The organism is Burkholderia sp. BDU5 (assembly GCF_001522845.1).
GTDB lineage: Bacteria > Pseudomonadota > Gammaproteobacteria > Burkholderiales > Burkholderiaceae > Burkholderia > Burkholderia mayonis.
Genome location: NZ_LOWC01000165.1, coordinates 56,027 through 111,414 on the forward strand (window position 1 = coordinate 56,027; position 55,388 = coordinate 111,414).

Genomic DNA, 55,388 nt, shown 5'->3' on the forward strand with positions numbered 1-55,388 from the left:
TGGATGCGCTCGCCGCGCACAGCGATCCGGTCAGCCTGAAGGAACTCGCGCAGCGCACCGAACTGCACCCGTCCACCGCGCACCGGATCCTGAACGACATGGTGACCTGCCGTCTCGTCGACCGGTCCGACCCCGGCACGTACCGGCTCGGCATGCGCCTCCTCGAGCTCGGCAACCTCGTGAAAGCGCGCCTGTCGGTGCGCGACGCCGCGCTGATGCCGATGCGCGAGCTGCACAGGCTGACGGGCCAGACCGTAAACCTGTCGGTGCGCCAGGGCGACGAGATCGTCTACATCGAGCGCGCGTATTCGGAGCGCTCGGGGATGCAGGTCGTCCGCGCGATCGGCGGCCGCGCGCCGCTGCACCTGACGTCGGTCGGCAAGCTGTTCCTCGCGGCCGACGAGACATCCCGGGTGCGCGCGTACGCGACGCGCACGGGTCTCGCAGGCCACACACAGAACAGCATCACCGATCTGCCGAAGCTCGAGCGTGAACTCACGCTCGTGCGCCAGCAGGCGTGCGCACGCGACAACGAAGAGCTGGAGCTCGGCGTGCGCTGCATCGCGGCCGGCATCTACGACGATTCCGGCAAGCTCGTCGCGGGGCTGTCGCTGTCTGCGCCCGCCGACCGGCTGCAGGACGCGTGGCTCGGCCAGTTGAGCCGCACGGCGCTCACGATCTCCGAATCGCTCGGCTATCACACGGCGGCCACGAAGGAAATGGATGCGCCGGCGCAAAAGCAGGCTTAGGCGCATAACGCGCGCGAGCCTGCGTCAACCGCTCGCTTCAATCGGCACATCCAACAAAAAGCCCCGCGTTTGCGGTAATGCCGTTCAGTTGAGATCAAAAAGGCCGCTCCGATCGATACCGGAGCGGCCTTTTCCCTTGGTTCTGCAAGGCCAAGCCACGGCGAACCACGCTTAACTGAACTGCATTACCGCGTTTGCGGGGCTTCTTGTTGGGCGACGCGGCGATCGGCCGCGCCTGCGATCAGGTCCCGCCTGTCGACGTGTTCGCCGCCGTCAGACGCTCGCCGCCGCCGTTGTCGAGCCAATTGCGCACGCGCGACGCATCCGCGAAGCGCGAATACTTGCCGAACGAATCGAGCAGCACCATCACGATCGGACGTCCGTGGATCGTCGTCTGCATCACGAGGCACTCGCCCGCTTCGTTGATGAAGCCGGTCTTCTGCAGGCCGATGTCCCACGACGGATTGCGCACGAGCGCGTTCGTACTGTTGTACGCGAGCGTCCGCTTGCCAGTGTTCACCTCGTAGCTGCGGTCGGTCGAGAACTTGCGGATGAGCGGGTACTGGTACGCCGCGTTCACCATCTTGACGAGATCGCGCGCGCTCGACACGTTCTGGCTCGACAGGCCCGTCGAGTTCTCGAAATGCGTGTCGGTCATGCCGAGCGTCTTCGCCTTCGCGTTCATCGCCGCGATGAACGCCGGACGGCCGCCCGGGTAGTAGCGCGACAATGCGGCCGCCGCGCGGTTCTCCGACGCCATCAGCGCGATGTGCAGCATGTCCTCGCGCGACAGCACCGAGCCGACCGACAGGCGCGAGCCCGTGCCCTTTTCGTAGTCGCGATCCTCATCGGTCACTTCGACCTGGTCGGTGAGCGGCGTCTTCGAATCGATGACGACCATCGCCGTCATCAGCTTCGTGATCGACGCGATCGGCACGACCGCATGCGAGTTCTTGTCGAAGAGCGGCTCGGACGTGTTCTGGTCGACGACGTACGCGACGCTCGACCGCAGCGCGAGCGAATCGGGCGTCTCGTGCAGGCCGAACGCCTGGCCGACCGACGGCGGACGCGGCTGGAACGCGACCCGGCGCACGCCGCTGTGGTGACGGCCGTTCGACACGTAGGTCACGCGCTTGCGTGCGCCTTTCGCGCGCGGCTCGGCGCTCGACGATGCAGCGCGCAGCGACTTCTTCGCCGCGCTCTTCTTGCCTTTCGCGCTCTGCGCGGTCTTGGCAGTGGCGGCGAACGCGTCCGCGGGCGCGACGGCGGCCGTGGCCATCATCAGCGAGACGGCGACCGAAACGGCGGTGCCGAGCGCCACGCTCTGCATCATCCTGAGCGGTGCAAACAATTGGGCTTTCATTGGGGTCCGAACAAAACGGCGGGAAGTTTCCGCAAGTGTAGTAAAAGCTGAAAAAATAAGCAATATTAGGCACTTACCGATCTTCGTTAAACCGAAATGTAAGAATCGATCGTGCCGGACCAATCGTTCCCGCCTCTCTCATCGAAAAATACGATGAAGGAAACGAGACTCCCGACGCGCGCGACACACAAATCACTCACCGGTTGATCAGAATATCGGCACTGCGACGGACAAGGTGAAGCAGGGGAAACCACGAAACCGCAGGCGAAGCGGGCCGGACGACCCGCCGACAGGTGTTCGCGCCTGCCGCCACGCCAGAAAACCGCGAGCGGTTCGACAAGCCAGAATGTTAAACGTTCCTCCGCTTCAATCGGTTTACTCGCGTCGCGATGGTGCGCCTGCGTCAATGCGGCTGACCGCCGAACCGGCCCGGGGCACAGTCTGAAACCGATCCCACGGCGACAATGCAACTCATTGTTTTGCCTAAGAATTGTCTGAATTGTGCAATGCACCAAAAGTACTTGACATTCAATTCTGACGCCCTAAAATAAGAACCATTGTTGCGTTGCACAAAGCAGTTTCAGAAATCTGTTCCCCAAAGTTGCGCCCTTTTCCTTCACGATCCTCGATCGAACTTCAGGAGCATGAACATGTCCTTGCTGACCCCCGAGCAAATCGCCGCTGCCCAGAAAACCAACATCGAAAGCCTCTTCGGCCTCACGACGAAGGCGTTCGAAGGCGTCGAAAAGCTGATCGAACTGAATCTGCAAGTGGTGAAGTCGACGCTCGCTGAAAGTCAGGAAAACGTGCAGCGCGCGCTGTCCGTGAAGGACGCGCAGGAACTCCTCGCGCTGCAAGCCAGCCTCACGCAGCCGATCGCCGAGAAGGTGCTGGCGTACGGCCGTCACGTGTACGAAATCGCGTCGGCAACGCAAGCCGAGTTCGCGAAGGTCGCCGAAGCGCAATACGAGGAACAGAACCGCAAGGTGCAAGCTCTCGTCGACAACGTCGCGAAGAATGCGCCGGCCGGCTCGGAAACCGCCGTCGCCGCGCTGAAGTCGGCGATCAACGCCGCGAACACGACGTACGAAACGGTGCAGAAGGCCGCGAAGCAAGCGGTCGAAATCGCCGAAACGAACTTCAACGCCGCGGCCGCCGTCGCCACGAAGGCGGCGAACACAGCGGCCGCCGCGTCGCGCCGCAGCGGCAACAAGCCGGCATAAGCGCTGGGCGTCACCGCCTGCTCGTTTGGGGAAAGCCGCGCGATTGTGCGGCTTTTTTCTTGGACGACGCTTTTCGACGAATCGAACGGGTGCCCAGCGGAGCAAAGGATCGAGCAAACGCAGCGGAACCGCAGTCTGGCGTTCGATCTGTCGATCTCCCGCAAACACCCGGCGCTCCGTCCGCTCTCCGCAAAATAAAACGGCGCCTCCCGAAAAGGGGAGGCGCCGTTTTATTTTGCGCGGCCGTTGCCTGTCGGCCGGGTTGCCTACTTCTTGCGCTGCGGCGGCAGGTCCGTGCAGACACCTTCGTACAACTCGGCCGCCATGCCGATCGATTCGCCGAGCGTCGGGTGCGGATGGATCGTTTTGCCGATGTCCTCCGCGTCCGCGCCCATCTCGACCGCGAGACACACTTCGCTGATGAGGTCGCCCGCGTTCAGGCCGACGATGCCGCCGCCGATCACCCGATGCGTCTCTTCGTCGAAGAGCAGCTTCGTGAAGCCCTCGTCGCGGCCGTTCGCGATCGCGCGGCCAGACGCCGCCCACGGGAACACGGCCTTGCCGTACTTGATGCCTTCGGCCTTGCACTGGTCTTCCGTCTTGCCGGCCCACGCGACTTCCGGGTCGGTGTAGGCGACGGACGGGATCTGCAGCGCGTCGAAGTAGGCTTTCTCGCCGTGCGCGGCTTCGGCCGCGACGTGACCTTCGTGCACCGCCTTGTGCGCGAGCATCGGCTGGCCGACGACGTCGCCGATCGCGAAGATGTGCGGGACGTTGGTGCGCATCTGCTTGTCGACTTCGATGAAGCCGCGATCGGTGACGGCGACGCCCGCCTTGTCGGCGCCGATCTTCTTGCCATTCGGGCTGCGGCCCACCGCGACGAGCACGAGGTCGTAGCGCTGCGCTTCCGCCGGCGCCTTCTCGCCCTCGAACTTCACGTAGATGCCGTCTTCCTTCGCCTCCGCGCCGACCGTCTTCGTCTTCAGCATCACGTTGCCGAAGCGCTTCGCGTTGTACTTCTCCCAGACCTTGACGAGATCGCGGTCCGCGCCGTTCATCAGGGTATCGAGCATTTCGACGACGTCGATCTCGGCGCCGAGCGTCGAATAGACGGTCGCCATTTCGAGACCGATGATGCCGCCGCCAATCACGAGCATCCGCTTCGGCTGCTGGCGGAGTTCGAGCGCGCCGGTCGAATCGACGATGCGCGGATCGTCCGGCAGGAACGGCAGGTTCACCGACTGCGAGCCGGCCGCGATGATCGCCTGCTTGAACCTGACGACCTTCTTGCCGCCGTCGCCCTGCACTTCCATGTGGTACGGATCGACGAACGAACCGACGCCCGTCACCACTTCGACCTTGCGCGCCTTCGCCATGCCGGCGAGGCCCGTCGTCAGCTTCTTGACGACGCCGGACTTGAAGTCGCGCAGCTTGTCGAGGTCGATCTCGGGCTTGCCGAACGAGATACCGTGCGCGGCGAGCGCTTCGGCCTCTTCGACGACGAGCGCCGTATGCAGCAGCGCCTTCGACGGAATGCAGCCGACGTTCAGGCACACGCCGCCGAGGGTCGAATAGCGCTCGACGAGCACGGTCTTCATGCCGAGATCGGCGGCGCGGAACGCGGCCGAATAGCCGCCGGGGCCCGCGCCGAGCACGAGCATGTCGCACTCGATGTCGGCCGTGCCGCCGAAGCTGCCGGCTTGCTGCGCCGGCGCCGGCGCGGCTGCGGCGGCCGCAGGCGTCGCCGGTTCGGCGAGCTTCGCGGGCGCGGCGGCTGCGGCCGACGCTTCGACGAGCGCGATCACGGTGCCTTGCGAAACCTTGTCGCCTGCCTTGATCTTGATTTCCTTGACGGTGCCGGCGACATCGCTCGGCACTTCCATGGATGCCTTGTCCGATTCGAGCGTGACGAGCGTCTGCTCTTTTTCGATCACGTCGCCCGGCTGGACGTTGACTTCGATGACGTCGACGCCGCTGAAATCGCCGATATCCGGCACCTTGACTTCGATGAGACTCATTACTGTCCCCTTCTTGATTAGCTGCTGAAAGAGGGAGGGAAACTCGCGCACCACTGAACTACGGCCTGACGGGAGAACGACGGCCTGGGCAGAACCACCTTTGCCGTCCGCCCAAGGACGCGCCTTTCTTTTGGTTACTTTTCTTTGGCAAGACAAAGAAAAGTGACCCCCGCCCCGGGGAGGGGCAACACACGCAGACCGCTAAGAAAACAAGTTCAACGACGAGGCATGAATACCGACATGGCATTCACGCCCCCGCGAGCCCCCAACGCTCATCAAAGAATCACACGCCGGAAATCGCCCAGAAGCGCAGCGAGATACGCATTGAACCGCGCCGCTTCGGCGCCGTCGATCACGCGATGGTCGTACGACAGCGACAGCGGCAGCGTGAGGCGCGGCACGAATTGCTTGCCGTCCCACACGGGCTTCGTCGCGCTTCGCGACAGGCCGAGGATCGCCACCTCCGGCGCATTGATGATCGGCGTGAAGTTCGTGCCGCCGATCCCGCCGAGCGACGAGATCGAGAAGCAGCCGCCTTGCATCTGGTCCGGCTTCAGCTTGCCTTCGCGTGCCGCCTTCGACAGTTCGCTCATTTCCTTCGCGATGTCGACGAGACCCTTCTTGTCCGCATCCCGGATCACCGGCACGACGAGGCCGTTCGGCGTGTCGGCGGCGAAACCGACGTGGTAGTACTGCTTGAAGACGAGGTTGTCGCCGTCGAGACTCGCGTTGAACGTCGGGAACTTCTTCAGCGCGGCCACGACCGCCTTGATCACGAACGCGAGCATCGTGAACTTCACGCCCGCCTTCTCGTGTTCCTTGTTCAGCTGCACGCGCAGCGCTTCCAGCTCGGTGATGTCCGCTTCGTCGTTGTTCGTGACGTGCGGGATCATCACCCAGTTGCGATGCAGGTTCGCGCCAGAGATCTTCTTGATCCGCGACAGCGGCTTCGCGTCGACCGGGCCGAACTTCGTGAAGTCGACCTTCGGCCACGGCAGCAGGTTCAGCTCGCCGCCGCCCGCCGGCACGGCCGCGGCGGCAGGCGCCGCGCGCTGGCCCGACATCACGCCCTTCACGAACGCGGTGACGTCTTCCTTCGTGATGCGGCCCTTCGGACCCGTGCCCAGCACGCGCGACACGTCGACGCCAAGTTCGCGCGCGAACTTGCGCACCGACGGCGACGCATGGCTCGCGCGGTACTCGCCGCTCGCAGCAGGCGCCGGCGCGGCGGCGGGCGCCGCCTGCGGTGCGGACGCTGCGGCAGGCGCCGGTGCGGGAGCGGCGGCGGGGACGGCCTGAGCAGGTGCGGGCGCGGCCGCCTGCAGCGCGCTCGCGGCGGCACCGCCCGCCGATTCGAGCACGACGATGAGCGAGCCTTCCGACACCGCATCGCCGACCTTCACCTTGATGTCCTTGACGACGCCCGCGGCCGGGCTCGGCACGTCCATCGTCGCCTTGTCCGATTCGAGCGTGACGAGCGACTGCTCCTTCTCGACCGTATCGCCGATCTTCACGGCGATCTCGATGACGGGCACGTCCTTGTAGTCGCCGATGTCCGGCACTTTCACGTCGACCGCGCCGCCGCCCGCCGACGCGGGCGCAGCGGCAGCCGCGGGGGCTGCGGCCGGCGCCGGCTGCGCGGCGGGCGCCGCGACGCCGTTCGCCTGCGCGGGCTTCGCCGCCGCTTGCGCGCCGTCGAGCAGCACGATCAGCGAACCTTGCGACACTGCGTCGCCCACCTTGACCTTCACTTCCTTGACCATGCCGCCGACGGGGCTCGGCACGTCCATCGTCGCCTTGTCGGACTCGAGCGTGACGAGCGACTGCTCGGGCTCGACCGCATCGCCCGGCTTCACGAGCACTTCGATGACGGGCACGTCCTTGTAATCGCCGATATCCGGCACCTTGACTTCGATCGCTTGACTCATCTGTTTGTGTCTCCTGTCGATCGGAGTTGCCGCTTTAGCGGCCCACTCCGATCCCATGCAAGGCGGAGCCGCGCCGCCCGCCTCCGCACTGAAAGCGGATGCGGGCGCGCAGCGTCACGTGGCGCGTGCGTTAAACCGACATCGGGTTGGGTTTGGCCGGGTCGAGGTTGTACTTCGCGATGGCGTCGGCCACGACCTTGCGGTCGATCGTGCCTTCGTCGGCGAGCGCGTTGAGCGCCGCAACCGTGACCCAATAGCGATCCACTTCGAAGAAGTGGCGCAGCGCGTTGCGCGTGTCCGAGCGGCCGAAGCCGTCGGTGCCGAGCACGACGTAGCGGCGATCGATGTGGCCGCGGATCTGGTCGGCGAGCGCCCGCACGTAGTCGGTCGACGCGATCACGGGGCCCTGCGTGTCCTTCAGGCACTTCTGCACGTGCGACACGCGGCGATCCTCGGCCGGATGCAGCAGGTTCCAGCGCTCGACGTCATGGCCTTCGCGCGCAAGCTCGGTGAAGCTCGGGACGCTCCAGAGGTCGGCCGCGACGCCCCAGTCGTTCTTCAGCAGGTCGGCGGCGGCGATCACTTCGTTGAAGATCGTGCCCGCGCCGAGCAGTTGCACGCGCGGCGCCTTCTTGTCGGCGTCGGCCTTCTTGAACTGGTACATGCCTTTCACGATGTCGGCCGCAACGTGCTCGCCCTGCGGGATCGCCGGGTGCTCGTAGTTCTCGTTCATCACCGTGACGTAGTAGTACACGTCCTCCTGCTCCTGCACCATCCGGCGCAGGCCGTCCTGCATGATGACGGCAAGCTCGTAGCCGAACGTCGGGTCGTAGCTCACGCAGTTCGGCACCGACGCCGCCCACATCAGCGAATGGCCGTCTTCGTGCTGCAGGCCTTCGCCGTTGAGCGTCGTGCGGCCCGCGGTGCCGCCGAGCAGGAAGCCGCGCGAGCGCATGTCGCCCGCCGCCCACGCCAGATCGCCGATCCGCTGGAAGCCGAACATCGAATAGAAGATGTAGAACGGCACCATGATCTCGCCGTGCGTCGAGTACGACGTCGCCGCCGCGATCCAGTCGCACATGCCGCCCGCTTCGTTGATGCCTTCCTGCAGGATCTGGCCGGTTTCCGATTCCTTGTAGAACATCAACTGATCGGAATCTTCCGGCACGTACTTCTGGCCTTCCTGGTTCCAGATGCCGATCTGGCGGAAGAGGCCCTCCATGCCGAACGTACGCGACTCGTCGGGCACGATCGGCACGACGCGCTTGCCGAGCGCCTTGTCCTTCAGCAGGATGTTCAGGATCCGCACGAACGCCATCGTCGTTGAGATCTCGCGGCCCTCGCCCGTGCCCTTCAGGAGCGGCTCGAACGCCTCGAGCGGCGGCACCGGCAGCGATTCCGCCTTCTGGCGGCGCTGCGGCAGATAGCCACCGAGCGCCTGGCGGTGCGCGCGCATGTATTCGAGTTCCTTCGAGCCTTCCTCGAACTTCAGGTATGGCACGTCGGCGATCACGTCGTCGGCGATCGGCAGGCGGAACTGGTCGCGGAACTTCTTCAGTTGCTCGACGGGCAGCTTCTTCTGCTGGTGCGTGATGTTCATCGCCTGGCCGGCTTCGCCCATCCCGTAGCCCTTGATCGTCTTCGCGAGGATCACCGTCGGCGCGCCCTTCGAATTGCTCGCCTGATGGAACGCCGCGTAGATCTTGTGCGGATCGTGGCCGCCGCGGTTCAGGTTCCAGATGTCGTCGTCGGACCAGTCGGCGACGAGCGCCTTCAGCTCAGGCGTGTTGAAGAAGTGCTCGCGCACGTACGCGCCCGACTCCGACTTGTACGTCTGGTACTCGCCGTCGACGGCTTCCATCATCCGGCGCATCAGCGCGCCCGTCTTGTCGCGCGCGAAGAGCGCATCCCAGCGGCTGCCCCAGATCACCTTGATCACATTCCAGCCCGCGCCGCGGAATTCCGATTCCAGCTCCTGGATGATCTTGCCGTTGCCGCGCACCGGGCCGTCGAGACGCTGCAAGTTGCAGTTGATCACGAACACGAGGTTGTCGAGCTTCTCGCGGCTCGCCATGCCGATCGCGCCGAGCGATTCCGGCTCGTCCGTCTCGCCGTCGCCGAGGAACGCCCAGACCTTGCGGCCTTCCGTCGTCACGATCCCGCGCGACTGCAGGTACTTCATGAAGCGCGCCTGGTAGATCGCCATGATCGGGCCGAGCCCCATCGACACGGTCGGAAACTGCCAGAAATCCGGCATCAGCCACGGGTGCGGGTACGACGAGATGCCGTTGCCGCCGACTTCCTGGCGGAAGTTGTCGAGCTGGTCTTCCGACAGGCGGCCGAGCAGGAACGCGCGCGAGTAGACACCCGGCGACGAGTGGCCCTGCACGAACACGAGATCGCCGCCGTGCTCGGCGGACGGCGCGTGCCAGAAGTGGTTGTAGCCGACGTCGTACAGCGTCGCGGCCGACGCGAACGACGCGATGTGACCGCCGACGTTCGTGTCCTTGCCCGCGCGCAGCACCATCGCGATCGCGTTCCAGCGCGTGTACGAGCGGATCCGGTGCTCGATGTCCTGGTCGCCCGGAATCTTGGCCTGGGCTTCGACGGGAATCGTGTTGATGTACGGGGTGTTCGCGGAGAACGGCAGGTGTTCGCCGTGCATCCGCGCGAATTCGATCTGCTTCTCGATCAGGTAGTGCGCGCGGCCGGGACCGACGGAGGAGATCACGCCGTCGAGTGCTTCGAGCCATTCGACGGTTTCCTGCGCGTCGTCGTCGCGTTCAGCCGCGACGTACTTCATCACTTCGTTAGGTACAGCGGACATTCTCGTCTCCTGGGTGTCCTGGAATATGAAGATGGCCTTCGAGCGACGACGCATGCCGCCAGCTGCAACAAGCTCCCGCGGATTGTAAAGAGCGTCGAACGCAACGCGCAACAAAATTTTCGAATGATGAGATCATTTCTCGCAATATGAAATATTGCTGCACCGCATCCATCTGGCCAGCGTTTGCGGCACATCATGTATCGACAATTCCGCTTTCGGTTCAATCTTTCTTGTACGCCTTTTGTGCATGACGCGCTGAGCTACAATCCTGCCATGTTGACCGATCGGCTTTTCGCACGCTCGGCGCGACCGTCGGGCTCGCCGACGGAATCGCAGCCGTCCCGCTGGCACCACGGACCGTGGTGGTCCAACTCTTACCTGCTGACGCCCCTCCTCTCGATCCTCGTCTTTCTCGTGGTGATGAGCCTCATCTTGTGGAGTCTCAACCGCCGCGAACAGCAGCAGCAGGAAGACACGCTGTTTCGCAACGTCGCGTGGGCGCAGCAGCAGATCCGGCTGTCGATGACGGGCGCGCAGGAGCAGTTGCAAGCGTTCGCGCGCGACGTCGCCGCGGGACGCATCGACGAACACGCGTTCCAGACCACGGTCGGCGACGTGATGCAGGCGCACCCCGAAATCCTCTATCTGAACTGGTACACGACGCCCGGCACGAAGCGATGGCCGACGATGCAGCTGCCGGTGCTCGGCCAGCGGCTCGCGAAGCCGAACGACGCGCAGATGGACGAAGTCGTGCGCGGCGCATTCGGCGAAGCGCGCAACACGCGCCGGCAGACCTACTCGCCGCTCGTCTACGACGACTTCGGCAACGGCTACCTGACGCTGCAGACGCCCGTCATCCGCGACCGCGAGTACTTGGGCTCGATCGCCGCGGTGTTCTCGGTCGAAGGGATCCTGAAGCACGACATTCCGCCCGAGCTGTCCGCGAAGTACAAGATCTCGATCACCGACGCGAACAATCGCGAGCTCGCGTCGACATCGTCGCGCCCGCGGCTGCCGCGCGACGCACACTACGACCTGCCGCTCGATCCGCCCGGCCAGGGCCTCACGGTGCGCGTCTACGCGTACCCGCAGACGACGAACCTGACCAACAACACGCTCGTGTGGCTCGTCGCCGGCCTGTCGTGCTTCGTGCTGTGGAGCCTCTGGAGCCTGTGGAAGCACACGCGCCAGCGCTTCGAGGCGCAGCAGGCGCTGTACGCGGAGGCGTTCTTCCGCCGCGCGATGGAGAATTCGGTGCTGATCGGCATGCGCGTGCTCGACATGCACGGCCGCATCACGCACGTGAACCCGGCGTTCTGCCGGATGACGGGCTGGGACGAGAGCGACCTCGTCGGCAAGACCGCGCCGTTTCCGTACTGGCCGCGCGACGCGTACCCCGAAATGCAGCGCCAGCTCGACATGACGCTGCGCGGCAAGGCGCCTTCGTCCGGCTTCGAGCTGCGCGTGCGCCGCAAGGACGGATCGCTGTTCCATGCGCGCCTCTACGTGTCGCCGCTCATCGACAGCTCCGGCCGGCAGACGGGCTGGATGTCGTCGATGACGGACATCACCGAGCCGAAGCGCGCGCGCGAAGAGCTCGCCGCCGCGCACGAACGCTTCACGACGGTGCTCGAGAGCCTCGACGCGGCGGTATCGGTGCTCGCCGCCGACGAAGCCGAGCTCCTGTTCGCGAACCGCTACTACCGGCATCTGTTCGGCATCCGCCCGGACGGCCATCTCGAGCTGTCGGGCGGCGGCTTCGACAGCGCGCAGGCGTCGTCGGACTCGATCGACATGGTCGACGCGTATGCGGGCCTGCCCGCCGCCGCGCTCACCGAGAGCACGGCGGACGCGCAGGAGGTATACGTCGAGAGCATCCAGAAGTGGTTCGAGGTGCGCCGCCAGTACATCCAGTGGGTGGACGGCCACCTCGCGCAGATGCAGATCGCGACCGACATCACGACGCGCAAAAAGGCGCAGGAGCTCGCGCACCAGCAGGAGGAGAAGCTGCAGTTCACGAGCCGGCTGATGACGATGGGCGAGATGGCGTCGTCGATCGCGCACGAGCTGAACCAGCCGCTCGCCGCGATCAACAACTATTGCTCCGGCACGCTCGCGCTCGTGAAGAGCGGCCGCTCGACGCCCGAGACGTTGCAGCCCGCGCTCGAGAAGACCGCACAGCAGGCGCTGCGGGCCGGGATGATCGTCAAGCGGATCCGCGAGTTCGTGAAACGCAGCGAGCCGAAGCGGCAACCGTCGCGCGTCGCCGACATCGTCGCCGACGCGGTCGGCCTGGCCGAAATCGAGGCGAGAAAGCGCCGGATTCGGATCGTCACCGAAATCCGCGCAAGAATGCCTATTATTTATGTCGACCCCGTGTTGATCGAGCAGGTGCTCGTGAACCTGATGAAGAACGCAGCCGAGGCGATGCAGGAAGCGCGGCCCCAGGCGGAGAACGGCGTGATTCGCGTCGTCGCCGACCTCGAATCGGGCTTCGTCGACATCCGCGTGATCGACCAGGGTCCGGGCGTCGACGAGGCGACGGCCGAACGCCTGTTCGAACCGTTCTACAGCACGAAATCGGACGGGATGGGCATGGGGCTCAATATCTGCCGCTCGATCATCGAATCGCATCGCGGGCGTCTGTGGGTGGTCAACAACGTCGAGCCGGACGGCTTCGTGTCGGGCGCGACGTTCCACTGCAGCCTGCCCATTGGGGAACCGGAGGATCTCGGTCGCGGATCCGAGACATCGCCATCACAAACCGTAACGGGAGAGATATGAATAGCCCTGTCACCACCTCTCAGGAAACCGTCTTTGTCGTCGACGACGACGAGGCCGTGCGCGACTCGCTGCGCTGGCTGCTGGAGGCAAACGGCTATCGCGTGCAGTGCTTTTCGAGCGCCGAGCAGTTCCTCGATGCCTACCAGCCCGCGCAGCAGGCAGGACAGATCGCGTGCCTGATCCTCGACGTCCGGATGTCCGGGATGAGCGGCCTCGAGCTGCAGGAGCGCCTGATCGCCGAGAATGCGGCGCTGCCGATCATTTTCGTGACGGGCCACGGCGACGTGCCGATGGCCGTGTCGACGATGAAGAAAGGCGCGATGGATTTCATCGAGAAGCCGTTCGACGAAGCCGAACTGCGCAAGCTCGTCGAGCGCATGCTCGACAAGGCGCGCAGCGAGAGCAAGAGCGTCCAGGAGCAGCGCGCGGCGAGCGAGCGCCTGTCGAAGCTGACGGCGCGCGAGCAGCAGGTGCTCGAGCGAATCATCGCGGGCCGCCTGAACAAGCAGATCGCCGACGATCTCGGGATCAGCATCAAGACGGTCGAGGCGCACCGCGCGAACATCATGGAAAAGCTCAACGTCAACACGGTCGCCGATCTGCTGCGGCTCGCGCTGTCGAAGAAGCAGGCGTAACACGCCGCGCCGCGTCCCACTCTCCCGCCCGGCGCACGCCGGGCGAGCAGCGGCTTTTTTGCGGCGCGGCATCCCGCGTGATCCATCCGGTTCCCGCTCCCCCATCCTCCCGCTTGCGGCGCACGCCGTCCCTGTTTTTCTCCCGCATCGCACGCCGCGCATGGCGCAAATCGACCCAGTCGGTGTCGGGTGACGGCGGGCGGGCGGTATAATTCGATGCTTCGCTGCAGCGCAACCTGGCGCCGCACGCCCGCATACCCAACCTTGCCAAGCGAATTCCCACCATGACAGCCACCCTGATCGACGGCAACGCCCTTTCGAAGACCCTGCGCGCGCACGCGGCCGCACGCGCCGCCGCGCTCGCCGCGTGCGGCCACCGGCCGGGTCTCGCGGTGATCCTCGTCGGCGACAACCCGGCGAGCGAAGTCTACGTGCGCAACAAGATCAAGGCGTGCGAAGACAACGGCTTCTTCTCGCTGAAGGACCGCTATCCGGCGACGCTCTCCGAGCCCGAACTCCTCGCGCGCATCGACGAGCTGAACCGTGATCCGAAGATCCACGGCATCCTCGTGCAACTGCCGCTGCCCGCGCATATCGACAGCCACAAGGTGATCGAGGCGATCGCGCCCGAGAAGGACGTCGACGGCTTCCACGTCGCGAACGCCGGCGCGCTGATGACGGGCAAGCCGCTCTTCCGCCCGTGCACGCCGTACGGCGTGATGAAGATGCTCGAAGCGCACGAGATCCCGCTGCAAGGCGCGAACGCGGTCGTGATCGGCCGCTCGAACATCGTCGGCAAGCCGATGGCGCTCCTGCTCCTCGAAGCGGGCGCGACCGTCACGATCTGCCACAGCAAGACGCGCGACCTCGCCGCACATACGCGCAACGCGGACGTCGTCGTCGCGGCGGTCGGCAAGCGCAACGTGCTGACCGCCGACATGGTGAAGCCGGGCGCGACGGTGATCGACGTCGGGATGAACCGCAACGACGAAGGCAAGCTGTGCGGCGACGTCGACTTCGCCGGCGTCTCGGAAGTCGCGGGCCACATCACGCCGGTACCGGGCGGCGTCGGCCCGATGACGATCACGATGCTGCTCGTCAACACGATCGAAGCCGCCGAGCGCGCCGCTGCGGCGTCCTGACGGCGAACGCGCCGGGAATCTCGCGGCGCACGCGCCGATCGGCTTCGATCGGCGATTCGATTCCCGTGCGCGGACGGCTCGGCGGCCCCCGCGCGTAGCCCGGGCGCAGTAGCGATCAGCGGGCGATGGCAGGCGCTGACTGCCGTTGGCGCCCACGGTGTTGCCCGCTGACGGCAGCTGGCCGCCATGCGGCGCCGGTCGCGCGATGCGCCAGCGCCCGGACGCCGTCGGCGCCGCATCCTGCCATCGCCGCTCAGCCCCGCATACGTTCGCCGCTGCCCTGTACGCAATGGCCGCGCCCCCAGTGCCGCTACGCATGCGGCGGCCTCCTTCTCTCGTGGCACCCGCGGCGCACCGCGCGGCCTTCCGACGGCCCGAAGAAGAGGCGCAATGGCGCATCTCGCGCGTCGCACGCCGCGCGCACGCCGCCTGCGCGAATCGAACGGCCTCGCGCACGCCCGCTTCGACGCGCCGCCCGCGCGCGCCATCCGGCTTCCCCCGCTGCGTACGCTCGGTCACCCATCGCCGCCCTGCGTTCCCGCCCCAATCGCTTCGTTAGAAACTATCGATTGGAAAGCGCGCCATGCGCCCCAATAATGTCGACATGACTCGACGGCCGGCGCCTCGCGCCGCTCGTCTTCCGCTCAACCCGAATCCGAAACCGCCAGGGAACACTATGTCCGTCAGCGCAAACGCCAATCCGCTTCTCGATTTCTCAGGCCTGCCCCGCTTCGGCGAAATTCGCCCCGAGCACGTGACGCCCGCGCTCGACACGCTGCTCGCGAACGCGAACGAAGCCGTCGAGCGCGCCGCACGGCCCGATACGCCGGCGACCTGGGCCGACATCGTCGAGACCATCGAGCATGCGACCGAGCCGCTCGGTCGCGCATGGGGCGTCGTCGGCCACCTGAACGCGGTCGCCGACACGCCCGAGCTGCGCGCCGTCTACGGCGAGAACCTGCCGCGCGTGACCGAGTTCTGGTCGAGCGTCGGCCAGAATCTCGCGCTCTACGAGAAGTACAAGACGATCGCCGCGAGCGCCGCATATCCGACGCTGTCCGCTGAGCGCAAGAAGATCCTCGACAACGCGCTGCGCGACTTCCGCCTGTCGGGCGCCGAGCTGCCGGAAGACCGCAAGCCGCGCTTCGCCGAGCTGCAGGAGCAGCAGGCGGCGCTGTCGAAATCGTTCTCCGATCACGTGCTCGACGCGACCAACGGCTACGCGTATTTCACGCAGAGCGAGGACGAACTGGCCGGCCTGCCCGCCGATGCGATCGCAGCCGCACGCGAAGCCGCGCAGAAGGAAGACAAGGCGGGCTGGAAGTTCACGCTGCACTTCCCGTCGTATTTCCCGGTGCTGCAATACGCGGAGAACCGCGCGATGCGCGAGGCGATGTACCGCGCGTACGTGACGCGCGCGTCCGAGCTCGGCCCGCAATACGGCGACGGCAAGGCCGACTGGGACAACACGACGATCGTCGCCGATCAACTGGCGCTGCGCCGCGAAGAAGCGCAGATGCTCGGCTATCACGACTTCGCCGAGGTATCGCTCGCGCCGAAGATGGCGGAATCGCCGCAGCAGGTGATCGCGTTCCTCGAGGATCTCGCGAAACGCGCACGCCCGTTCGCGGAAAAGGACTGGGACGAGCTGCGCGCGTTCGCGTCGGGCGAGCTCGGCCTCGCGGCGCTCGAGCCGTGGGACGTCGCGTATGCGGCCGAGAAGCTGCGCGAGCGGCGTTACGCGTTCTCCGAGAACGAGGTGAAGCAGTACTTCCCCGAGCCCGCGGTGCTGAAGGGCCTCTTCACCGTCGCCGAGACGCTGTTCGGCGTGAAGATCGCGCGCGACGAAGCGCCCGTCTGGCACGAGGACGTGCGCTTCTTCCGCGTCGAGAATCGCGACGGCTCGCTCATCGCGCAGTTCTATCTCGACCTGTACGCGCGCGAAGGCAAGCGCGGCGGCGCGTGGATGGACGACGCGCGCTCGCGCGCGAAGCGCGGCGACGGCAGCGTCCAGACGCCCGTCGCGTATCTGACCTGCAACTTCTCCGCGCCGATCGGCGGCAAGCCCGCGTGCTTCACGCACGACGAAGTGATCACGCTGTTCCACGAGTTCGGCCACGGGCTGCATCACATGCTGACGCGCGTCGACGAGATCGGCGTATCGGGCATCAACGGCGTCGAATGGGACGCAGTCGAGCTGCCGTCGCAGTTCATGGAGAACTTCTGCTGGGAATGGGACGTGCTGAAGTCGATGTCGTCGCACACGGACACCGGCGAGCCGCTGCCGCGCGCGCTTTTCGACAAGATGCTCGCCGCGAAGAACTTCCAGAGCGGCCTGGGCACGCTGCGCCAGATCGTGTTCTCGATGTTCGACATGCTGCTGCACGTCGACTTCGATCCGACAGGCGAACCTGCGGCAGTCGACGCGACGACGGACGCCCCTGCGGCAGACAACACGAGCGTCAACGACTTCGCGCGCGCGATCAACGAGCGCTTCCACGTGATCCCGCAGGCGCCGTTCTCGCGCTGGCCGAACACGTTCAGCCACATCTTCGCGGGCGGCTATGCGGCCGGCTATTACAGCTACAAGTGGGCGGAAGTGCTGTCCGCCGACGCGTACGCGGCATTCGAGGAAGCCGCCGGCTCCGCGGGCAGCGTGCTCGATTCGACGACGGGCGCGCGCTACCGGCGCGAGATCCTCGAAGTCGGCGGCAGCCGTCCGGCGATGGACTCGTTCAAGGCGTTCCGCGGCCGCGAGCCGAACATCGACGCGCTGCTGCGTCATAGCGGGATGGCCGACGCCGCGCAGGCGCGGGCGTAACGCTCTCGGCGCGGCACGCGCGAGCCCGACGGTCGCACGAGCCGCCGGCTGCGGCGTCCCATCGAGCCTCCGTCAGTCGAAACGAACGGCAACCCGCATCGGCGGGCTGCCGTTTTTTGTCGCCCGCTCTTGTTCATGCGGCGCGCGCCCGTCGAGCGATCACGCGCCGGACGACGTGTCGTTTTCGCCGTCGTCGTCTTCGTCATCGAAGAGCGCGATCTGCCCATGCCGCTCGGCCGTGTCCTCGTCGATCCGCACGCCGACGCCCAACAGCCGCACCGGCTGCTTGCGGCGCACCAGCCCTTTCGCGAGCAGCGCGACCGCCGTCTCGGCATCGGTCGCGTCGGCGACACATTCGACCGTCGTGCGCTGAAAATCCGCGAAGCGGATCTTCACATACAGCTTCCTGATCGAGCGCACCGCCCCTGCCCGCGCGATCCGCGCGTCGAGCAGCACCGTCAATCGCCGGATCTCGGCCGCGCATTGGTCGAGCGTGTCGAGATCCCGGACGTAGGTCGTCTCGACGCTCACCGACTTGCGCTCCTGGTCCGCGCGCACTGGCCGCTCGTCGATGCCGCGCGCGAGCTCGTAGAGCCGCCGGCCGAACGCGCCGAATTCGTGATGCAGATCAAACAGCGACCAGCCGCGCAGCTCGTCGCACGTGCGGATGCCGAGCTTGTCGAGCCGCGCGGCCGTCACCTTGCCGACGCCGTGCAGCTTGCGCACGGGCAGCGCGGCGACGAACGCGTCGACCTCGTGCGGCCGCACGACGAAGAGACCGTCGGGCTTGTTCCAGTCCGACGCGATCTTCGCGATGAACTTGTTCGGCGCGACGCCCGCCGACACCGTGACGCCCACCGTATCGCGCACGCGCTCGCGGATCTCGCGCGCGATCAGCGTGCCGCTGCCCTGGCAGCACGTCGCGCGGCTCACGTCGAGATACGCCTCGTCGAGCGACAGCGGCTCGACGTCGGGCGTGTAGTCGCGATAGATCGCCATGATGAGCCGCGACGCCGCGCGGTACTTGTCCATCGCGGGCGGCAGGATCAGCAGCTCGGGACACTTGCGCATCGCGAGCGCCGACGACATCGCCGAATGCACGCCATAGCGGCGCGCCTCGTAGTTGCAGGTCGCGATCACGCCGCGCTGGTCGGGCCGGCCACCGACCGCGAGCGGGCGGCCGCGCAGCGACGGATCGTCGCGCATCTCGACCGACGCGTAGAAGCAGTCGCAATCGCAATGGATGATCTTGCGCGCGAACGGAGCCGCGTCGCCCGAAGGCGGCGAAAGCGTGTCGGAGGAAGGCGTCGGCTTGTCCAAGGTGCCGATACTGTACAAAAACACAGTGCGCGTTTCAACTGCGCGGTGCGTCATTGCGCACCGCGCATGCGCCGGGGCGCAGACCGCGCCGCTTTGAATACGATGTCCGCGATGCTTCGGGCACGCAACAACGTTGTGACAGCGCGCAAGAGTCCGATGCAGAGAAAGTCGGGGGCCATGCGCCGATCCGAGTGCATCGCTTGCTGGGCAACGAGAACCCGACGAGATGACGCACCGCCCGTTCGACATCGAAAGACGCGATGTGCGAGAGGCGAAACCGGCCGCGGAAAAACAAAAACCCGGCTCGAAAGCCGGGTTTTTGTTTTGACGACTCGCGCATCGGTCATTTGCGCGTGGACATCGCCGAATTTGGTTGCGGGGGTAGGATTTGAACCTACGACCTTCGGGTTATGAGCCCGACGAGCTGCCAGACTGCTCCACCCCGCGTCAAAGAAATAAAAGTATATGGGTTTTAAGCGGACGCGTCAAATCTTATTTCAAACAATTGTCACACATGCCGCCGCGCCCCCGCCGATCGAACTAGTCCGGTCGACCCAGCGACGCAGGCGCGCCCGTTCTCCCGGCGAATAGGCAAGCGCATCGCGCATCCCTACTCTTGAGACGCTCCTCCTCGTCTCGAGAGAATCATCATGGCTGCAACCTCCGCTCCTCCCGCATCGCTCGACAAGCGCGCGATGCCCGTGCTCGCATCGAGCACGATCGCATTCACGCTGTGCTTCGCCGTCTGGATGATGTTCGCGATCCTCGGCATTCCGCTCAAGAAGACCCTCGGCCTGAACGACACCGAATTTGGCCTCGTCGCCGCGATGCCAGTGCTCACCGGATCGCTGATCCGCGTGCCGCTCGGCATCTGGACCGACCGCTACGGCGGCCGCATCGTGTTCTTCATCCTGATGCTCGTCACCGTCGTGCCGATCTGGCTGATCTCGTATGCGACCCAGCTCTGGCAGTTCCTCGTGCTCGGCCTCTTCGTCGGGCTCGCGGGCGGCTCGTTCTCGGTCGGCACGCCGTACGTCGCGCGCTGGTTCCCGAAGGCGCGCCAGGGCCTCGCGATGGGCGTGTTCGGCGCCGGCAACTCGGGCGCCGCCGTCAACAAGTTCGTCGCGCCCGCGCTCATCGCGGCGGCGGGCACGTGGACCATCGTGCCGCGTGTCTATTCGATCGCGATGCTCGTGATGGCGCTCCTCTTCTGGGTGTTCTCCGCGACCGATCCCGCGCACCGCTCGACGAACGCGACGTCGCTGCGCGCGCAGCTGCGCGTGCTGAAGAATCCGCGTGTGTGGCGCTACTCGCAATACTACTCGGTCGTGTTCGGCGGCTACGTCGGGCTGTCGCTTTGGCTCACGCAATACTACGTCGGCGAATACGGCTTCGGCATCCAGTCGGCCGCGTTCCTCGCCGCGTGCTTCTCGCTGCCGGGCGGCGTGCTCCGCGCGATCGGCGGCTGGCTGTCCGACCGCTACGGCGCCTATCGCACCACGTGGTGGGTGATGTGGGTCTGCTGGGTCACGTTCTTCATCCTCAGCTACCCGCCGACCGACTTCACGATCCATGCGGCGCACGGCCCGCTCGGCTTCCATCTCGGCCACACGCCCGTCGCGTTCACCGTGCTGCTGTTCGCGGTCGGCATCGCGATGGCGGTCGGCAAGGCGTCGGTCTTCAAGTTCATCGCCGACGAGTTCCCGGACGACATCGGCGCGGTGTCGGGCGTCGTCGGCCTCGCGGGCGGCCTCGCCGGCTTCGCGCTGCCGATCCTGTTCGGCGCGCTGGTCGACCTGACGGGCGTTCGCTCGACCTGCTTCATGCTGCTCTACGGCGCCGTCAGCGTGAGCCTCGTCTGGATGTACTTCAGCTTCCGCGCCGAGCGTGCGGCGCACGACCAGCGCGTGCTCGCCGCCCGCTCCGCGTGAGCGCCTTCTTCGTCACCTTCGTTCACTCAACGGATTCGATCATGTCCACTTCTCTACTCGTGCGCTGGGATCCCGAAAACCCGGCCTTCTGGCAAGCCAAGGGGCGCCCCGTCGCGTGGCGCAACCTCGCGATCTCGATTCCCGCGCTGATGCTCGCGTTCGTCGTCTGGTCGCTGTGGAGCGTCGTCGTCGTCAATCTCGATCGCGCGGGCTTTCACTTCGGCAAGAACCAGCTGTTCTGGCTCACCGCGCTGCCCGCGCTCTCGGGCGCGACGCTGCGCATCTTCTACTCCTTTCTCGTGCCGATCTTCGGCGGCCGCCGCTTCACCGCGATCTCGACCGCGACCCTCCTGATCCCTGCGCTCGGGATGGGCTTCGCGCTGCGCGATCCGGGCACGGGCTATCCGACGCTCCTCATCCTCGCGCTTCTGTGCGGCTTCGGCGGCGCGAACTTCAGTTCGTCGATGGCGAACATCAGCTTCTTCTTCCCGAAGGCGAAAAAGGGGCTCGCGACCGGGCTCAACGCGGGGATCGGCAACCTCGGCGTGTCGGTCGTGCAGTTCGTCACGCCGCTCGTGATTTCGGCCGGCATCTTCGGCGCGCTCGCAGGCGATCCGCAAACCGCTGTCGCGCACGGCACGACAACGAACCTGTGGTTGCAGAACGCGGGCTTCGTGTGGGTGCCGTTCATCGTCGTCGCGACGCTCGCCGCGTGGTTCGGGATGAACGACATCGCCGACGCGAAGGCGTCGTTCGCCGAGCAGGCGGTGATCTTCCGCCGGCTGCACAACTGGCTGATGTGCTGGCTGTACGTCGGCACCTTCGGCTCGTTCATCGGCTTCTCCGCCGGCTTCGCGCTCCTCACGAAGGCGCTCTTCCCGAACGTGAACCCGACCGCCTACGCGTTCATCGGCCCGCTCGCTGGCGCGCTGATGCGGCCCGTCGGCGGCTGGGTGTCCGACCGGATCGGCGGCGCGCGCGTCACGTTCTGGACGTTCGCCGCGATGATCGCGGCGGTCGCGGGCGTCATCGCGTTCCTGCCGGCGGACGGCGACGCGGGCAACTTCGCGGGCTTCCTCTCGATGTTCATCGTGCTGTTCGCGCTGACGGGCATCGGCAATGGCTCGACGTTCCGGATGATCCCGGTGATCTTCCTGACCGAGCGGCAGCGCGCCGCGCAGGGCCAGGACGAAGCCGCGCAGAAGCAGGCGCTCCTCGACGCCGGCAAGGAATCGGCCGCGGTGCTCGGCTTCTCGGGCGCGATCGGCGCATACGGCGGCTTCTTCATTCCGAAGAGCTTCGGCACGTCGCTCGACATGACAGGTTCGGCCGTGCCCGCGCTCGCGTGCTTCATCGTGTTCTACGTGTCGTGCGTCGCGATCACGTGGTGGTTCTACGCGCGCCGCAACGCGTCGATGCCGTGCTGAACGCGCGCTGACGCCGACCGTTTCCGGATACGGCGCGCTGCGACACGCGGCCGCATTCGCGTGGCTGCATCCAACCCGCATTTCACGAGGGCGCATCGCGCCCTCTAGTTCTTTCGAACTAGTTCTTTTCCCTCCCCTTTCCCGCTCCATCGGCGAATGGGCGCGCAAGCGCACGCGCCGTAATCTCGGAGTGTCCCCTGACACAAGCATTCGCAGCACCCTGGGGCGACCGCGGATGCCCTTGGAGAAACACACGATGAGTCATTTTCTGGATCGGCTGAAGTTCATGTCGCGCGTGAAATCCACGTTCTCCGACGGCCACGGCGCCGTCGTCGACGAGGATCGGCGCTGGGAAAACGGCTACCGCAGCCGCTGGCAGCACGACAAGATCGTCCGCTCGACGCACGGCGTGAACTGCACCGGCTCCTGCTCGTGGAAGGTCTATGTGAAGAACGGCCTCATCACGTGGGAAACCCAGCAGACCGACTATCCGCGCACCCGCGCCGACCTGCCGAATCACGAGCCGCGCGGCTGCCCGCGCGGCGCGTCGTACAGCTGGTACGTCTACTCCGCGCAGCGCGTCAAATACCCGATGATCCGCGGCCGCCTGATGGAGATGTGGCGCGAGGCGCGCAAGACGATGGACCCGATCGCCGCATGGGAATCGATCAGCCAGAATCCCGAGAAGGCGCGCCGCTACAAGAGCGTGCGCGGCCTCGGCGGCTTCGTGCGCGCGGACTGGAACACCGCGACCGAGATCATCGCCGCCGCGAACGCGTACACGATCAAGCGCTACGGGCCGGATCGCGTCGTCGGCTTCTCGCCGATTCCGGCGATGTCGATGGTGTCGTACGCGGCGGGCGCGCGCTATCTGAGCCTCATCGGCGGCGCGTGCCTGTCGTTCTACGACTGGTACTGCGACCTGCCGCCCGCGAGCCCGCAGGTGTGGGGCGAGCAGACCGACGTGCCCGAATCGGCCGACTGGTACAACTCGAGCTACCTGCTCGTCTGGGGCTCGAACGTGCCGCAGACGCGCACCCCCGACGCCCACTTCTACACCGAGGTCCGCTACAAGGGGACGAAGACGGTCGCGATCTCGTCCGACTACGGCGAGATGGTCAAGTTCGGCGACATCTGGCTCGCGCCGAAGCAAGGCACCGACGCCGCGCTCGCGATGGCGATGGGCCACGTCGTGCTGAAGGAATTCCACGCGGCCGGCAAGTCCGCGTACTTCCGCGACTACGTGAAGCAGTACACGGACATGCCGATGCTCGTGCTGCTGCGCGAGCGCGACGGCATGCGCGTGCCCGATCACTTCCTGCGCGCGTCGCATCTCGCCGACTCGCTCGCCGAAGCGAATCATCCCGAATGGAAGACGCTCGCGATCGACGCCGCGACGGGCGACATCGTCGCGCCGAACGGCTCGATCGGCTTTCGCTGGGGCGAAGCCGCGCACAACGGCGGCGAGAAGGTCGGCCGCTGGAATCTCGAAATGAAGGACGGCGGCAGCGGTCGCGCGATCGATCCGAAGCTGTCGCTCGTCGACGCGCACGATGAAGTCGTCGACGTCAGCTTCCCCTACTTCGGCGGCGAGCACGAATCGCTGCTCGCCCGCCGCGTGCCCGCGAAGCGCGTCGCACTCGCCGACGGCACGACCGCGCTCGTCGCGACCGTCTATGACCTGCAGATGGCGAACTACGGCGTCGACCAGGGCCTGGGCGGACCGAACGTCGCGGCGAGCTTCGACGACGACGTACCGTACACGCCCGCGTGGCAGGAAAAGCACACGGGCGTCGCGCGCCATCTCGTGATCCAGGTCGCGCGCGAGTTCGCCGACAACGCGGACAGAACGCGCGGCAAGAGCATGGTGATCGTCGGCGCGGCGCTCAACCACTGGTATCACAACGACATGATCTACCGCGGCATCATCAACCTCCTGATGATGTGCGGCTGCATCGGCCAGAGCGGCGGCGGCTGGGCGCACTACGTCGGCCAGGAGAAGCTGCGTCCGCAGTTCGGCTGGGCGCCGCTCGCGTTCGCGCTCGACTGGTCGCGCCCGCCGCGCCAGATGAACGGCACGTCGTTCTTCTACAGCCACACGAGCCAATGGCGCCATGAAAAGCTCGCGGTCGACGAGATCCTCGGGCCGACCGCCGATCGTTCGAAGTACGAAGGCATGACGCTGCTCGACCTGAACGCGAAGTCCGAGCGGATGGGCTGGCTGCCGTCGGCGCCGCAGCTCGAAAGAAATCCGCTCGACGTCGTCGACGAAGCCGAGCGCGCGGGCAAGGAGCCCGTCGCATACGCGGTCGAGATGCTGAAGAGCGGCAAGCTCGCGTTCGCGTGCGACGATCCCGACAATCCCGCGAACTTCCCGCGCAACATGTTCGTGTGGCGCTCGAACATTCTCGGCAGCTCGGGCAAGGGGCACGAGTACTTCCTCAAGTATCTGCTCGGCACGCAGAACGCGCTCTTCAGCGACGAGGCCGATGCGCTGAAGCCGTCCGAAGTGAACGTGCGCGACGCGGCCGAAGGCAAGCTCGATCTGCTCACGGTGCTCGACTTCCGGATGAGCACGACGTGCCTGTACGGCGACATCGTGCTGCCGACCGCGACCTGGTACGAGAAGGACGACCTCAACACGTCGGACATGCATCCGTTCATCCACCCGCTGTCCGAAGCCGTGCAGCCGCTGTGGGAGAGCAAGACCGACTGGGAGATCTACAAGACGATCGCAAAGAAGTTCAGCGAGATCGCGGGCCCGTACCTCGGCACGCGGCGCGACCTCGTCTGCACGCCGCTCATGCACGACACGCCGGGCGAGCTCGGCCAGCCGTTCGAGCCGAAGGACTGGCGCCGCGGCGAATGCGACCTGATCCCCGGCAAGACCGCGCCGTCGATGACGGTCGTCGAGCGCAATTACGGCGACATCTACAAGAAGTTCACGTCGATCGGGCCGCTCCTCGACAAGCTCGGCAACGGCGGCAAGGGGATCAACTGGAACACCGAGCACGAGATGAAGGAGATCGGCGCGCTGTCCGACACGGTCGCCGAGCCCGGCGTGAGCCGCGGCCGCCCGCGCCTCGACACCGCGATCGACGCGGCCGAGATGATCCTCACGTTCGCGCCGGAAACGAACGGCCACGTCGCGGTGAAGGCATGGGACGCCCTCTCGAAGATCACGGGCCGCGATCACGCGCATCTCGCGATCGGCCGCGAGCACGACAAGATCCGCTTTCGCGACGTGCAGGCGCAGCCCCGCAAGATTATCTCGGCGCCGACGTGGTCCGGCCTCGAATCGGAGGAAGTCAGCTACAACGCCGGCTACACGAACGTCCACGAGCTGATTCCATGGCGCACGCTGACGGGCCGCCAGCAGTTCTATCAGGACCATCGCTGGATGCTCGACTTCGGCGAAGGCTCGTGCGCGTACCGGCCGGCGATCGACACCAAGACGGTCGCGCCGCTGCACAAGCGGATGCCGAACGGCCAGCCGGAGCTCGTGCTGAACTGGATCACGCCGCACCAGAAATGGGGCATCCACTCGACCTACTCGGACAACCTGCGGATGCTGACGCTGTCGCGGGGCGGCCCGCACGTGTGGATCTCGGAGGCCGAAGCGCAGCAGGCAGGCATCAGCGACAACGACTGGGTCGAGGTGTTCAACGTGAACGGCACGCTGACCGCGCGCGCGGTCGTGTCGCAGCGCGTGCCGGCCGGCATGTGCCTCATGTACCACGCGCAGGAAAAGATCGTGAACGTGCCGGGCGCGGAAACGAGCGGCAAGCGCGGCGGGATTCACAACTCGGTCACGCGCACCGTGACGAAGCCGACGCACATGATCGGCGGCTACGCGCAGCAGGCGTACGGCTTCAACTACTACGGAACGGTCGGCAGCAACCGCGACGAATACGTGATCGTGCGCAAGATGAACCGGGTGGACTGGCTCGAGGAGCCGCTTAACGAAGGAGCAGCACAATGAAGATCCGCGCACAAGTGGCGATGGTGCTCAATCTCGACAAATGCATCGGATGCCACACCTGCTCCGTCACCTGCAAGAACGTGTGGACGTCGCGCGACGGCGTCGAGTACGCGTGGTTCAACAACGTCGAGACGAAGCCGGGCGTCGGCTATCCGCGCGAGTGGGAAAACCAGGACAAATGGCAAGGCGGCTGGAAGCGCAACGACGCGGGCAAGCTCGAGCCGCGCCAGGGCGGCAAGCTGAAGATCCTCGCGAACATCTTCGCGAATCCCAACCTTCCCGGCATCGACGACTACTACGAGCCGTTCACGTACGACTACGCGCATCTGCAGAACGCGCCGCTGTCGCAGACGCCGCCGACCGCGCGCCCGGTCTCCGCGATCACCGGCCAGAAGATGGACAAGATCGAATGGGGGCCGAACTGGGAAGACGATCTCGGCGGCGAGTTCAAGTCGCGCGGCCGCGACAAGCTGTTCGAGGACGTGCAGAAAGAGATGTACTCGACGTTCGAGAACACCTTCATGATGTACCTGCCGCGCCTTTGCGAGCACTGCCTGAATCCGGCGTGCGTCGCGTCGTGCCCGTCCGGCTCCGTCTACAAGCGCGAGGACGACGGGATCGTGCTCGTCGACCAGGACAAGTGCCGCGGTTGGCGGATGTGCATCTCGGGCTGCCCGTACAAGAAGATCTACTTCAACTGGCAAACCGGCAAGGCCGAGAAGTGCGTGTTCTGCTTCCCGCGCATCGAGGCCGGGCAGCCGACCGTCTGCTCGGAAACCTGCGTCGGCCGCATCCGCTATCTCGGCGTGATGCTGTATGACGCGGACCGCATCGAGCAGGCGGCGTCGATCGCCGATCCGCAGAAGCTCTACGAAGAGCAGCTCGCGGTGTTCGTCGATCCGCACGATCCGGCGATCGAGCGTCAGGCGCTCGCGGACGGCGTCCCGCAAAGCTGGATCGACGCAGCGAAGCGCTCGCCCGTCTACCGGATGGCATGCGAATGGAAGGTCGCGTTCCCGCTGCATCCGGAATACCGGACGCTGCCGATGGTGTGGTACGTGCCGCCCCTGTCGCCGATCCAGGGCGCCGCACAGTCGGGCCACATGGGGATGAACGGCGTGATCCCGGACGTGCGCAGCCTGCGGATTCCGCTGCGCTATCTCGCGAACCTGCTGACCGCGGGCGACGAAGCGCCGGTCGCCGCGGCGCTCGACCGGATGCTCGCGATGCGCGCGTACAAGCGCGCGCAGACCGTGCACGGCGAGCACGACGCGCAGGTGCTCGCGCAGGTCGGACTCACCGCCGAGCAGGTCGAGGACATGTATCAGTTGATGGCGATCGCGAACTACGAGGGCCGCTTCGTGATTCCGTCGTCGCACAAGGAAATGGCAGAAGACAGCTTCGACGAGAAAGGCAGTTGCGGCTTCTCGTTCGGCAACGGCTGCTCGGGCGGCACGTCGGACGGCACGCTGTTCGGCCGCAAGAAGGAAACGGCGGTGTCGTACGCGGCGCTGCCGACCGTCACGCGCAAAAAAGCGAGCGCCGCATGAGCGCATCGCACGAGGAAAACGTCATGTCGATCTATCCGGTTCTGTCCGCCCTGCTGATCTATCCGGAGCAGGCGTTGCTCGACGCGCTGCCCGACGTCGAGCGCGCGCTCGACGCGTTCCCCGACGCGCGCTCGACGCTCGCGCCGCTCGTCGCGTCGCTGCGCGCGACGCCCTTGATCGAGCTGCAGGAGCGCTATGTCGCGACGTTCGACCGCACGCCATCGCACTCACTGCATCTGTTCGAGCACGTGCACGGGGAAAGCCGCGACCGCGGCCAGGCAATGGTCGATCTGCTCGACGAATACCGCCGTCACGGCTTCGAGCCGGTCGGCAACGAGCTGCCCGATTACGTGCCGCTCTTCGTCGAATTCCTCGGCGCGATCGCGGGCGACGGCGACAGCGAGCACGCGGCGCGCCTGCTCGGCGACGCGATCGACGTGCTCGCCGCGCTCGGCGAGCGCCTCGCTCGCGCGCAGAGCCCGTATGCGGCCGCGTTCGCGGTGCTGCGCGCGCTGAGCCCGGTCGAGCCGCAGCCCGTCGCCGAGCCGCCGCCGCGCACGATGGACGAGGCGCTCGAGCGCTTCGGCCCCGGCCACGACGGCGTCGAGCCGCTGCTCGCGCCCGCGGCGAGCGCGTCGCTCACTCAGCCGATCCGCTTTCATCCGCCGCGCCGCGCGGCGACGCCCGCTCCCCGCACGTGACGCGGGGCGTCGCGAACCCGTTTCGAGGTTACGTCATGGATTATCTGAATAGTTTCGTCTACGGCATCTATCCGTACATCGCCGCCGCCATCTTCCTGTTCGGCAGCCTCGCTCGCTTCGAGCGCGAGCAATACACGTGGAAGTCCGACAGCTCGCAGCTCTTGCATCGCGGTGCGCTGCGCACAGGCAACATCCTGTTCCACATCGGCGTGCTCGGGCTGTTCTTCGGGCATCTCGTCGGGCTGCTCACGCCCGTCGCGGTGTGGGACGCGCTCGGCGTCACCCATCATCTCAAGCAGCTCGTCGCGATGACGGCGGGCGGCGTGATGGGCTCGCTCGCGCTCGTCGGCCTCGCGATCCTGCTGCATCGGCGCCTGACGAACGCGCGCATCGCCGCCGTCACGCGCCGCGGCGACAAGGTGCTGCTCGCATGGCTGCTGATCACGCTCGTGCTCGGGCTGTCGACGATCCTCGAATCGGCGAGCCACACCGACGGCCATCTGATGGTGCAGTTGATGACGTGGGCGCAGCACATCGTCACGTTCCGCGGCGACGCAGCGAGCTTTGTCGCCGATGCGCCGTGGCTCTTCAAGGCGCATCTGTTCATGGGCATCTCGCTCTTCGCGATCTTCCCGTTCACGCGACTCGTTCACGTGTGGAGCGGCTTCGCGTCGGTCACGTATGTCGGCCGCGCATGGCAGCTCGTGCGCGCGCGCCGCTAGGGTCCATTCCCGCTTCACGTTGGAGGGTCGGAGCTAATCGATCACGGCGCGCCGGCGAGTGCGCCGCGATGCCTCACGTGCCGCTATGTCGCAGCGGGAGCGCAACATTCGGCAGGACAATTGTCATGTCCAAAAAAAACATGACGTGCTATGGCTCCCGCTCTCCCCGACTCCGCCGCCCCGTGGCGGCACCGCCTGTCGACGCGAATCGTCGCGCTGTCGGCGATCGCGTGGGCGCTCGTCCTCTCGATGGTGGGCGGCACGCTGTGGCTGTCGTGGCAGCTCGAAGGCGCGGGCGCGGCGATCAACGATGCCGGCAGCCTGCGGATGCGCGCGACGCGCACGTACGTCGAGCTGTCGGGCTCGGGCATCGAGCCGCAGCGCCAGCTCACGGCCGAAGTCGACGCGGTCGACGGCACGCTCGCGCGGCTGCGCCGCGGCGATCCGTCGCGGCCCCTCTTCCTGCCGAACACGACCGTCATCCAGCATCAGCTCGACATCGTCACCGATCGCTGGAACGCCGCGCTGCGGCCGCTCGCCGCCGCGGCGCTGACGGGCGCGCCGCGGCCTGACGCGGCCGCCGCCTATCTCGTCGCGCTGCCGGGCTTCGTCGACGAAGCCGATCTGCTCGTGCGCGAGATCGAATCGGACAACGCGCGCAAGACGACATGGCTGCGCCTGTCGCAGATCGGGCTCGGCCTGCTCGCGTGCTCGGGCACCGTCGCCGTCATCTACCTGCTGTTCCTGTGGATCATCCTGCCCGTGATGCAGCTGCGCGACGGCCTGAAGCGCATGGCCGCGCGCGAATTCGCCGTGCGGCTGCCCGTGCAGACGCGCGACGAGTTCGGCGATCTCGCGCGCGGCTTCAACCGGATGGCGAGCGAACTGCAGGAGCTGTACGCGGGGCTCGAAGAGCGCGTGCAGCAGAAGACCGCGCAGCTCGCCGCGCAGAACCGCGAGCTCACCGCGCTCTACGAAATCACCGCATTCCTGAATCGCCCGCAAGCCGTCGACGCGTTGTGCGCGGGATTCCTGTCGCGCGCGATCGCGCAGTTCGACGCCGACGCGGGCAGCATCCGCGTCACCGATCCGGCGGGCGAGAAGCTGCATCTCGTGATCGCCGAAGGACTGTCGACCGAACTCACCGATCTCGAACGCTGCATGTCGGTCGACGACTGCTTCTGCGGCACTGCGACGCGCGCGGAGACGGCCGTACTGCACGACCTGCGCGGCAGCGCCGCGCGCGCGCCGACGCCGTGCTCGCGCGAAGGCTTCGCGGCCGTCGCCGTGTTCAAGGTGATGACGCAGGACGCGGTGCTGGGCTCGTTCTCGCTGCACTACCGCGACGCGTCGCGGCTGCCCGACGCCGAGCGTCGCGTGCTCGAGACGCTCGGCCGCCATCTCGGGATCGCGCTCGATCACGTGCGTCTGTCCGCGAGCGCGCGGCAGCTCGCCGTCGCCGAAGAGCGCAATCTCGTCGCGCAAGGACTGCACGACAGCATCGCGCAGAGCCTCAACTTCGTGAACCTGCAGACGCAGATGCTCGGCGATGCGATCACGCACGACAACCTCGTCGATGCGCGCGAAATCGTGCCGATGCTCAAGCACGGCATCGAGCAGAGCTACGCGGACGTGCGCGAGCTGCTCCTCAACTTCCGCACGCGCCTCACGCAAGGCGAGCTGAAGGCGGCGATCGAGGAAACGATCGCGCGCTTCGAGAAGCAGACGCGCATCGCATGCGATCTCGACTATCGCGAGACGGGCGGCGCGCCGCTGCCGCCCGACGAGCAGTTGCAGGTGCTGTTCATCCTGCAGGAAGCGCTGTCGAACGTGCGCAAGCACGCGCATGCGCGGCATGTCGCGGTCGACGTCGAGAACGGCGCCGCGTTCAGGCTGTCCGTCGCCGACGACGGCTGCGGCTACGATCCGGCCGCGCTCGCCGCGCGCGCCGACACGCACATCGGACTCACGATCATGCGAGAGCGCGCCGCCCGCCTGCGCGCGACGCTCACGTTGACAGGTGCGCCGCAGCGCGGCGCGCGCGTCGAGCTGGTGTTGCCGGCCGACGCGCGACAGGCGGCATAGACACAAGAACGAGGACAAGCATCATGACCATACGCGTACTGTTGATCGACGACCACACACTCTTTCGCAACGGCGTCAAGCTGCTGCTGCAACGCCAGCCGGATTTCGAAGTCGTCGACGAAGCGTCCGACGGCGTCGAGGGTGTGAAGCGCGCGAAGCAGCATCAGCCCGACGTGATCCTGCTCGACCTGAACATGCCGGGGTTGTCCGGGCTCGAGACGCTGCAGTTGCTCGTGCAGGACGTGCCGTCGGCGCACGTCGTGATCCTCACGGTGTCGGAGGACGCCGAAGAGCTGACGACCGCGCTGCGTGACGGCGCGTGCGGCTTCCTCGTGAAGAACATCGACGCGGAGACGCTCGTCGCGGGCATTCGCAAGGCGGCCGCGGGCGAGCCCGTGATCGCCGAGAGCATGACCGCGAAATGGATCGCGAGCCTGCGCGCGCCGCAGGCGGCGACACGGCTCGCGCAGGCCGCCGCGCCCGCTTCCGTCTCGCATGCATCGCTCGATCCCGACCAGTTGACGCCGCGCGAGCACGACATCGTGCGCGCGCTCGCGCGCGGCACGAGCAACAAGGAAATCGCGCGCGAGTTCGACGTCGCCGAGAGCACGGTGAAGATCCACGTGCAGAACATCCTGAAGAAGCTGAATCTGACGAGCCGCGTGCAGATCGCGGTCTATGCGGTCGAGCGCGGGCTGACCGCGCCGCATCCGGCCGAAGCATGACGCGGCGCCCGACGACAGCGCGCGGACACGCATTGCCGTGACGCCCGCGCAGCGGTGCGTCGCGCCGCGCAGCGACGCGTCCATTCGCGAACGACGACGCGACCGCGCCGATCCTCATTCTTCTTTCGCACAACGAGACAACATCCGCAAGAAAAGGCACGCGCGAGCCGCCGTCCCCTCTTCGGCTCGCGCCGAAGCCGACCGAAAGTGAGACGCCCGCCTCGCCGCCATGCGCATTCGTAACGAACGCGCCCGCCCGTCGACGGCCTGCCGAAAGCGATGAAAGCGGCAAGCAACGTGCGCGAGCATGGCGTCGCCCGCCTGATCGCCTCGCCCCGACAGGCGGCCGCCGTCCGCGACGCCGGCCGCCGCCCCTTCCCTCCGGCACGCAACCACGCTTTCCGGTCGCCGCAGGCGGCTCGCGGTAAGATGACGGCCTTACGCATCCTGCCGATCCGCCCATGAGAATTGCCACCTGGAACGTCAACTCCCTGAACGTGCGCAAGCAGCACGTGCTCGACTGGCTCGCGCAGAGCGACGTCGATGTGCTGTGCCTGCAGGAGCTCAAGATCCCCGACGAGAAATTCCCGCGCGCCGATTTCGAAGCGGCCGGCTACCGCAGTTGGTTCGCGGGCCAGAAGACCTACAACGGCGTCGCGATCCTCGCGCGCGCGAGCCTGCCGTTCGACGAGACACACATCGTGCGCAACATCCCCGGCTTCGAAGACGCGCAGCAGCGCCTGATCGCCGCGACGATCGACGGCGTGCGGATCGTGTCCGCGTACTTCCCGAACGGCCAGGCGCTCGACTCGGACAAGTTCGTCTACAAGATGCAATGGCTCGACGCGCTGCAGGCATGGCTGAAGGACGAGATGCAGCGCTACCCGAAGCTCGCGCTGCTAGGCGACTACAACATCGCGCCCGAGGATCGCGACGTGCACGATCCTGCGAAATGGGAAGGCCAGAACCTCGTGTCGCCGCAGGAGCGCGCGCACTTCGCGCAGCTTCTCTCGCTCGGCTTCATCGATGCGTTCCGCCGCTTCGATCAGCCGGGGAAGACGTTCACGTGGTGGGATTACCGAATGCTCGCGTTCCGCCGCAACGCCGGACTCCGGATCGATCACATCCTGCTGTCGCCCGCGCTCGCCGACACCTGCACGAGTTGCACGGTCGACCGCGTGCCACGCACGTGGGAGCAGCCGTCCGATCACACGCCCGTCGTCGCGCAGATCGGTTGAGCTCGCGCACGGCAATCGTCGCGCGCGTCGACGCACGGCGGCGCCGCGCGCGATGACGCGGCGCATGCGCCGAGCGCCGCACCGTACCCATACATCGGCGAGCGCATCGCCATCCCACGCAAACGGGGCGCTCCAGGCGCCCCGTTTTCTCTTGTCGATCGATGCGGACGCCGCATGCACGGCCCGCATCGCACCACATCGGATCACGATTCGAGATGCAGTTCCTGGATCTTGCGCGTGATCGTGTTGCGGCCGATGCCGAGCCGCTCCGCCGCCTCGACCTTGCGGCCGCGCGTGAAGTCGAGCGCCTCGCGGATCACCGCGGCTTCGAAGCGGCGCGCGAGCGCATCCATCACGTCGGCCGAGTTCTCGCGCAGCAAGCGCGCGACCTCGGTGCGCAACCCGTGCTCCCACAGCGGATGTCCGGCGGTCGTGCCCGCCGCCGCGGGCGCGCTCGCCAAGACGGGCGCGGCGACGGCCACGCTTGCCGCCTGCGGCTCGGCCGCGCCGTTGCCGGCGACGACGGACGTGTTTGCGATCACCACGGCTTCCGCCGGCGCCACGCCGCCCGACGCCGTCTGCGTCGCGACGAGATCGGGCGGCAGGTCCTTGATCTCGACCGTCTGCGCGGGCGCCATCACCGTCAGCCAGTTCGCGAGGTTCTCGAGCTGCCGGACGTTGCCCGGAAACGGCAGCGACGTCAGATACGCGAGCGCCTCGTCCGACACGCGCTTCGGCTCGACGCCGAGGTCGCGCGCGCTCTTCTGCAGGAAGTGACGCGTAAGGAGCGCAATGTCCTCGCTGCGTTCGCGCAATGGCGGCAGCCGCAGCCGGATCACGTTCAGCCGGTGATACAAGTCCTCGCGGAACAGGCCCTGCCGCACGCGCGCCTCGAGATTCTGGTGCGTCGCCGCGATCACGCGCACGTTCGAGCGCAGCGGGCTGTGACCGCCGACGCGATAGAACTGCCCGTCCGACAGCACGCGCAGCAGGCGCGTCTGCAGATCGAACGGCATGTCGCCGATTTCGTCGAGGAACAGCGTGCCGTTCTCGGCCTGCTCGAAGCGGCCCTGGCGCGTCGTCTGCGCGCCCGTGAACGCGCCGCGCTCGTGGCCGAACAGTTCGGACTCCAGCAGGTCCTTCGGGATCGCCGCCGTGTTGAGCGCGATGAACGGCCCGTTCGCACGCGGGCTGTGCCGATGCAGCGCGCGCGCGACGAGCTCCTTGCCGGTGCCCGACTCGCCCGTGATCAGCACGGTCGCGGCCGAATGCGACAGCCGCCCGATCGCGCGGAACATGTCCTGCATCGCGGGCGCCTGGCCGAGCATCTCGGGCGCTTCGGCAAGCTTGTCGTCGTCGGGCACGCCGCCGCGCAGGCTCTCTTCGACCGCGCGCCGGATCAGTTCGACCGCCTTGTCGACGTCGAACGGCTTCGCGAGGTATTCGAACGCGCCGCCCTGGAAAGCCGCGACCGCGCTGTCCAGATCCGAAAACGCCGTCATGATGATGACGGGCAGTCCCGGCAGCCGGTCGTGCATCGCCTGCAGCAGCTCGAGTCCCGAGCCGCCCGGCATCCGGATGTCGGATACGAGCACCTGCGGCGTTTCCAGGTCGAGCGCGGCGAGCGCTTCGCGCACGTTCGCGAAGCTCCTCGTCGCGAAGCTCTCGCGCGCGAGCGCTTTCTCGAGCACCCAGCGGATCGATTGATCGTCGTCTACTATCCAGATCGGCTTCATGGTCGGTCAGAGGTATGGAGAATCGCTGCGCCGCCGCTCAATGATCGAGCGGCAGCAAAATCTGAAATTCGGTGCGGCCCGGCCGGCTGTCCACTTCGATCATCCCGTCGTGCTGCTGAATGAACGTCTGCGCGAGCGTGAGCCCGAGCCCGCTGCCGTCGTCGCGGCCGGACACGAGCGGATAGAAGATCCGGTCGCGAATGTCGTCTGGAATGCCGGGGCCGTTGTCGATCACGTGCAAGTCCAGTGCCAGCTTGTACAGGCGCTTCGCGATCGTCACCTTGCGCGCGACGCGCGTGCGCAGCTCGATCCTCGCGTCGCCCTGCGCGATCCGCTCGCGCAGCGCCTGCGCCGCGTTGCGCACGATGTTCAGGAGCGCCTGGATCAGCTGCTCCTTGTCGCCGCGCAGATCGGGCACGCTCACGTCGTAGTCGCGCTCGATCGTGAGGCCGCGCGGGAATTCCGCGAGCATCACCGCGCGCACCCGCTCGCACACTTCGTGGATGTTCACATCGCCGACGATGTGCGGATGGCGATGCGGCTCGAGCAGGCGATCGACGAGCGTCTGCAGCCGGTCCGATTCCTTGATGATCACCTGTGTGTACTCGCGCAACTCGTCGCGCTCGCGCTCGCCGAGCTCGAACTCGAGCAGTTGCGCGGCGCCGCGGATCCCGCCGAGCGGGTTCTTGATCTCGTGCGCGAGATTGCGGATCAATTGCTTGTTGACGGCCGTGAGGTCGTGAATCCGCTCCTCGCGGTCGGTGCGCGACTGCCGCTCGTTCTCGAACAGCTCGACGAGCACGAAGTCGGGCGCGCCTTCGAGAAAGCCGACGATCGCGTGCACGTGCAGCGGCTCGCGGCCCGGGCGGTCGAGCACGGTGTCGAGATGGGTCGCATGAAAACGCTCTTCGCCGATCGCGGTGATCGTCGTCGCGAGCTCGTTCGCATTCGGGAAGATCTCGCCCCACGGCATCTGCGACAACTGCCGGCGCGAGATGTCGAGCATCGCCTCCGCCGACGGATTGGCGAACGCGATCCTGAGCGTGCGCCGGTCGAGCACGAGCACGACCGTCGGCAGCGCTTCCAGCCCCGTGAGGAGTCCCGAGCGCACGAGCCGGTCGTCGTCCGACAGGCGCTCCGGATGGCCGGCCCTGGCCTTGATCAGATTCTTCAGAACCATCTTGCGTGGATGCCGTGTCAAAAACCGCCGTGACGGGCGGAACAAAAAGGGGACGGCGTCACGCCGTCCCCTTTCAAGGTCCGATGCCTTCGCGCGCAATTGCCGCGCGAAGGCCGGTCGGCGCCGCGGCGCTTCGTCCGCCGACGAGACGAAGCGCCATCGCCGCTTACAGCGAGTAGTACATCTCGAACTCGACCGGATGCGTCGTCATGCGGAACTTCGCGAGCTCCTGCTCCTTCAGACCGAGGTACGCATCGATCATCGCGTCCGTGAACACGCCGCCGCGCGTGAGGAACTCGCGGTCCTTGTCGAGTGCTTCGAGCGCCTGGTCGAGGCCCGCGCACACGGTCGGGATCTTTGCATCCTCTTCCGGAGGCAGGTCATACAGGTTCTTGTCCGCGGCCTCGCCCGGATGGATCTTGTTCTGCACGCCGTCGAGACCCGCCATCATCAGCGCCGAGAAGCACAGGTACGGGTTCGCCATCGGGTCCGGGAAGCGCGTTTCGATGCGGCGGCCCTTCGGGTTCGACACGTGCGGAATGCGGATCGACGCCGAGCGATTGCGCGCCGAGTACGCGAGCTTCACGGGCGCTTCGAAGTGCGGCACGAGACGCTTGTACGAGTTCGTCGTCGGGTTCGTGATTGCGTTCAGCGCGCGCGCGTGCTTGATGATGCCGCCGATGTAGAACAGCGCGAATTCGGACAGGCCGGCGTAGCCGTTGCCCGCAAACAGGTTCTGGCCGTCCTTCCAGATCGACTGGTGCACGTGCATGCCCGAGCCGTTGTCGCCGACGACGGGCTTCGGCATGAACGTCGCCGTCTTGCCGTACGTGTGCGCGACGTTAAGGACGATGTACTTCAGCTGCTGCGTCCAGTCGGCGCGCTGCACCAGCGTCGAGAACTTCGTGCCGATTTCGTTCTGGCCCTGGCCCGCCACTTCGTGGTGGTGCACTTCGACCGGAATGCCGATCTGCTCGAGCAGCAGGCACATTTCCGAGCGCATGTCCTGGAACGAATCGACCGGCGCGACCGGGAAATAGCCGCCCTTCACACCCGGACGGTGGCCCGTGTTGCCGCCTTCGAATTCCTTCGCCGACGACCACGGCGCTTCTTCCGAGCCGATCTTCACGAAGCAGCCCGACATGTCCGTGTTCCACTGGACCGAGTCGAAAATGAAGAATTCCGGCTCCGGACCGAAGTACGCGGTGTCGCCGAGACCCGAGCTCTTCAGGTACGCTTCCGCGCGCCGTGCGAGCGAGCGCGGATCGCGCTCGTAGCCCTTGCCGTCCGCCGGCTCGACGACGTCGCAGGTCAGAACGAGCGTCGACTCTTCATAGAACGGATCGATGAAGGCGGTGTCCGGATCCGGCACGAGCAGCATGTCCGACGCCTCGATGCCCTTCCAGCCCGCGATCGACGAACCGTCGAACGCGTGACCGCCTTCGAACTTGTCTTCGTCAAACGCCGACACCGGCACCGACACGTGCTGCTCCTTGCCGCGCGTGTCCGTGAAGCGGAAATCGACAAACTTGACGTCCTCGTCCTTCACGAGCTGCATGACGTCGGCGACGGTTTTACTCATAACCTCTTCTCCTGATTGAACAAATCCGGCGGACTGGGACCGCCTCGTTAAGCGAGCTGCTGAGCGCAGCGTTCTTTGCCGCGTACAACCGATTCGAACGGGATCTATGTAGCAGCTTCCATGCCATGCATGCGCCAGATCGGCGCGAAACGCGCGAGGCCGCGCCCCGTCAGGGCCGGGGCGCGCTCTTTCGGGGCTTCGGTGCGCCCGGACATTGCCAAAGACGCACCCATATTGGGCAATGTCAGGCTCCGCACACTCGAAAATCACATTTTTGGTGCAAACGATGCATTTTGCACCTTTTTGGTGACGATCGCACATGGCGACACTGCCGGCCGTCGTCGCGCGCCCGGCACGCTAGAATGTTTTTTTGATCCGCAGGAGACCTCCCGCCATGAGTACGCTTGAACAGCTTTACGCGCAGGCCGACACGCGCCGCGCGCAAGGCAACCTGAACTACGCGGGCGCGCTCTCGCCCGCCGAGGCCTTCGAACTGCTGCAGCTCGATCGGAACGCGCGCCTCGTCGACGTGCGCACCCGCGCGGAGCTTGATTGGGTCGGCCGTCCGCTCGTCGGCGATGGCCAATACGCGCACGTCGAATGGACTCGCTATCCGGGCGGCGTGCCGAATGCGGAATTCATCGACCATCTGCGCACGGTCGTGCAGCCCGATCAGCCGGTCCTGTTCCTGTGCCGAAGCGCCGCGCGCTCGAAGCTCGCCGCGGTCGCCGCCACGCAGGCCGGCTTCACGCACGCATTCGATCTGCTCGAAGGATTCGAAGGCGCGAAAGACGCGCAAGGACACCGGAAGACCGTCGATGGCTGGTGCCACCGCGGCCTGCCCTGGATCGGCGCATGACACGTCACACGCACCGCCGCCCGCCATCGTCGGGCCGGGCGATGACACGGCAATGACACGGCGATGACGGGTGACGCCGGCGCGGCCTGCATGCGCCCCGACGCGGTGCGGCACGACGCGACGCCCGTCGGCGCCGCCGTGCGTCCGGCCGACATCCCGCCAGCCGGTCTTCTTCTCTTTCTTGCCAGTCGCCGGTCTTGCCAGTCGCCGGCTTGCCGACCGTCGGCTTAGCTCAGCCATGCTGCTGCATGGCCGGCTCGACGATGTCGCCGCCGAGCAGATGCACGCCTTCGCGCAGCTTCACGAACGCGGCCGCGACCGCTTCCGGCTCGCCCTTCACGCCGAGATCGATGTGCCGGCGCGCATAGATTCCGCCTCTCTCCGCGTCGCCGACGCTCGGCAGGCTGAACACCCGCACGCCCGGGAAATCGCGCTCGATCTTCTCCATGAGCGGCGTCAACGTCGATTCAGGCAGCTCGAACACGTACAGCGAACGCTCCGCATGCGGCGTCGCATGGTGCAGGTGCGCGTACCTCGTGTCGAGCACCCATTCGATCATCGGCCACGCCATCACCGGAAAGCCCGGCACGAAATGGTGATCGCCGCACGAGAAGCCCGGAATCCGGTTGTAGCCGTTCGGGATGATCGTCGCGCCGCGCGGGATCACGCCCATGTTGAAGCGATGCTGGTTCTCGGGTGAATCGAGATCGACGGGCTTCGCCGGGTCCGTATGCGTTTCGCGGATCCGCTCCTCGATCAGCGCCTTCGCCTCCGGATGCAATTCGAGCGGCACGCCGAGCGCCGCAGCCGCGCACTGGCGCGTGTGGTCGTCGGGCGTCGCGCCGATCCCGCCCGTCGCGAACACGATGTCTCCCGACGCGAACGTGCGCTCGAGCGTCGCCGTGATCCGCGCGGGATCGTCGCCGACGTACTCGGCCCAGCCGAGCGCGAGTCCGCGCGCGCCGAGGAGCTCGATCACTTTTGCGAGGTGCTTGTCTTGGCGGCGCCCGGACAGGATCTCGTCGCCGATGATGATGATGCCGATGGTCATGCTTGCCTCGTCGATTCGATGGAAGTCGCGCTCGCGGCCGCCGCCGCGCGCTGGTCCTGCAGCGCGCGCAGGCAATAGAAGCCGAACCACAGCGCCGAGAACACCAGGATGAATGCGTACACCCAGATCATCGCGGCGGCGACGAACGGAAACAGCACCATCATCCAGATCGACGACACCCAGATGAAGGTCGGCACCGTGCCGAGCAGCCCGCTCGCGACGCCGATGCCGAGAAGCGGCCAGCGATGCTTGCGAACGAGCGCGCGGCGCTCGTCGACGCTCGCGTGCAGCGCGAGCGCGTCGTAGGTCATCACGCGGTACGTGAGCCAGCCCCAGATCACGGGCGGCAGCAGTGCGAAGAACGGCGGAATCAGCCACAGCGGCACCGTGACGATCAGGAGCACGATGCTCGCGAGCGCGGCCCACAGCGAATTGAACACGCTGCCGAACCAGCTGCCGCCCCGCTTCATCTCGAGCGACGCGAACTGGCGCTTCGACAATTGGGTCACGACGGCGGGCATCGAGAGCGTCGCGATCAGCAGCAGCACGGTCAGCACGATGAGCGGGATCGCGAGCGACACGACGACGAACGGCGCGACGACCGCATGCAGCTGCGACGCGCCGATCGCGGCGAAGAACTTGTAGAGGAGCGCCGTCAGCGCGAAGCCGTCGAGCGCCGCGCGCGCGGCGTCGACGAGCGGCTGCCACGCGAACCACAGCACGACGCCCCAGAGCACCGCGGCGACGATAAACGGCATGAAGGTGAGCCAGAGCATCCGCGGGTGCAGCGCACTCGCGAGCGCCCGGCCGAAGGAGCGCAGCAGGTCGTTCATGCGGGACGGATCATCGATCGGGAATGATGGGGGAAAGCTCGGCTAGGATAAACCACGCGGCGCGTGTGCGACAAAACGGGGCGGTAGCGGAACGGGGGGATGCGGATCGGAGAAACGCGCGCTGCTGCGGCGCTGGGTGACGGCGGCGGCAAGAATCGCGGCGGCTCGCGATCGACGGCGCAACGGCTGGCTGCCGGCCAACGACGCCGACGGCAACGAGATCCGGGGCGGAAAGCAATCCGGCATGACTTCCGTACGGCAGCCGAGGCGGCGTGCAATCCGCCGCGCGCAGAGAAACGGCCAAACGACGCCTGAAAACGTATACAACGGCGAAAACCGTCAAGAAACGAACGCATACCGCCACTCGGCGCAGCGTTGAACAGAAAAACGACAGACTTCGCGCCGCCGGCGAGCCAATCGAAAGACCGCGTCCTCGGCGGAACGCGCGACGCGGCATGCGAAACAAGCGACCCGCGTCGCGTCGCCCCAAACGAGCCGGCACGACGCCCCGCCCGCGCCGCGCGCCGCTTACGCCGAAGCCGCGCCGCGCGGCTTCTTCGGCGCGAGCCGCCGCGCGATCCGCATGAACGCGAGCCCGTGCTGCACCCAAAAGCCGTCGCCATACGACACGCCGTCGTACTGCTCGCGGATGCCGGTGGGCTCGGGCGCACGGTTCCACGACGCGGTCCGGAACAGCATGTCCCACCACGGGAACAGCACGCCGAAGTTGCAGCCGTACTTCGTGCCCTCGTGGCCGTAGCCGACCGCGTGATGGCGGCGATGGAACGTCGGGCTGACGAGCAGCCGCTCGCCGAGCCGGCCGAACGACAGCCGCGCGTTCGTATGCTGGACGCTCTGCACGAAGTTCGTAACCGCCGTCAGCACGACGAACTGCGACGGCGACACGCCGATCACGAGCGCGATCGCCGCGAAAAAGCACGCCTGGATCACGTCGTCGAGCAGGTGATTGCGGTCGTCGCACCAGAGCGACATCTGGCGCTGGCTGTGATGCACGGCGTGCAGCTCCCACCAGACGCCGATCCGGTGCTGCCAGCGGTGATACCAGTAGCCGGCGAAATCGAGCACGATCAAATAGATCGCGAACGCGATGATCGGTTTCGACGTGACGCCCGGCCACAGGTAGTCGAGATTGATGTTGGAAATCCCGAAGAGGCGCAGCCACGCCTGGAAGTTGTCGAAAAGCGGCTGCATCGCGAAAAAGAAGAACAGATTGAAGATGCCGAGCTTCGCGATCAGCGTGTAGATCACGTCGACGCGCGCCTCCTTGCGGTTCGCCCATCGCTCAACGGGACGCAGCGCCTCGAGCGGGCGCAGCAGCACGTACATCGCGACCACCTGCAGCGCGCCGACGATCACCCAGTAGAGCGCGTCGTACGTATCCTCGTCGTAGTCCATCAGGCCGACCTTGAACATCACCGGCTGCACGATATCGACGTACAGCCAGGTCTGCAGATCGGACACGAAGCCGTCGAGCGCGGCGACAATCATGTGCAGCATGAACCGCTCCCCCGCCGCGTCAAGCGCCGTTCGGCGCCGTCCACGGCGCGCGATCATAGAAATAGATCCCGTGCGGCGAACGGCCGACCGAAATCGTCTGGATCAGCTTGCGGCTCGGCAGATCGATCACGCCGACCTTCTTCGCGAAGCGGAACGTCACCCACAGCGTCTTCTTGTCGGCGGACAGCTCCATGTCGTCCGGGCCGGGCAGCAGGCCCGTGATGTCGCCGACGTTCGTCAGCGCGTTCTCGTCGATGATGCTGATCGTGTTCGCGACCCGGTTCGTCACGGCGACGTGCGTGCCGTCCGCGAGCGAGCGGAAATTGTGCGCGCCGTTGCCGGTCCGGATCGTCTTCACGATCTTCTGGTTGCGCCAGTCGACGACGGCGACGTAGTCGGCGCCCGTCATCCCGATCAGCACGTACTTGTCGCCGGGCGTGAGCCAGAGGCCCGCCGGCACCTTGCCGACCTTCATCTTCCACTTGACCGTCTGCGTCGCGAGGTCGATCGCGGCCAGTTCGCCCGACACCTGCAGCGTCACGAGCACCGTCTTGCCGTCCTTCGTGAACGCGAGGTGGCTCGGCATCACCTCGAGCGGCACGCGCTTGGCGAGCGTCAGGTCACGGCCGTCGTAGCGATAGATGTCGACGCGGTCGAGCCGCAGGCCCGCCGCGACGAACCACTTGCGGTCGGGCGAGAAGCCGAGCTGGTACGGATCGTCGATCCCTTCGAGCGTGCGCTGCGGCTTGCCCGTCTTCGGATCGAGGAACATCAGGCTGTTGGACACCGAGTTCGCGACGATCAGCGACGAATTGTCGGGCGTCGCCATCAAGTGGTGCGGCTCCTTGCCGGTGGGATACTGGCCGACGACCTGGCGTGTGTTCTCGTCGATCAGGGAGAGCGTCGCTTCGGCCGAATTCAGCACGATCACGTTGTTCGCGAAGGCGGCGACGGGCGCCAGCACGGCGGCGGCAAGCGCGAGCGTGCGGCCGAGGGAAAGGAAATTGCGCATGAAGACTCACGTCGTGGACTGGCGTGATTGTAAAACGCGCGAGAACGCCGCCGGTTGACGTCTCGCGCCCAAGTGTGAACCCGCGTACGCTGAACCGCGTTCAGCGCTGCATCGACTCCCACACTTTGTAGAGCCGCTTGACGGACACCGGCATCGGCGTGCGCAGTTCCTGTGCGAAAAGCGAGATCCGCAGCTCTTCGAGCAGCCAGCGAAACTCGGCGAGCCGCGCGTCCGCGACGCCGCCGCGCTGCGCGACCGCCCGCTGACAGTGCTGCGCGAGCGGCTGCAGCTCGGCGAACTGGCGCGCGTCGCGCGCGGGATCGGCCTTCAGCTTGTCGATCCGCAGCGCGACGCCCTTCAGGTAGCGCGGGAAGTGCGCAAGCTGCGCGTAAGGCGTGTCGACGACGAAGCGCTTGCCGACGAGCGCCGCGAGCTGGCCCTGCATGTCCGCGTGCGCGGCCGGAAACGGTTTCGCCTGCGCGAGCTTCTTCGCGAGCCCCGCGTATTCGGCGAGGATCTGCCCGACGAGCCGCGCGATCTCCTGCGCGAGCAGGTTGAGGCGGCTCTTGCCCTCGTCGCGGCGCGCGTGGAAGCTCGCGTCGTCGGCGGGCAGCGGATCCTGCAGGCACGCGCGGTCGAGCGCCGTCGCGATCAGCTGGTCGCGCAGCTCGTCCTGCGTGCCGAGCGACATGTACTGCATCGCCATCTCGCGCAGCCCCGGCAGGTTCTTCTCCAGATACTTGATCGGCTCCTTGAGCTGCAGCGCGAACAGGCGCCTGAGGCCCGCGCGGTGGATCCGCGCCGCCTCCTCGGGCGAATCGAACACCTCGACGTCGCAATGCGCGCCGCGATCGACGAGCGCCGGATAGCCGAACAGCGTCTCGCCGCGCCGGCGGATCTCGAGCAGTTCGGGCAGCTTGCCGAAATTCCAGGTCGTCAGGTTCTCGTAGAGCGCGGTCGCGCCGGCTTCGGCCGCCCCCGCGCCCGCTTGCGCCGCGGACTGGGCGGCGGCTTGCGAAGACGCGCCGCCGCGCGCGCCCGGCCGTGCGCCGGCCGCCGCAGCCGCCATGCCTGCGCCCTCGCCCGCCGGCGCAAGCGTCGCGGCGGCGGCGATCTTCTGGAAGTGCTGCTGCGCCTGCGCGCCCAGCTCCGCACGCAGTTGCGCGAGATTGCGCCCCATCGCGAGCTGCCGGCCGTGCTCGTCGATCACCTTGAAGTTCATGAACAGGTGCGCGGGCAGCGTCTCGAGCTTGAAATCGGGCGTCTTCATCGCGACCTGCGTCTCTCCGCGGATGTCGGCGATCAGCCCCTCGACGAGGCCGCCCGCGCCGAAACGCTCGGCGCCCACGCGCTCGACGAAGCCCGCCGCATACTCGGGCAGCGGCACGCAGTGGCGGCGCAGCTTCTGCGGCAGCGACTTCAGCAGCAACTGCACCTTCTCCTTCAGCATCCCCGGCACGAGCCACTCGGCGCGGCGCGCGTCGACCTGGTTCAGCGCGAAGAGCGGCACGGCGAGCGTCACGCCGTCGCGCGGCGCGCCGGGCTCGAAGTGATAGGACAGCGCCATCTCGACGCCCGCCATCGTCGCGCGCTTCGGGAACAGATCGGTCGTCACGCCGGCCGCCTCGTGGCGCATCAGATCGTCGCGCGACAGATACAGCAGGCGCAGCTTGTCTTCCGGCTGTCCGCTCTTCTTCACCTCGTCGCGATACCAGCGCTCGAACGCGACGCCCGTGTGGATGCCCGCCGGAACCGTCTGATCGTAGAACGCGTAGATCAGCTCGTCGTCGACGAGCACGTCCTGCCGGCGCGACTTGTGCTCGAGTTGCTCGATGTCGGCGAGCAGCTTGCGGTTGTGCGCGAAGAACGCGAGCTTCGTGTCGAACTCGCCGCCGACGAGCGCGCCGCGGATGAACAGCTCGCGCGCACGCGCCGGGTCCTGCCGGCCGAACGCGACGCGCCGCCGGTGATAGACGGTCAGCCCGTACAGCGTCGCGCGCTCGAACGCGGAGACCTGCGCGGGGCGCTTCTCCCAATGCGGCTCCGACAGCGACTTCTTCAGCAGGTGCGCGCCGATCCGCTCGATCCATTCCGGCTCGATCTTTGCGATGCAACGCGCGTACAGCCGGCTCGTCTCGATGAGCTCGGCCGCCATCACCCAGCGCCCCGCCTTCTTCACGAGCGCGGAACCCGGCCACAGGTGGAACTTGATCCCGCGCGCGCCGAGGTAGTGCGGCTCGTCCTCGGCCTTGAAGCCGATATTGCCGAGAAGGCCCGTCAACAGCGACAGATGGATCTGCTCGAACGTCGCATCGGCCTCGCTCAGCCGCCAGCCGTGCTCGCGCACAACGGTCAGAAGCTGCGAGTGAACGTCGCGCCATTCGCGCAGCCGCAGATGCGACAGGAAGTTCTGCCGGCACGCGTCGACGAGCTGCCGGTTCGACTTCTTGTGCGCGACCGCCTCCTCGAACCACGCCCAGATCTTCAGCCACTGGAGGAATTCGGAGCGCTCGTCGGCGAAGCGCCGGTGTGCCTGGTCGGCCTGCTCCTGCGCGTCGAGCGGGCGATCGCGCGGGTCCTGCACGGACAGCGCGCTCGCGATGACGAGCACTTCGCGCAGCGCCTGCTGGTCGCGCGCGGCGAGAATCATCCGGCCGACGCGCGGATCGAGCGGCAGGCGCGCGAGCTCGCGGCCGAGCGGCGTGAGCGCGTTGTCGTCGTCGACCGCGCCGAGCTCGTTCAGCAACTGGTAGCCGTCCGCGATCGCGCGGCCGGGCGGCGGCTCGATGAACGGAAACGATTCGATCGCCGACAGATGCAGCGACTTCATCCGCAAAATCACCGACGCGAGCGACGAGCGCAGGATTTCCGGATCGGTGAAACGCACGCGGGCGGCGAAGTCGCTCTCTTCATAGAGGCGGATGCAGATGCCGTCGGCGACGCGGCCGCAGCGGCCCGCGCGCTGATTCGCGGCCGCCTGCGAGATCGATTCGATCTGCAACTGCTCGACCTTGTTCCGATACGAATAGCGCTTCACGCGCGCGAGGCCCGTATCGACGACGTAACGGATGCCCGGCACCGTGAGCGACGTCTCGGCGACGTTCGTCGCGAGCACGATCCGGCGCGCGTTCGACGGCTTGAACACGCGCTCCTGCTCGGCCGCCGACAGCCGCGCGAACAGCGGCAGGATTTCGGTGTGCGGCGGATGGTGCTTGCGCAGCGCCTCGGCCGCGTCGCGGATCTCGCGCTCGCCGGCCAGGAACACGAGCACGTCGCCCGGGCCTTCGCGGCACAGCTCGTCGACCGCGTCGACGATGCCGTCCATCAGGTCGCGCTCCGCCTCGCGCGCGGTCTTCGCGCGGTCGCGGCCGGACGCCGCGCCCTCCGCGTGCCGCACGGCGGCCGGCCGGTCGTCGGCGATCGGCCGGTAGCGGACTTCGACCGGATACAGCCGCCCGCTCACCTCGATCACGGGCGCGGGCCGCTCGTTGCCGCCGAAATGGCGCGCGAAGCGATCGGCGTCGATCGTCGCCGACGTGACGATCAGCTTCAGGTCCGGCCGCTTCGGCAGGATCTGCTTCAGATAGCCGAGCAGGAAATCGATGTTGAGGCTGCGCTCGTGCGCCTCGTCGATGATCAGCGTGTCGTACGCCGTGAGGAGCGGATCGGTCTGCGTCTCGGCGAGCAGGATGCCGTCCGTCATCAGCTTGACGGACGCGCCCGGCGCGAGGTTGTCGGTGAAACGCACCTTGTAGCCGACCACTTCGCCGAACGGCGTGCCGAGCTCCTCGGCGATGCGGCGTCCCGTCGACGACGCCGCGAGCCGCCGCGGCTGCGTATGGCCGATCAGGCCCGCGCCGCCCGCGCCGACGCCGCGGCCGAGCGCGAGACAGATCTTCGGGAGCTGGGTCGTCTTGCCCGAGCCCGTCTCGCCGCAGACGATCACGACCTGATGATCGGCGATCGCGCGCGCGATCTCGTCGCGCCGGCCCGATACGGGCAGGCTCTCGGGAAACGTGATCGGCGGAACGGGATTCGGCGCGACGCGCGCGCGCGGCGGCCGGGCGGGCTGGGGGATGGATTCGGATTCACGGCGCGCGGCGCGCGGCGCGCGGTCCTGCGCGGGCGCGGTCCGCACAGGACGCGGCGGGCGGCCCGCCCCCGCGTCGGCGGGCCGCGGCTCGCCCGGCGTGCCCGCACGTTTTTGCGCGGGACTTTTAGGTACATTCGACATGGGGGCGCATTATAATCCCGCCCATGAATTCCCAAACCGACCTTCCCGCCGCCCAGCCGGGCGTCGCGCCCCAGCAATCCGCCGACGAAGCCGCCCTCCACGCGCAGTTCGTCGACTGGATGCGCTCCGTCGCACCCTATATCCACCGGTTTCGCAACAACACGTTCGTCGTCGGCTTCGGCGGCGAGGTCGTGCAGCGCGGGCTGCTGAACGCGCTCGTCTCCGACATCGCGCTCCTGCAGGCGATGGGCATCCAGATCGTGCTCGTGCACGGCTCGCGGCCGCAGGTCGAGGAGCAACTGAACCTGCACGGCGTCGAATCGTCGTTCTCGCACGGCCTGCGGATCACCGACGCGCGCGCGCTCGAATCGGCGAAGGAAGCGGCGGGCGAAGTGCGGCTCGACATCGAGGCGGCGATCAGCCAGGGCCTGCCGAACACGCCGATGGCGCACGCGCACATCAGCGTCGTATCGGGCAACTTCGTCACCGCGCGGCCGGTCGGGATTCTCGACGGCGTCGACTTCGCGCACACGGGCGTCGTGCGCAAGATCGACGCCGAGTCGATCCGCCACTCGCTCGCGAGCCGCAAGCTCGTGCTGCTGTCGCCGCTCGGCTTCTCGCCGACGGGCGAGGCGTTCAACCTGTCGATGGAAGACGTCGCGTCGGCGGCCGCGATCGCGCTGCGCGCGGACAAAATCATCTTCCTGACCGAAACGCCCGGCATCGTCGACGAAACGGGCGAGCTCGTGCGCGAGATGTCGCTCGACGCGGCGGCCGAGCTGCTCGACTCGGGCGACCTGCAAGGCGACGACGCGTTCTACCTGAAGCATGCGATCCGCGCGTGCCGCGGCGGCGTCGCGCGTGCGCACCTGATTCCGCAATCGCTCGACGGCAGCGTGCTGCTCGAGCTGTTCCTGCACGACGGCGTCGGCACGATGATCTCGTACGAGAACCTCGAGAGCCTGCGCGAGGCGACGCCGGACGACGTCGGCGGCATCCTGACCCTCATCGAGCCGCTCGAATCGGACGGCACGCTCGTGCGGCGCGGCCGCCACCAGATCGAGCGCGACATCGATCACTTCTCAGTCATCGAGCACGACGGCGTGCTGTTCGGCTGCGCGGCGCTCTATCCGTACTCGACGGAGAAGATCGGCGAGATGGCGTGCCTGACGGTCGCGCCCGAGGCGCAAGGCTCGGGCGACGGCGAGCGGCTCCTGAAGCGGGTCGAGCAGCGCGCGCGCGCACGCGGCCTGACGCGGATCTTCGTGCTGACGACCCGCACCGAGCACTGGTTCCTGAAGCGCGGCTTCGTGAAGGCGACCGTCGACGATCTGCCCGAAGACCGCCGCAAACTCTATAACTGGCAGCGCAAGTCGCTCGTGCTGATGAAGCAGCTCTGAGCGGCGCGGCGCGCCCTTCCCCCGGATCACGATTACAGGAGAGGTACACGATGGCCCGTATGATTCAATGCGCGAAGCTCGGCAAGGAAGCCGAAGGACTCGACTTCCCGCCGCTGCCCGGCGAGCTCGGCAAGCGTCTTTACGAGAGCGTGTCGAAGGAAGCGTGGCAAGGCTGGCTCAAGCAGCAGACGATGCTCATCAACGAGAACCGGCTGAACATGGCCGATCCGCGCGCGCGTCAGTATCTGATGAAGCAGACCGAGAAGTATTTCTTCGGCGACGGCGCGGACCAGGCGACCGGCTACGTGCCGCCGACGCAGGGCTGATACGCCGCCGCGCGGCGCGCGGCGCCGCTTCCGATTTCCGCACGTCGGACGAAAGCCTCGGGCAGCGATTGCTGTCCGAGGCTTTTTTGTGCGTACGCTTCGTCCGCCCGAGGCGGCGCCGCGGCCCGGCGCGGCGAGCATCCGGGACTTCGCGACGCCGGAACGTCGGCTCGCGCTCGTGGTTTTCGCGGCTTCGCGATTTCGCGACGTCCGCTCCGAAGATTGGCGAGGCTGCGGCATCCGCTGTTTCATCACGTAATCGCGTCGCGATTTCGCGATGTCGTCACCTTGCGAATCGTTGCTTCCGCCGGCGTGCCTGTCGGCAAACGCGGCTTCATCGCGCGCAGGCGTCGCGATCCCGCCATGTCGCCGGGCCGCGAGTCGACACGTCCGTGCACCGGCGAGCGTCCGGCAATCGCGGCTGGGCGACGCGATCGCGCCGCGCCGCCGCGCCCGCCGTCCTCGCCATTTCGTGCTGCACCCAAGATGCACCCCTCGCGCATCGCCCTCAAGGCTTCGCGAGCGCTCCGCTTCCCGCCAACGCGGTGCCCCGCCTGCCGCGCTCGAGCGTCGCGATGCACACGAGCGACACCGCCGCGAGCGCGCTGTAGAACGCGGCGAGCGGCCACCACTGGCCCGCGAAGCGGTGCGCGAGCAGCGTGCCGACGAGCGGCGTGAGCCCGCCTGCGAGCGCCGCGCACAACTGGTACGACAGCGAGATCGCCGAATAGCGGACGCGCACGTCGAACGCGGTCGACATGAAGCCCGCCATCACCGCGTACGAGCTCGACATGCACATCACCGCGATCGCGATGCCGACGACGATCGCGATCGGCCGGCCCGTCGACACGAGCGCGAACATCGGATACGGCGACGCGATCGCGAGCGCGGCGGCCGTCTTCAGGAAGCGCCCCGTGCCGACGCGCTGCGCGAACCAGCCGGACGCGAGCTGCGTGCCGAGCTGGATGAACGCGACGACGAACAGGCAATCGAGGATCAGCGCGCGGTCGAGCCCGAGCGTCTGCGTCGTGTAGTTCAGCATGAACGTGTTGACGAACCACGCGCCCGCGACGCCGATCACGTTCGCGCCGAGGCAGAGCAGCAGCGTGCGCCACGCGTTGCGCACCACTTCGGCGACGGGCAGCGCCGCCGTGCGCCGCTCCGCTTTCAAGCGCGCGAACTCCGGCGATTCGTCGACGCCCGCGCGGATCGCGAGGCCGACGACGAGGAGCGCCGCGCTCGCGAGAAACGGCAGCCGCCAGCCCCACGACAGGAACGCATCGTGCTCCATCCCGGAGACGATGCGAAACGCGAGCAGCGCGAGGATCAGCCCGGCCGGACTGCCGAGCTGCGCGAACGATGCGACGAACGTGCGCTTGTCCGCGCTCGCATGCTCGCTCGCCATCAGCACCGCGCCGCCCCATTCGCCGCCGATCGCGATGCCTTGCGCGATCCGCAGCACGACGAGCGCAATCGGCGCGGCCACGCCCGCCTGCGCGTAGGCAGGCAAGAGACCGATGCCGACCGTGCCGAGCCCCATGATGACGAGCGTCGCGACGAGCGCCTTCTTGCGGCCGATCCGGTCGCCGAGGTGGCCGAAAACGAGGCCGCCGAACGGGCGCGCAAAAAAGCCGACTGCGAACGTGCCAAACGACGCGAGCGTGCTGAAGAACGGCTCGCTCGACGGAAAGAACAGCTTGCCGAAGATGAGCGCGGACGCGGTCGCGTAGATGTAGAAGTCGTACCACTCGATCGTCGTGCCGACGAACGCCGCGAGCGCGGCGCGCGCGGGCTGGCCGACCGGCGCGCGGTCGGCGCGGTCATCGTGCTGGGATGTCATCGTTGTCTCCATGATTCTCGTCGGTGGCGCGACTCGCGCGCGCCTTTACCGTTTGGGCCGGATCGCTCCGGGTTCGGCCGTGCCGGACGAGCGACGCGGACCGTTCGGCCGAAGGCCGATCGCCTTCGGTCTCGCGGCCGCGGACTCGCCCGGCGCCGACCGTCTAGCCGCGGCCGCCGCTTCGTTTCGGCAGCCGCGTCTGTTCGCTCACGTTCATTCCTTCAATACGCCCGCCTCGACGAGCCGCGCCTGCGTCGCCGCATCGATGCCGAGCGCGTCGAGCACCGCGCGCGTGTCGCGGCCGAGCGTCGGCGGCGCGCTGCGGTACGTCGCGGGCGTGCGCGACAGCTTGATCGGCGACGCCGCCCCGCGATAGCGGCCCATCTCGACGACGAGCCCGCGATGCAGCGTGTGCGGATCGCGCGCGACCGAATCGACCGTGCGCACCGGCCCGCACGGCACGCCCTCGCCCATCAGCTCGCGCGCGAGCGTCTCGCAATCGCGAGTCGCGAGCCGCGCTTCGAGGCTCGCCTTCAGCTCGGCGCGATGCGCGCAGCGGCTCCGGTTGTCGACGAAGCGCGGATCGCCCACGAGCGCGGGCACGCCGAGATGCGCGCACAGCCGCGCGAATTGCCGATCGTTGCCGACCGCGAGAAAAATCGGCGCGGTCGCGGTGCGGTAGCTGTCGTACGGCGCGATGTTCGGATGCGCATTGCCGCTGCGCGCGGGCGTGCGTCCGGAGCCGAACCAGTTCGGCAGATGCGGATGCAGGAGCGACACGCCGCAGTCGTACAGCGCGATGTCGATCGACTGGCCGACGCCGCTTTTTTCGCGCTCGGCGAGCGCGAGCAGAATGCCGGCGAGCGCGTTCAAGCCCGTCACCATGTCGACGATCGGCAACCCGATGCGCGTCGCGTCGCCGTCGGCGTCGCCATTGACGCTCATCAGGCCTGCCATCGCCTGGATCACCGCGTCGTAGCCCGGCAGTCCGCCGAGCGGGCCGTCGGCGCCGAAGCCCGTGATCGCGCAATGGATCAAGCGAGGAAGGCGCGGGCGCAGGTCGCGCTCGTAGTCCATCCCCCAGCGCGCGAGCGTGCCGGGCTTGAAGTTCTCGACGAGCACGTCCGCGTCCTCGAGCATGCGCCAGAGGATCGCGCGGCCTTCGTCGCGCGACAGGTCGAGCGCGATCCCCTCCTTGTTGCGGTTCACGCCGGTGAAGTACCACGCGTCGTCATCGAAGAACGGCGGGCCCCAGCCGCGCGTTTCGTCGCCCGTCGGCGGTTCGACCTTGATCACGCGTGCGCCGTGGTCCGCGAGCGCCTGCGTGCAGTACGGGCCGCCGAGGACGCGGCTCAGGTCGACGATTTTCAGGCCGGCGAGCGCGCCGGACGGGGGGGACGTGGTCGTCGTCGCGTTGTTCGTGCCGTTCGGGTTCGGTGTGCTCGCGGTGCTCGCGGTGTTTGCGGTGTTTGCGGTGTTTGCGGTGTTTGCCGTGTTTGCCGTGTTTGCCGTGTTTGCCGTGTTTGCCGTGTTTGCCGTGTTTGCCGTGTTTGTCGTATGCGAGGTATTCGCGGCGTCTGTCTCAATCGACCCATGCGCCACGTGCGACGCGCGAGGCACGCATGCCGAATGCGATGCGTTCGCCGTATTCCGCGTCTCGCCGGCAACGCCAGAGGTGCGCGCCCGATCGATCACGCGAGCCGCGGCAGGACCAGCCTGCGCCCCGCGCGCCGCACGGAATTGCTTCGCATCGCCGCTCATGCCACGTCTCCCGACGCTTCGTCGAGCAGCCTCAGCGCGTCGTCGAGCGCGACCGGCCGATCGTGCAGCAGGGCCGCAAACGCATCGGCGTCGACATCGGCACGCGAAGGTGCAAGCGGATCGACCGGCGACAGCTTGTAGCGCAGCACGAGATGCGCGAGCGCGAGCCGCCGATAATCGGGGGCAAGCCACATCCCTTCGCTCGCGAGCAGGATCGCGGTCGTCGCGTGATAGAGCGCGGACGCCGCCTGCCGCACGAGCGCGTCGTCGCCCGCTTGCGCGACGCGCTCGATCGCATCGCTCGCGCGATCGAGCGCGTCGCGCAGACGCGCAACACTCGCGCCGGGCAGCCGCGCCGCATCGAGCAAGTCGAGCAGGAACGCACGCAGCGGCGCGAGCGCGCCTTCGCGCTTGACCGCCCGCGCGACATCGAGCGCGACGATGTTGCTCGTGCCCTCCCAGATCGAACCGAGATGCGCGTCGCGCAACACACGCGCGTCGCTCCACTCCTCGATGTAGCCCGTGCCGCCGCGCACCTCCATCGCGTCGCCGGCGACGCGGCGCGCATCGCGGCACGCGCGGAACTTGATGAGCGGCGTCAGGATGCGCACGCAGCCGGCCGCCTGCCCGTCGCCCGTATCGGCCTTCGCGAGCAACAGCGCGATCTGCATGAAAAGCGACCTCGCCTGCTCGGTCGGCACGAGCATCTTGACGAGCTGACGCCGCATCAGCGGCATGTCGATCAGCTTGCGGCCGAACGCTTCGCGATGGCGCGCGACGTGCAGCGCCTCCGTCGTCGCGCGGCGCATCAGCCCCGCCGCGCGCACGCCGTTCGACAGCCGCGACATGTTGATCATGTCCGCCATCTGATGGAAACCGCGCCCGATCTCGCCGATCAGATAGGCTTCGGCGCCGTCGAGCGTAATCTCGCCGCTCGCCATCGAGCGGCTGCCGAGCTTGTCCTTCAGACGCACGATCCGGTAGCGATTACGCGAGCCATCGGTGAGCGTCTTCGGCAACAGGAACAACGCGAGGCCCCTGACGCCGTCGGGCGCGCCTTCGGGCCGCGCGAGCACCATCGCGAGATCGGCATCCGCGTTCGAGCAGAACCATTTGTCGCCGTACAGACGCCACGTCGCCGCGCCGTCGGCGGCCGTCTCGCGCACCGCTCGCGTCGCGATCCGGCCGACGTCGGAGCCCGCCGCCTGCTCGGTCATGAACATCGCGCCCTGGTACAGCACGTCGAAATCGCGCGACGCGAGCCGCGGCAGGAAACGCTCGACGAGCTCGCGCGAGCCGAAGCGGCGCAGCGTGCGCGTCAACGAATCGGTCATGCTGACGGGACAGCAGAGGCCGAACTCGGCCTGGACGAACAAGAACGTCAACGCATACTTGACGAGCGGCGGCGGCGCCTCGCTGCGATGGCTCATCGCCGCGAGGCCGAGCTCCGAATACGCGACGCGCTCGAGCGCGACGTAGTCCGGATGCTTGTCGATCGATTCGAGCGGCTCGCCGCGACGGGTGCGCGGATGGAGCACGGGCGGATGCTTGTCGGCGCGCGACGCGAGGCGGTCGAGCTCGTCGGACGCGCGCAAGCCGAGCGTGCGCAATTCGGGTTCGAGCGCGCGATAGCGCGCGTCGCCGAGATGCAACCGCAGCAACGCCGCGCAATCGGGATCGCTCGTAAAAAAATTGAGGCCCCGCGAGTCGGGGATGTTGGCGGCGCCCGCCGCGGGCGCGTTCGCTTCGACGGCTTCTTTCATCATGTTCATCGCTTGTCTCCTGGTCCGACGAGCGTAGAACTCCGGTCGATAGCCGTCCAATACAGGATTTATCCAGTACGATAAGCGTTGCTTATCGATCGACGCGAACGGAGACGAGATGGACCTGAAGCAATTGCGCTACTTCGTCGCCGTCGCGGAAGAACTGCATTTCGGCCGAGCCGCAAAACGTCTCTTCATCTCGCAGCCGGCGCTCAGCTTCGACATCCGCAAGTTCGAGAACGAGCTCGGCGTGCAGCTGTTCGCGCGCACGAGCAAGTCGGTCGCGCTGACGAATGCGGGCGAAGTGCTGCTCGGCGAGGCGCGCCGGCTGCTGCTGCAGGCGCAGGAGGCGCAACGTCTGACGATTCGGTCGGCGTCGGGGCTCGCGGGGCGGCTGCGGATCGGCTTCGTCAATTCGATGCTGTACCGTGGGCTGCCGTCCGCGGTGCGGCGCTTCGAGACGGACTATCCGAACGTCGAGGTCGTGCTGAAGGAGATGAACACGCACGAGCAGGTGCAGGCGATTCTGCGCGCACATATCGACGTCGGCTACGCACACTGGGGCACGTTCCCGCCCGAGATCGCGGCCGACACGATCTTCTCTGAGCCGTTCCTCTGCTGCCTGCCTGCCGCGCACCGGCTTGCGCGGCGCAAGCGCGTCGATCTCGCGGCGCTCGCGCACGAGCCGTTCATTCTGTTTCCGCGCGACGCGGCCCCCCACTACCACGACCTCATCATCGCGCAGTGCGTCAGCGCCGGCTTCAGTCCGGAGATCAGGCACGAGGCGCGCTTGTGGCAGACGGTGCTGACGATGATCGAGTTCGAGATGGGCGTCGCGCTCGTGCCGAGCGTGCTGCGCCAGGTGCGCAGCGAGCGGCTGCGCTACTTGCCGCTCAACGGCGGCGCGCTCGAATCGCACACGCTGCGGCTGCGGCGGGCGGACGAGCGGGAGCCTGTCGCCGAGCGGTTCGGCACGTATCTGGACGACGAGATTCGGCGGCTGCGCGGTGCGGCGAAGTGACGACGCACGCCGTGTCGAACAAACACTGTCGCGGACAAATAGAAATGTCCGGTTTTGTAGCAAATGAAATGTCCGCATGTTGGCGGGGGCGGCAAGCCGGC

36 protein-coding genes and 1 tRNA gene (1 of these 37 cut by a window edge) are annotated in these 55,388 nt (G+C 67.1%); 19 read left to right on the top strand and 18 right to left on the bottom strand.

What is annotated here, in order from left to right; genetic code table 11:
• Window positions 1-749, top strand: partial view of an IclR family transcriptional regulator gene (locus WS69_RS27160; RefSeq protein ID WP_059473738.1) — the 3' portion only. The gene continues 64 nt to the left of window position 1, outside the view; the window shows 749 of its 813 coding nt (coding positions 65-813); its start codon lies off the left edge, out of view; its stop codon occupies window positions 747-749.
• Window positions 750-990: 241 nt separating this feature from the next.
• Here WS69_RS27160 and pbpG read toward each other — a convergent pair whose 3' ends face one another.
• Window positions 991-2,112 carry a D-alanyl-D-alanine endopeptidase gene (pbpG, locus tag WS69_RS27165; RefSeq protein ID WP_156438427.1) on the bottom strand — a complete coding sequence of 374 codons (1,122 nt, stop codon included), beginning with the start codon at window positions 2,110-2,112 and terminating at the stop codon, window positions 991-993.
• Window positions 2,113-2,762: 650 nt separating this feature from the next.
• On the opposite strand from pbpG, the gene WS69_RS27170 reads away from it, so the two are divergent.
• Window positions 2,763-3,335, top strand: coding sequence for a phasin family protein (locus tag WS69_RS27170; RefSeq protein ID WP_059473774.1), 573 nt, complete (start codon window positions 2,763-2,765; stop codon window positions 3,333-3,335).
• 266 nt (window positions 3,336-3,601) lie between these two features.
• On the opposite strand, the gene lpdA is transcribed toward WS69_RS27170, so the two are convergent.
• The 4 genes from lpdA to WS69_RS35170 form a co-directional block, all read right to left on the bottom strand.
• Window positions 3,602-5,353, bottom strand: a complete 1,752-nt coding sequence (gene lpdA / locus WS69_RS27175; RefSeq protein WP_059473740.1) for a dihydrolipoyl dehydrogenase — start codon at window positions 5,351-5,353, stop codon at window positions 3,602-3,604.
• A 275-nt stretch (window positions 5,354-5,628) separates the two neighbouring features.
• On the bottom strand, window positions 5,629-7,281 hold the full coding sequence (gene aceF, locus WS69_RS27180) for a dihydrolipoyllysine-residue acetyltransferase (RefSeq protein ID WP_059473741.1): 1,653 nt from the start codon (window positions 7,279-7,281) through the stop codon (window positions 5,629-5,631).
• A 130-nt stretch (window positions 7,282-7,411) separates the two neighbouring features.
• Window positions 7,412-10,108 (bottom strand): pyruvate dehydrogenase (acetyl-transferring), homodimeric type, encoded by a 2,697-nt coding sequence (gene aceE, locus WS69_RS27185; RefSeq protein WP_059473742.1) that lies wholly within the window; start codon window positions 10,106-10,108, stop codon window positions 7,412-7,414.
• A gap of 132 nt (window positions 10,109-10,240) precedes the next feature.
• Window positions 10,241-10,462, bottom strand: coding sequence for a hypothetical protein (locus WS69_RS35170; RefSeq protein WP_231747234.1), 222 nt, complete (start codon window positions 10,460-10,462; stop codon window positions 10,241-10,243).
• Between WS69_RS35170 and fixL the strand changes: the two genes are divergently transcribed.
• The 4 genes from fixL (at window position 10,382) to WS69_RS27205 (ending at window position 17,490) form a co-directional block, all read left to right on the top strand.
• On the top strand, window positions 10,382-12,892 hold the full coding sequence (gene fixL / locus WS69_RS27190; RefSeq protein WP_059473743.1) for an oxygen sensor histidine kinase FixL: 2,511 nt from the start codon (window positions 10,382-10,384) through the stop codon (window positions 12,890-12,892). The genes WS69_RS35170 and fixL overlap by 81 nt on opposite strands.
• A complete protein-coding gene (gene fixJ, locus WS69_RS27195; RefSeq protein WP_006025940.1) occupies window positions 12,889-13,527 on the top strand; it encodes an oxygen response regulator transcription factor FixJ in 639 nt (212 codons plus the stop codon). Before fixL ends, fixJ begins: the two co-directional genes overlap by 4 nt.
• Window positions 13,528-13,811: 284 nt before the next feature.
• Window positions 13,812-14,669 carry a bifunctional methylenetetrahydrofolate dehydrogenase/methenyltetrahydrofolate cyclohydrolase FolD gene (gene folD / locus WS69_RS27200; RefSeq protein WP_059473744.1) on the top strand — a complete coding sequence of 286 codons (858 nt, stop codon included), beginning with the start codon at window positions 13,812-13,814 and terminating at the stop codon, window positions 14,667-14,669.
• Window positions 14,670-15,345: 676 nt separating this feature from the next.
• Complete coding sequence (locus tag WS69_RS27205) at window positions 15,346-17,490, top strand: M3 family metallopeptidase (protein WP_059473745.1); 2,145 nt, start codon at window positions 15,346-15,348, stop codon at window positions 17,488-17,490.
• 159 nt (window positions 17,491-17,649) lie between these two features.
• Here WS69_RS27205 and dinB read toward each other — a convergent pair whose 3' ends face one another.
• Both dinB and WS69_RS27215 read right to left on the bottom strand, forming a co-directional pair.
• Entirely contained in the window at window positions 17,650-18,810 is a 1,161-nt protein-coding gene (gene dinB, locus WS69_RS27210) for a DNA polymerase IV (RefSeq protein ID WP_082716530.1), read from the bottom strand.
• Window positions 18,811-19,180: 370 nt separating this feature from the next.
• Window positions 19,181-19,257: transfer RNA gene (locus tag WS69_RS27215), tRNA-Met, on the bottom strand.
• 203 nt (window positions 19,258-19,460) lie between these two features.
• Here WS69_RS27215 and WS69_RS27220 point away from each other — a divergent pair.
• The 9 genes from WS69_RS27220 (at window position 19,461) to xth (ending at window position 33,171) form a co-directional block, all read left to right on the top strand.
• Window positions 19,461-20,741, top strand: a complete 1,281-nt coding sequence (locus WS69_RS27220) for an MFS transporter (RefSeq protein ID WP_059473746.1) — start codon at window positions 19,461-19,463, stop codon at window positions 20,739-20,741.
• A 41-nt stretch (window positions 20,742-20,782) separates the two neighbouring features.
• On the top strand, window positions 20,783-22,168 hold the full coding sequence (locus WS69_RS27225; protein ID WP_059473747.1) for a NarK family nitrate/nitrite MFS transporter: 1,386 nt from the start codon (window positions 20,783-20,785) through the stop codon (window positions 22,166-22,168).
• Window positions 22,169-22,424: 256 nt separating this feature from the next.
• Window positions 22,425-26,150, top strand: a complete 3,726-nt coding sequence (locus WS69_RS27230; protein ID WP_059473776.1) for a nitrate reductase subunit alpha — start codon at window positions 22,425-22,427, stop codon at window positions 26,148-26,150.
• Window positions 26,147-27,700 carry a nitrate reductase subunit beta gene (gene narH / locus WS69_RS27235; RefSeq protein WP_059473748.1) on the top strand — a complete coding sequence of 518 codons (1,554 nt, stop codon included), beginning with the start codon at window positions 26,147-26,149 and terminating at the stop codon, window positions 27,698-27,700. The genes WS69_RS27230 and narH overlap by 4 nt, the downstream gene beginning before the upstream one ends.
• Window positions 27,697-28,401 (top strand): nitrate reductase molybdenum cofactor assembly chaperone, encoded by a 705-nt coding sequence (narJ, locus tag WS69_RS27240; protein ID WP_059473749.1) that lies wholly within the window; start codon window positions 27,697-27,699, stop codon window positions 28,399-28,401. The genes narH and narJ overlap by 4 nt, the downstream gene beginning before the upstream one ends.
• 35 nt (window positions 28,402-28,436) lie before the next feature.
• The gene (gene narI / locus WS69_RS27245; protein ID WP_059473750.1) at window positions 28,437-29,123 is read left to right on the top strand and encodes a respiratory nitrate reductase subunit gamma; all 687 of its coding nucleotides are present in this window, start codon (window positions 28,437-28,439) and stop codon (window positions 29,121-29,123) included.
• A 150-nt stretch (window positions 29,124-29,273) separates the two neighbouring features.
• A complete protein-coding gene (locus WS69_RS27250) occupies window positions 29,274-31,208 on the top strand; it encodes a type IV pili methyl-accepting chemotaxis transducer N-terminal domain-containing protein (protein WP_059473751.1) in 1,935 nt (644 codons plus the stop codon).
• A 23-nt stretch (window positions 31,209-31,231) separates the two neighbouring features.
• Window positions 31,232-31,933: a response regulator gene (locus tag WS69_RS27255; RefSeq protein WP_059473752.1), complete on the top strand. Its 702-nt coding sequence runs from the start codon at window positions 31,232-31,234 to the stop codon at window positions 31,931-31,933.
• A 461-nt stretch (window positions 31,934-32,394) separates the two neighbouring features.
• Complete coding sequence (gene xth / locus WS69_RS27260; RefSeq protein ID WP_059473753.1) at window positions 32,395-33,171, top strand: exodeoxyribonuclease III; 777 nt, start codon at window positions 32,395-32,397, stop codon at window positions 33,169-33,171.
• Between the two features lie 203 nt (window positions 33,172-33,374).
• On the opposite strand, the gene ntrC is transcribed toward xth, so the two are convergent.
• The 3 genes from ntrC to glnA form a co-directional block, all read right to left on the bottom strand.
• Window positions 33,375-34,907: a nitrogen regulation protein NR(I) gene (gene ntrC / locus WS69_RS27265; RefSeq protein WP_059473754.1), complete on the bottom strand. Its 1,533-nt coding sequence runs from the start codon at window positions 34,905-34,907 to the stop codon at window positions 33,375-33,377.
• A gap of 37 nt (window positions 34,908-34,944) precedes the next feature.
• A complete protein-coding gene (gene glnL / locus WS69_RS27270) occupies window positions 34,945-36,087 on the bottom strand; it encodes a nitrogen regulation protein NR(II) (RefSeq protein ID WP_059473755.1) in 1,143 nt (380 codons plus the stop codon).
• A 166-nt stretch (window positions 36,088-36,253) separates the two neighbouring features.
• Complete coding sequence (gene glnA, locus WS69_RS27275; RefSeq protein WP_025989908.1) at window positions 36,254-37,669, bottom strand: type I glutamate--ammonia ligase; 1,416 nt, start codon at window positions 37,667-37,669, stop codon at window positions 36,254-36,256.
• Between the two features lie 394 nt (window positions 37,670-38,063).
• Between glnA and WS69_RS27280 the strand changes: the two genes are divergently transcribed.
• Window positions 38,064-38,528: a rhodanese-like domain-containing protein gene (locus tag WS69_RS27280; protein WP_059473756.1), complete on the top strand. Its 465-nt coding sequence runs from the start codon at window positions 38,064-38,066 to the stop codon at window positions 38,526-38,528.
• Window positions 38,529-38,760: 232 nt separating this feature from the next.
• Here WS69_RS27280 and WS69_RS27285 read toward each other — a convergent pair whose 3' ends face one another.
• The 5 genes from WS69_RS27285 to hrpA form a co-directional block, all read right to left on the bottom strand.
• Window positions 38,761-39,579, bottom strand: coding sequence for a competence/damage-inducible protein A (locus tag WS69_RS27285; protein WP_059473757.1), 819 nt, complete (start codon window positions 39,577-39,579; stop codon window positions 38,761-38,763).
• Complete coding sequence (locus tag WS69_RS27290) at window positions 39,576-40,412, bottom strand: EI24 domain-containing protein (RefSeq protein ID WP_059473758.1); 837 nt, start codon at window positions 40,410-40,412, stop codon at window positions 39,576-39,578. The genes WS69_RS27285 and WS69_RS27290 overlap by 4 nt, the downstream gene beginning before the upstream one ends.
• A 528-nt stretch (window positions 40,413-40,940) precedes the next feature.
• The gene (locus WS69_RS27300; RefSeq protein ID WP_059473777.1) at window positions 40,941-41,930 is read right to left on the bottom strand and encodes a sterol desaturase family protein; all 990 of its coding nucleotides are present in this window, start codon (window positions 41,928-41,930) and stop codon (window positions 40,941-40,943) included.
• Window positions 41,931-41,949: 19 nt separating this feature from the next.
• Window positions 41,950-42,942 carry a YVTN family beta-propeller repeat protein gene (locus tag WS69_RS27305; protein WP_059473760.1) on the bottom strand — a complete coding sequence of 331 codons (993 nt, stop codon included), beginning with the start codon at window positions 42,940-42,942 and terminating at the stop codon, window positions 41,950-41,952.
• Between the two features lie 100 nt (window positions 42,943-43,042).
• The gene (gene hrpA, locus WS69_RS27310) at window positions 43,043-47,176 is read right to left on the bottom strand and encodes an ATP-dependent RNA helicase HrpA (RefSeq protein ID WP_059473761.1); all 4,134 of its coding nucleotides are present in this window, start codon (window positions 47,174-47,176) and stop codon (window positions 43,043-43,045) included.
• Window positions 47,177-47,199: 23 nt separating this feature from the next.
• Between hrpA and argA the strand changes: the two genes are divergently transcribed.
• Both argA and WS69_RS27320 read left to right on the top strand, forming a co-directional pair.
• On the top strand, window positions 47,200-48,576 hold the full coding sequence (gene argA / locus WS69_RS27315) for an amino-acid N-acetyltransferase (RefSeq protein ID WP_059473762.1): 1,377 nt from the start codon (window positions 47,200-47,202) through the stop codon (window positions 48,574-48,576).
• 50 nt (window positions 48,577-48,626) lie between these two features.
• Window positions 48,627-48,902, top strand: coding sequence for an oxidative damage protection protein (locus WS69_RS27320; protein ID WP_059473763.1), 276 nt, complete (start codon window positions 48,627-48,629; stop codon window positions 48,900-48,902).
• Window positions 48,903-49,410: 508 nt separating this feature from the next.
• Here WS69_RS27320 and WS69_RS27330 read toward each other — a convergent pair.
• From WS69_RS27330 to WS69_RS27340, 3 genes are all read right to left on the bottom strand, one after another.
• Window positions 49,411-50,742, bottom strand: a complete 1,332-nt coding sequence (locus WS69_RS27330) for an MFS transporter (protein ID WP_059473765.1) — start codon at window positions 50,740-50,742, stop codon at window positions 49,411-49,413.
• A gap of 213 nt (window positions 50,743-50,955) precedes the next feature.
• Complete coding sequence (locus tag WS69_RS27335; RefSeq protein ID WP_059473766.1) at window positions 50,956-52,503, bottom strand: CaiB/BaiF CoA transferase family protein; 1,548 nt, start codon at window positions 52,501-52,503, stop codon at window positions 50,956-50,958.
• Window positions 52,500-54,275 carry an acyl-CoA dehydrogenase family protein gene (locus WS69_RS27340; RefSeq protein ID WP_082716533.1) on the bottom strand — a complete coding sequence of 592 codons (1,776 nt, stop codon included), beginning with the start codon at window positions 54,273-54,275 and terminating at the stop codon, window positions 52,500-52,502. The genes WS69_RS27335 and WS69_RS27340 overlap by 4 nt, the downstream gene beginning before the upstream one ends.
• Before the next feature lie 109 nt (window positions 54,276-54,384).
• On the opposite strand from WS69_RS27340, the gene WS69_RS27345 reads away from it, so the two are divergent.
• On the top strand, window positions 54,385-55,287 hold the full coding sequence (locus tag WS69_RS27345; protein ID WP_059473767.1) for a LysR family transcriptional regulator: 903 nt from the start codon (window positions 54,385-54,387) through the stop codon (window positions 55,285-55,287).
• Window positions 55,288-55,388 lie beyond the last annotated feature (101 nt).

Coding starts and splice junctions, on each gene's coding strand:
- narJ (WP_059473749.1), top strand. CDS start 27,697: ATGAGCGCATCGCACGAGGAAAACGTCATGTCGATCTATCCGGTTCTG.
- narI (WP_059473750.1), top strand. CDS start 28,437: ATGGATTATCTGAATAGTTTCGTCTACGGCATCTATCCGTACATCGCC.
- fixJ (WP_006025940.1), top strand. CDS start 12,889: ATGAATAGCCCTGTCACCACCTCTCAGGAAACCGTCTTTGTCGTCGAC.
- aceE (WP_059473742.1), bottom strand. CDS start 10,108: ATGTCCGCTGTACCTAACGAAGTGATGAAGTACGTCGCGGCTGAACGC.
- fixL (WP_059473743.1), top strand. CDS start 10,382: ATGTTGACCGATCGGCTTTTCGCACGCTCGGCGCGACCGTCGGGCTCG.
- WS69_RS27220 (WP_059473746.1), top strand. CDS start 19,461: ATGGCTGCAACCTCCGCTCCTCCCGCATCGCTCGACAAGCGCGCGATG.
- WS69_RS27345 (WP_059473767.1), top strand. CDS start 54,385: ATGGACCTGAAGCAATTGCGCTACTTCGTCGCCGTCGCGGAAGAACTG.
- pbpG (WP_156438427.1), bottom strand. CDS start 2,112: ATGAAAGCCCAATTGTTTGCACCGCTCAGGATGATGCAGAGCGTGGCG.
- hrpA (WP_059473761.1), bottom strand. CDS start 47,176: ATGTCGAATGTACCTAAAAGTCCCGCGCAAAAACGTGCGGGCACGCCG.
- narH (WP_059473748.1), top strand. CDS start 26,147: ATGAAGATCCGCGCACAAGTGGCGATGGTGCTCAATCTCGACAAATGC.
- lpdA (WP_059473740.1), bottom strand. CDS start 5,353: ATGAGTCTCATCGAAGTCAAGGTGCCGGATATCGGCGATTTCAGCGGC.
- WS69_RS27225 (WP_059473747.1), top strand. CDS start 20,783: ATGTCCACTTCTCTACTCGTGCGCTGGGATCCCGAAAACCCGGCCTTC.
- WS69_RS27230 (WP_059473776.1), top strand. CDS start 22,425: ATGAGTCATTTTCTGGATCGGCTGAAGTTCATGTCGCGCGTGAAATCC.
- WS69_RS27255 (WP_059473752.1), top strand. CDS start 31,232: ATGACCATACGCGTACTGTTGATCGACGACCACACACTCTTTCGCAAC.
- WS69_RS27285 (WP_059473757.1), bottom strand. CDS start 39,579: ATGACCATCGGCATCATCATCATCGGCGACGAGATCCTGTCCGGGCGC.
- WS69_RS27335 (WP_059473766.1), bottom strand. CDS start 52,503: ATGAGCGGCGATGCGAAGCAATTCCGTGCGGCGCGCGGGGCGCAGGCT.
- WS69_RS27305 (WP_059473760.1), bottom strand. CDS start 42,942: ATGCGCAATTTCCTTTCCCTCGGCCGCACGCTCGCGCTTGCCGCCGCC.
- WS69_RS27170 (WP_059473774.1), top strand. CDS start 2,763: ATGTCCTTGCTGACCCCCGAGCAAATCGCCGCTGCCCAGAAAACCAAC.
- WS69_RS27290 (WP_059473758.1), bottom strand. CDS start 40,412: ATGAACGACCTGCTGCGCTCCTTCGGCCGGGCGCTCGCGAGTGCGCTG.
- glnA (WP_025989908.1), bottom strand. CDS start 37,669: ATGAGTAAAACCGTCGCCGACGTCATGCAGCTCGTGAAGGACGAGGAC.
- aceF (WP_059473741.1), bottom strand. CDS start 7,281: ATGAGTCAAGCGATCGAAGTCAAGGTGCCGGATATCGGCGATTACAAG.
- WS69_RS27280 (WP_059473756.1), top strand. CDS start 38,064: ATGAGTACGCTTGAACAGCTTTACGCGCAGGCCGACACGCGCCGCGCG.
- glnL (WP_059473755.1), bottom strand. CDS start 36,087: ATGGTTCTGAAGAATCTGATCAAGGCCAGGGCCGGCCATCCGGAGCGC.
- WS69_RS27205 (WP_059473745.1), top strand. CDS start 15,346: ATGTCCGTCAGCGCAAACGCCAATCCGCTTCTCGATTTCTCAGGCCTG.
- xth (WP_059473753.1), top strand. CDS start 32,395: ATGAGAATTGCCACCTGGAACGTCAACTCCCTGAACGTGCGCAAGCAG.
- ntrC (WP_059473754.1), bottom strand. CDS start 34,907: ATGAAGCCGATCTGGATAGTAGACGACGATCAATCGATCCGCTGGGTG.
- WS69_RS27320 (WP_059473763.1), top strand. CDS start 48,627: ATGGCCCGTATGATTCAATGCGCGAAGCTCGGCAAGGAAGCCGAAGGA.
- WS69_RS27250 (WP_059473751.1), top strand. CDS start 29,274: ATGGCTCCCGCTCTCCCCGACTCCGCCGCCCCGTGGCGGCACCGCCTG.
- folD (WP_059473744.1), top strand. CDS start 13,812: ATGACAGCCACCCTGATCGACGGCAACGCCCTTTCGAAGACCCTGCGC.
- WS69_RS27340 (WP_082716533.1), bottom strand. CDS start 54,275: ATGAACATGATGAAAGAAGCCGTCGAAGCGAACGCGCCCGCGGCGGGC.
- WS69_RS27330 (WP_059473765.1), bottom strand. CDS start 50,742: ATGACATCCCAGCACGATGACCGCGCCGACCGCGCGCCGGTCGGCCAG.
- argA (WP_059473762.1), top strand. CDS start 47,200: ATGAATTCCCAAACCGACCTTCCCGCCGCCCAGCCGGGCGTCGCGCCC.
- WS69_RS27300 (WP_059473777.1), bottom strand. CDS start 41,930: ATGCTGCACATGATTGTCGCCGCGCTCGACGGCTTCGTGTCCGATCTG.